This window comes from Enterobacter sp. ODB01 (assembly GCF_001623605.1).
In the GTDB taxonomy this organism is placed as follows: Bacteria; Pseudomonadota; Gammaproteobacteria; order Enterobacterales; family Enterobacteriaceae; genus Enterobacter; species Enterobacter kobei.
Map to the genome: position 1 here is coordinate 1550306 of NZ_CP015227.1, position 55383 is coordinate 1605688.

Genomic DNA, 55383 nt, shown 5'->3' on the forward strand with positions numbered 1-55383 from the left:
AAAGCGGTTTTCACCCCGCTGCCAGTTCTCTTCCAGCCTGCGCAGCATGTTGAAATTCAATGCGATACTTTCCGCCTTCAGGGCGATATAGCCCGGTTCATCAGGCGTAACAGGCTCAATTAACAGACGCGACATAGCATTCCCTCGTTATTAAAGAGGGGCGGTTGCCCGCCCCTCTCAGGTGCGACTTGAACCTGACTTACCGAACGTATTTCAGGACAGCATCAAGCAGTTGCAATAATGCAACAATGAGTTTGAGGATAAGTATCACCATATCCACGATGCCCATACGCGTCTCCTTTTGGTAAAAAGGAGCACGATGCTGGCGTACCTTTCCGCCGCCTGTTGCCAGCACCTGGATTGACGTAACACAGTGTGCTCACTTCAGGGGTTAAGGCACTGACGGCACCACCCGTTTCAGCCAGGACTTCATTGCGCCGGTAGAACTGCGGCCCCCTCGCTCACTGCGAACACCCTCAGTATAGATAAATACTGTATGCATGAACAGTATTTTTTGGACAAAAATCGAAAGGCGACCCATACTCAAAAACGTCAAAATCCGTGCCGGAATTGCGCGTTCGTCCTCGATCGCGTATACTTTTTGCGTTGACGTAACACAGTGTGTTCTGCGGCGACCAACCGCAAAACCCTGATAAAAACCTCGCTCCGGCGGGGTTTTTTGTTTTCTGGGTCCGTCCTAAGCAGGCCTTCCGTTGACTAATTGGCAATCCGTGATATTGTTGCCATAATGGCAACGGACGCGGCAGGTATGCAGTATGCATTTAATCTCAATGAAGGCAATTTTGGATGCGGTGATCCAGTTTCCGCAACACAGAGAGGAGCTTCTCTTTCTGGGGCGAACCATCGAAAAGAGCCATTGCACGACGCCTGTTGCGCTAAGAAAAATCTTTCCAACGCTAGATAATTTGAAGTATCTCGATAAGCATTATGTTATTGATATTGCTAACAACAAACTCAGAGTAGTGGCTCTCATATTCTTTGAAAGCCAAAAGTTTTATGTGCGCCATGTTTTTACTCATAAGGAATATGACCGTTTTACGGAGAAACATCGCACTAAGGGGAAGAAATGATGATCGTAGCTGATGCAATGAAAGCAACGCATGCCCTTGTCGCGGCGGTTCCTTTATTGGGTGAACATCCAAACGAGAAAGATTACCAGGACGCACTTGAGCTGGTTGAGTATTTACTGATGAACGAACCTGGCAGCCCTTTGCTGGATATCGTATGTGCAAGAATTCGTCGTTACGAAGCCAATCGGCCCGAAATTGTCGCCTTACGCCAGGAGATGGAATCTGTCCCAGTGGGCATTGCCGTTTTAAGAACCCTTATGGATCAATACAAACTGACTATTTCGGATTTTCAGGATGAAATTGGCAGTAAATCAATGGTTTCAAGGGTGTTGAACGGTCAACGTCAGCTGACGTTGAACCATATAAAAAAACTGGCTGCTCGCTTTGGGGTATCGCCTGCGCTGTTCATTGAATGAAATACTCACGTCCGACTACTGTTTTCATCACCCAACAAACGAAACGTGATCCCTGACGCATTTTTGTCCAGATGAAAATATTTCCATTGTCACGCCCGAAAACCTGTGTTTGTATAAATTCAATCAATGATTCCAAACACAGGTTCCTAATGACTCCATCTCTGTTCACCTCGACCCTACTAAAAACTGCGCAACCAGCCGCAGTGGTCGTCGTGCGTGTGGTGGTGGTCGTCGGCAATGCGCCGTAGGGACTGGATCAACACACGAATCCAAAACCCCGCCGGCGCAAACCGGGCGGGGTTTTTCGTTTAGGACCCTCCCCGGAAGGCTGGCTCAGAAGAAAAGGACTGGAGCATGGCAAGTTCGGGCACAACATCTACTAAGACGCGTTTTACGGGCGCGCAGCTGATCGTTCATTTGCTGGAACGACAGGGCATCACCACGGTTGCGGGCATCCCGGGCGGCACGGTGCTGCCGCTGTACGATGCGTTAAGCCAAAGCACAAAAATCCGCCACGTGCTGGCTCGCCACGAGCAGGGCGCGGGCTTTATCGCGCAGGGCATGGCGCGTACCCAGGGGAAACCGGCGGTTTGTATGGCGTGTAGCGGGCCGGGGGCTACCAACCTGGTAACGGCCATCGCCGACGCGCGCCTCGACTCCATTCCGCTGATCTGCATTACCGGCCAGGTGCCGTCTTCGATGATCGGTACCGATGCGTTCCAGGAAGTGGATACCTACGGCATCTCTATCCCCATCACCAAACATAACTATTTAGTTCGCGATATCAGCGAGCTTCCTCAGGTTATCAGCGATGCGTTTCGCATTGCGCAGTCTGGCCGCCCGGGCCCGGTGTGGATAGACATTCCTAAGGATGTCCAGACCGCAGAGATCGAGATTGACGTGCTGCCAGAGCCGGGCGACCGTGCCCCCGCGCCGGAATTCAGTGCTGAGAGCGTGCGTGACGCCGCGGCGATGATTAATGCCGCCAAACGCCCGGTGCTCTATCTGGGCGGTGGGGCGGTTAACGCCGCGAATGAAATCCGCCAGTTCGCTGAAAAAGCCAGCCTGCCCACCACCATGACCCTGATGGCGCTCGGCATGCTGCCTAAAGCGCACCCGCTCTCTCTTGGCATGCTGGGCATGCACGGCGCGCGCAGCACCAACTACATCCTGCAAGAAGCGGATTTGCTGATTGTAATGGGCGCGCGTTTTGATGACCGGGCGATTGGCAAAACCGAGCAGTTCTGCCCGAATGCCAAAATCATCCATGTGGACATCGACCGCGCCGAGCTGGGTAAAATTAAGCAGCCGCACGTGGCCATTCAGGGCGACGTGGCTGAAGTGCTGGCGCAGCTGATCCCGCAGACGGACGCAGCCGACCGTGCCGACTGGCGTCAGTTGGTCGCCGATTTGCAAAAAGAGTTCCCGGGCGCCATCCCGACCGAGGGCGATCCGCTGAGCCACTATGGTCTTATCAACGCTGTGGCCGCCTGCGTGGACGACAGCGCGATTATTACCACCGACGTGGGCCAGCATCAGATGTGGACCGCCCAGGCCTACCCGCTGAACCGTCCGCGCCAGTGGCTGACCTCCGGTGGCCTCGGCACCATGGGCTTTGGCCTGCCTGCTGCCGTGGGTGCGGCGCTGGCGAATCCGGACCGTAAAGTCATCTGCTTCTCCGGTGACGGCAGCCTGATGATGAACATTCAGGAAATGGCGACCGCGGCCGAAAACCAGTTAGACGTCAAAATCATTCTGATGAACAACGAGGCGCTGGGGCTGGTACACCAGCAGCAGAGCCTGTTCTACAAGCAGGGCGTATTTGCCGCGACCTATCCGGGAATGATTAACTTTATGCAGATTGCTGCCGGTTTTGGCCTTCACACCTGCGATCTGAACGCCGAAGAGGATGCCCACGCGGCGCTGCAGGCGGCGATTTCGCGCCCCGGCCCGGCGCTGATCCACGTGCGTATCGATCCTGAACAAAAAGTGTATCCGATGGTGCCGCCGGGCGCGGCAAATACTGAGATGGTGGGAGAATAAGCCATGCAGAAACAACATGATAACGTCATTCTGGAACTCACCGTCCGCAACCATCCTGGCGTCATGACCCACGTCTGCGGGCTGTTTGCCCGCCGGGCGTTTAACGTGGAAGGTATTCTCTGTCTGCCGATTCAGGGCAGCGAGCACAGCCGCATCTGGCTACTGGTCAACGATGACCAGCGTCTGGAGCAGATGATGGCGCAGATCGACAAGCTGGAAGATGTCACCAAAGTGGCGCGCAACCAGTCCGATCCCACCATGTTTAACAAAATTGCGGTGTTTTTCGAGTAGATCGCTTAAGGTAAGCGTCTTTCGCTCTTGTAGGCCGGATAAGCGCAGCGCCATCCGGCGTTTTCAGACCGCAGGATCAAACATGACCACCATCGCGCTTATCGACGACCACCTTATCGTCCGCTCCGGCTTTGCCCAGCTTCTCAACCTCGAACCCGATTTTCAGGTCGTGGCCGAGTTTGGCTCCGGTCGTGAGGCGCTGGCCGGCCTGCCGGGGCGCGGAGTGCAGGTCTGTATCTGCGATATCTCAATGCCGGATCTCTCCGGTCTGGAGCTGTTAAGCCAGTTGCCGAAAGGGATGGCGACGATCATGCTCTCGGTCCACGACAGCCCGGCGCTGGTCGAGCAGGCGCTCAACGCGGGCGCACGCGGGTTCCTCTCAAAACGCTGTAGCCCGGACGAGCTGATCGCCGCCGTGCGTACCGTCTCCACCGGCGGCTGCTATTTAACACCGGATATCGCCATCAAGCTGGCGGCCGGACGTCAGGATCCGCTCACTAAACGCGAACGTCAGGTTGCAGAGAAACTCGCACAGGGGATGTCGGTGAAAGAGATTGCGGCCGAGCTGGACCTGTCGCCAAAAACCGTTCACGTTCACCGCGCCAATCTGATGGAAAAACTCAACGTCAGCAACGATGTCGAGCTGGCGCGCCGCATGTTTGATAGCTGGCAATGAACCCGCTGTTTTCGCGGCTGATCGCCGTCGTCGCCAGCTTTTTTATCTTTTCTGCCGCATGGTTCTGCCTGTGGAGCATCAGCCTGCATCTGGTGGAGCGACCCGAGCTGGCGGTATTGCTGTTCCCCTTCGGCCTGCGTCTGGGGTTGATGCTGCAATGTCCCCGCGGCTACTGGCCCGTTTTGCTGGGCGCAGAGTGGCTGATGCTGGTCTGGCTGGCGCAGGAAGTTGCGCTCACGCAGCTGCCATTATTGATGACCGGAAGCCTGCTCACGCTTATCCCGGTTGCGCTCATTTCCCGTTATCGTCACCAGCGCGACTGGCGCACGCTGCTGCGTCAGGGGGCGGCGCTGATTGCCGCCGCGTTGCTGCAATCGCTGCCGTGGGCTGGCGACAGGGAGATGCTCAACGCCCTGCTGCTGACTCTCACCGGCGGGCTGACCCTTGCGCCGACCTGTCTGGTTTTTTGGCACTACCTCACCAGTACCGTCTGGCAGCCGCTGGGGCCTGCGCTGGTCTCCCAGCCCGTCAACTGGCGCGCCCGGCATCTCATCTGGTATCTGCTGCTGTTTGTGGTGAGCCTGTGGCTACAGCTCGGCCTGCCCGCAGAGCTTTCACGCTTCACACCGTTTTGTCTGGCGCTGCCGATCATCGCCCTCGCCTGGCACTACGGCTGGCAGGGCGCCTTAATTGCCACGCTGATGAACGCCATCGCGCTCATTGCCAGCCAGACCTGGCACGACCATCCGGTGGACCTGCTGCTTTCCCTGCTGGCTCAAAGCCTGACCGGGCTGCTGCTGGGGGCGGGGATCCAGCGTTTGCGCGAGCTGAACCAGTCTCTGCAAAACGAGCTGGCGCGTAATCGCCGTCTGGCGGAGCGTCTGCTGGAGACGGAAGAGAGCGTGCGGCAGGAGGTCGCCCGTGAGCTGCATGATGACATCGGCCAGACCATCACCGCCATCCGCACCCAGGCGGGCATTGTCCAGCGTCTGGCGGCGGAAAATGCCGGTGTGAAGCAGGGCGGGGCGCATATCGAACAGCTTTCGCTGGGGGTTTATGACGCCGTTCGCCGCTTGCTGGGACGGCTGCGTCCACGCCAGCTTGACGACCTGTCACTTGAGCAGGCGATACGCTCCCTGATGCGCGAGATGGAGCTGGAAAGCCGCGGCATTGTCAGCCATCTCGACTGGCGAATTAATGAATCTGCGCTGAGTGAAGGCCAGCGCGTGACGCTGTTCCGCGTCTGTCAGGAAGGGCTGAATAATATCGTCAAACACGCCAATGCCAGCGCGGTCACCATTCAGGGCGGCCAGCAGAACGATCGCCTGACGCTGGTGATTGAAGACGACGGCTGCGGCCTGCCGCCGGGCTCCGGCCAGCAGGGTTTTGGCCTGGCGGGCATGCGCGAGCGCGTGAAGGCGCTGGGTGGCACGCTGGCTATCTCCTGTACCCACGGGACGCGCGTTAGCGTCAGCCTGCCGCTAAGGAACCACCATGTTTAAAATGCCTGCCAACGCCTCACCGCTAGGCGACAAAGCGGAAATTGACGCGCGCTACCGCTACTGGCGTCGCCATATCCTGATGACCATCTGGCTTGGCTATGCGCTGTTTTACTTTACCCGCAAAAGCTTTAACGCCGCCGCGCCGGAAATCCTCGCCAGCGGCGTGATGACGCGTACCGATATCGGCCTGCTGGCGACGCTGTTTTACATCACCTACGGCCTGTCGAAGTTCTTCTCCGGCATCGTCAGCGACCGCTCCAACGCGCGCTACTTTATGGGCGTCGGGCTGATTGCCACCGGCGTGGTAAATATCCTGTTCGGCTTCTCCACCTCGCTGTGGGCCTTTGCCCTGCTGTGGGCACTGAACGCTTTTTTCCAGGGCTGGGGAGCGCCGGTTTGTGCCCGCCTGCTCACCGCCTGGTACTCGCGCAACGAGCGCGGCGGCTGGTGGGCAATCTGGAACACCGCGCATAACGTCGGCGGGGCGCTGATCCCGATGGTGGTCGGTGCGGCGGCGCTGCACTACGGCTGGCGCGCAGGGATGATGATTGCCGGGGGCCTGGCGATTGTTGCCGGGCTGTTCCTCTGCTGGCGCCTGCGCGACAAGCCGCAAACCGTTGGACTGCCTGCGGTGGGCGACTGGCGGCACGACGAGATGGAGATTGCCCAACAGCAGGAAGGGGCGGGGCTGACCCGCAAAGAGATCCTGACCAAATACGTGCTGAAAAATCCCTACATCTGGCTACTCTCGCTCTGTTACGTGCTGGTTTACGTGGTACGTGCGGCGATCAACGACTGGGGCAATCTGTACATGTCGGAGACGCTCGGGGTGGATCTGGTCACCGCCAACTCGGCGGTCACGATGTTCGAGCTGGGCGGATTTATCGGCGCGCTGGTGGCAGGCTGGGGCTCGGACAAGCTGTTTAACGGCAACCGAGGCCCGATGAACCTGATCTTCGCCGCCGGGATATTGCTCTCCGTCGGCTCGCTGTGGCTGATGCCGTTCGCCAGCTACGTGATGCAGGCGGCATGCTTCTTCACCATCGGCTTCTTCGTGTTTGGCCCGCAGATGCTGATCGGCATGGCCGCGGCGGAGTGCTCGCACAAAGAGGCGGCGGGTGCGGCGACGGGGTTTGTCGGGCTGTTTGCCTATCTTGGCGCATCGCTCTCCGGCTGGCCCCTGGCGCGGGTGATCGACACCTGGCACTGGAGCGGTTTCTTCGCGGTCATCGCCATCGCGGCGGGGATCTCTGCCCTGCTGCTGCTGCCCTTCCTGCACGCGCAGGCCCCGCGCGAAGCGTGACACACTTCACCTTTTACTGCCGAGTGGCGCAAAACTAAGAAATTTTCCCGGTTTTACCTGGACGCTGTCTCAGGCATCTCTCCCGGCTGATTTTTACAATGCCTGCCATTCGCAGGTAAAAATCAGCTCAGGAGCAAACCATGCTGGCCTTCCTCAATCAGGTGCGCAAGCCGACCCTGGATCTGCCGCTCGACGTGCGGCGCAAAATGTGGTTCAAACCGTTCATGCAGTCGTATCTGGTGGTCTTCATCGGCTACCTGACCATGTACCTGATCCGCAAAAACTTTAACATCGCGCAGAACGACATGATCTCGACCTACGGGCTGAGCATGACGCAGCTGGGGATGATTGGCCTGGGATTCTCCATCACCTACGGGGTGGGGAAAACGGTGGTTTCCTACTATGCGGACGGTAAAAATACCAAGCAGTTCCTGCCGTTTATGCTGATTCTCTCCGCCATCTGTATGCTCGGCTTCAGCGCCAGCATGGGCGCAGGTTCCGTGAGCCTGTTCCTGATGATCGCTTTCTATGCTCTGAGTGGTTTCTTCCAGAGTACCGGCGGATCGTGCAGCTACTCCACCATCACCAAATGGACCCCGCGCCGCAAGCGTGGTTCGTACCTCGGCATGTGGAACATCTCGCATAACCTCGGCGGTGCGGGCGCGGCAGGCGTGGCGCTGTTCGGCGCGAACTATCTGTTCGACGGCCACGTGATCGGCATGTTTATCTTCCCGTCGATTATCGCCCTGATTGTCGGCTTTATCGGCCTGCGCTTCGGCAGCGATTCCCCGGAATCTTACGGCCTCGGCAAAGCCGAAGAGTTGTTCGGCGAGGAGATCAGCGAAGAGGACAAAGAGACCGAAGAAAACGAGATGACCAAATGGCAGATCTTTGTTGAGTACGTGCTGAAAAACAAAGTGATCTGGCTGCTGTGCTTCTCAAACATCTTCCTGTACGTGGTGCGTATCGGCATCGACCAGTGGTCGACGGTGTATGCCTTCCAGGAGCTGAAGCTTTCTAAAGAAGTCGCGATTCAGGGCTTCACCCTGTTTGAAGTGGGCGCGCTGGTCGGCACGCTGCTGTGGGGCTGGCTCTCGGATCTCGCCAATGGCCGCCGCGCGCTGGTGGCCTGCGTCGCACTGGCGCTGATTATCGCCACGCTCGGCGTCTACCAGCACGCCAGTAACCAGTATGTTTACCTGGCTTCCCTGTTTGCGCTCGGCTTCCTGGTATTTGGTCCACAGCTGCTGATTGGCGTGGCGGCGGTCGGGTTTGTACCGAAAAAAGCGATCGGCGCAGCCGATGGGATTAAAGGCACCTTCGCTTACCTGATCGGCGACAGCTTCGCCAAGCTGGGGCTGGGGATGATTGCCGACGGTACGCCAATTTTTGGCCTCACCGGCTGGGCAGGTACCTTTGCGGCGCTGGATGCGGCAGCCATTGGCTGTATCGTCCTGATGGCGATGGTTGCGGTGCTGGAAGAACGTAAAATTCGTCGCGAAAGGCGAGTGCAGAAATTGAAAACAGCCTGAGTGTGCAGGTAACTTCTTTGCCCGGTGCGTTTTGCCGGGCTTTTTTGTTTTGTACGTCCTGCCTTTACCCCGCTTTACACTCTCCCTCCCCTGTATGCTCTACAGTATTTTTGCTGCCGCCTTTTGTGCAGCCTTAGAACGGAGAGCCTGCATGTTAACCCGACGATTATTCTGCCTTGCGCTGCTGATGGCGCTGGCGTCACCCGCAATGGCCGCGGATACCCCTTCCTACGGCGAAAAGCTGGAAGGTTTCGATTACGGCTGGCCGGTAAAACACTTTACCTTTACCTCGCAAAACCAGTCTCTGGATATGGCTTATCTGGACGTTAAGCCGGAAAAACCCAACGGTCGCACCGTGGTATTGATGCACGGCAAAAACTTCTGCGCTGGAACCTGGGACGGCACGATCCGCGCGCTCTCGGCCAGGGGTTATCGCGTGGTGGCACCCGACCAGATCGGTTTCTGTAAATCCACCAAGCCGGAGCGGTATCAGTACACCTTCCAGCAGCTGGCGGACAATACCCATGCGCTGCTCGCGTCCCTGGGTGCCGATCGCGTGACGGTTATCGGGCATTCGACCGGCGGCATGCTGGCGACGCGCTACGCGCTAATGTGGCCGCAGCAGGTGGAACAGTTGGTGATGGTCAATCCGATTGGGCTGGAAGACTGGAAAGCGCGCGGTGTTCCGCATATTACCGTCGACCAGTGGTACCAGCGCGAACTGAAAGTCAGTGCCGACGGTATTCGTCAGTATGAGAAAAACACCTACTACGCCGGGGAGTGGAAGCCGGAATATGAGCGTTGGGTGACCATGCTCGCCGGGCTGAACAACGGGCCGGGCAAAGCGCGCGTGGCGTGGAACTCGGCGCTGCTCTACGACATGATCTACACCCAGCCGGTGATCTACGAATTTAGTGAACTGAAGATGCCGGTATTATTGATGATCGGCACGAAGGACAACACCGCCATCGGGAAAGATCTCGCCCCGCCGGAGATCCGCAAGACGCTCGGCAACTATGCGGTGCTGGGGAAAGAGACGGCAAAACGCATTCCGCAAGCGACGCTGGTGGAATTTAACGATATGGGTCATGCGCCGCAGATGCAGGATCCTGCGCGCTTCCACGAGGCACTGCAAAAGGGGCTTCAGCGCGGCGATCCGCTTTCAGAATGATTTTCCACCCCTTTTCACTACACTAATAGCATTTTGCCCGCTGTCGAGGCCTTGCGTTTCCCGCTATGATAAGCGGCTAGTCTGAGGAGAACGCATGGTCTGGATAATGCTGGCAACGCTTGCCGTGGTGTTTGTGGTGGGATTTCGTGTCCTGACCTCAGATTCCCGCCGCGCCATCAAACGTTTAAGCGAACGGCTGGGGATTACCCCAATGCCGGTTGAGTCGATGATCGATCAGTTCGGTAAAACAGCCGGGAATGAGTTTATCCGTTATCTTGAACGCCCGGACGAGGCGCATCTGCAAAACGCGGCGCAGGTATTGCTGATCTGGCAGGTCTGCATTGTCGACGGCAGTGAAGAGAACCTGCATACGTGGCACCGTCTGCTGCGTAAAGCCCGCCTGGGTGCGCCGATCACCGATGCGCAAATTCGTCTGGCGCTCGGCTTTATGCGCGAGATGGAGCCCGACCCGCAGGAGCTTAATGCCTTTCAGCTACGCTATAACCATCTTTTCCTGCCGGAAGAGGGCGTGTTTTACCTGCATTAGTTCTCCTTCCCGCACAAGATATTCTGAGCGTTGAGGATCTCCTCCCGGTTTTCATTGAGGCGGGTTGCCGCATAGATATCAATATTGAGTCGCTTTGCCTCATCATCCGTTAGCTCGCGGTAACAGAGCCCCTCCTGATTGAAGGTGCATTTTGACTGAGGTAGCAGCGCAAACCCTTTCCCTCTTGCGATACGACTCAGCATCACCAGTGAATCGTCTGGTTCTTTTATGCGCTTCAGCGGCGTTTTCAGCGTGTCAAAGTAGCTTTCACATTTGTCGTAAAACGACGGATTAGCACTTCTGGAAAACCAGAAAATCGGTAAATCACTGATATCGTCGAGAGCGACTTTTTCTTTCAGGCTTGCAGGGTGTAAAGAAGGCATTGCGATAAGGAGCGGCTCCTGGCAAACCCAACGGTACTGGACAATATCTTCATGACCTGTCCCTTTTTCCCCTGTTAGCACCAGATCCAGCATATTTTTGGACAAGCTTTGCAGCAGCTGCGCTGATGTCAGGTCCGGTGTTTCAACATCATCCCCGGCGTTCAGTTTTTGAAGCTGCCTATTCACCGGTTCAATATATTCAAAATTAAGCGTCCGGGTGAGTCCGATCCGTAAGGTGGTTTCAGAGGAGAGGGAATCCGTTTTCAGTTCACTGATTTCGCGAAGAATTTTCTCAGCTTTTACCACCAGTGCGCGCCCTGATTCAGTTAGGCTTACGTCGTGCGTATTTCGACTGAAGAGCTGACGCTTCAAAACGGCCTCAAGACATTTAATCTGCCGGGTCAGAGGGGGCTGCGTCATCCTCAGACGTTCAGCTGCCTTGCGGAAGTTCAACTCATGCGCGACAGCGAGAAAGCATTGCAATTGTTTGATACTGGGAAGGTTATTGCTGATTAAATGTTCTGCTGTAGCCATAACGATGATCCTGAAAAGCGAAAAGGTATTTTCGTTTTATTTTATCTTCTCAGATCTTACACGGGAACGTTTAAAATAAAAACCTAAAAAAATAGTAATACAAAAACTATATTACAAATTTAATAATTCCATTTGAGTACTGGATTGATAAATTTCTCATGCAATTTTGACTCATTTTCTCTAACGCGAAATATGGCATTTAAATTCTGTTAAAGGTCGTCCACGTAATTATCAGAACTAGCGTGTTTGGCAAGAGGGTTCTGTGTAGATGATTATATCTTGCTTACGAGATGCACAGCAGAAAAAATGGCTAATTATATAAACGATTATTGAGGTAAGTAATATGATTTCAGAGAAATTACCGCAAAATATGACGCTAAAGTCATGGCTCGCTTTAGTTATTCTGGCAATTTCAACATTCACCATCGTTACCACTGAACTTGCGCCTGTAGGGTTATTAACTCCTATTGCAGAGGGGCTCCATTCTTCGGAATCCGCGGTTGGCATGACCGTGTCTCTTTATGCGTGGGTAGGGGCATTAAGCGCATTGTTTGCCTCCGTGTTCCTGGGAAATGTGGCGAAAAAGCGTCTTTTGTTGGTACTCACCGTCGTTCTTATGATATCCAATATTTTGGCCGCCACGGTAAGCACTTACGGTGCTCTACTGAGTGCGCGCGTATTGGGTGCACTTGCGCATGGTGCATTCTGGGCAATGATTGGAGCGACTGCAGTAGCCATTGTTCCTGCCCGTTATATCGGTACGGCAACATCAATCGTATTTGGCGGTGTTTCTGCGGCAAGCGTGTTTGGTGTACCGGTTTCAAATTATATTGGCATTCATTTGGGCTGGAGGCAGGCATTCTGGCTGATGGCAGCACTCAGCGTCGTGGCCTTTGTGGGCATTACTGTTCTTGTCCCGCAAATAAACAATAAAAGCGCGATGGGTATTGATGCTCTCAAAAGAGTGCTGAAATCGTCCACGCTGTGGAAAATTTACTTTGCCACGCTGCTTGCCGTTACCGCCCACTTTGCCGCATTTACCTACATTGAGCCTTGGTTACACATGCAGAGTTTACTCTCCGCTGCTTTTGTTCCGGCTGTGCTTTTAGTTTACGGCATCGCGGGTCTGGCCGGTAATTTCCTGACCGGCGTGTTGATTGATAAATATCTAAAGATGACGGTAGCTTTATCCGTGCTGCTTATCTGTGCGGTGCTGATCTTCCTCGGACGGTCAGGTTCCTCACTCTCTGTCGCGCTCATTTTCACAGCCATGGTTATCTGGGGCGTTGCGGTATCAGGAGTATTTGTCGGATTTCAGACATGGGTGTTACGTATGGCGGAAGATAAAACGTTTCCAGCCTCAGCACTCTATGTTTCGTTTTTCAATATCGCCATCGGTATCGGTGCTTCAGTGGGGGCCTGGATGGTGTCATCGTTCCCGGTCCCCCTCCTGTATATCGTAGCGGGCACAGCCATTGGCCTTTCCATCCTGCTTGTCGCGGTTATTCCTGCGAGCCTTACGACAAAACATTCTCGCGTGGAGAAATCGTACGAGTCAAATTAACGACTGTGCAAGGCACTGCTTAGAAATAAAAAAACGTGACTTTGTTAGCCATAAAAAACCGGGTCTCCCCGGTTTTTTTACGTTGTTGAGCGGAATATATCAGGCGTTCACACCTTTCATGCCTTCTTCCGAATATCGTTCCCCTTTAATTTCTATCTTCCGATGAATGTTGTTCAGCGATTCAACATCGCTTTTTTCCAGAATAACTTCCGCCGCATGAGCGTTTTCAGCCAGATAACGGGTATGCTTAGTGCCAGGAATTGGAACCAGCTTATCGTATTGTGCTAGCAGCCAGGCCAGAGCAATTTGCCCTGTAGTGCAATCGTATTTCTGTGCAAGCGGGGTAATTGCATCGAGCAACTGGCGATTATGATCCAGACTGGACTGAATAAAACGCGCATTATTCTTGCGGAAATCACCGTCTGCAAAATCGTCGTTGCTGAGGTATTTGCCTGTCAGGAAGCCTCTGCCAAGAGGAGAGTAAGGGACCAGGCCGATACCCAACGCTTTCACAACCGGTAGAACGGTATCCTCAATATCACGCGTCCACAGCGAATATTCGGTTTGCAGCGCGGTGACCGGATGTACCGTATGGGCTCGCTGTAACGTTGAAGCCGACACTTCACAAAGACCAATGTGATTAATTTTACCTTCCTTAACGAGTGTGCTCAGGCACTCCATGCTTTCTTCGACCGGCGTTTCGTTGCTGACCCTGTGAAGATAAAAGAGATCAATCCGTTCAACGCCAAGCCGCTTAAGGGATTCGTTACAGCAGCGGATAATATAGTCGGGTGTGTTATTGATAGTGCGGGCATAGGACTCGTCAGGAGAGCGATCGATACCGCATTTCGTGGCAATTTTAAACTGCTCGCGAGTGCTTTTATCCAGCCCGGCAAGAAAGTGGCCGATCAGTCGTTCATTATGACCACGGCCATATAAATTTGCGGTATCAATAAACGTCACGTTCAGATCGATGAGGTTATGCAACACCTGCAGTGAGCCTTTGTCATCAGTCTGGCCATAAAATTCACTCAGACCCATGGCACCGTAGCCGACGGCACTGACGGTAAGATTTTGAGATAAAGTACGTGTTTTCATAGTTCCTCCTTTTCAGACGCTATGATTGTTTCACCTCAATTGTGGTTACTGAATTTTCATTTTCGTTATGCTGAAAAGGTATCAGTCACCGCCGATCTGCCTTCCGAATCATTAAAAACCACAAAAGTTGTCTAAACGTTAAATCCGTCACACTTTTGATGATAAACTGCGCGACTTTTCCGCACGTTTTTATCTTCAGGTGACGCCATGACAGAACATATCCAGCCTTCGACCAGACCGCAGACCAAAGAGGTTTCACGCCCCAACTGGTCGGCGGTTTTCTCCGTGGCATTCTGCGTTGCCTGTCTGATCACCGTCGAGTTTCTGCCGGTCAGCCTGCTGACGCCGATGGCGCAAGATCTCGGCATTTCCGAAGGCGTGGCGGGGCAGTCTGTTACCGTGACCGCCTTTGTGGCGATGTTCGCCAGTCTGTTTATTACGCAGGTGATTGGCGCCATTGACCGCCGCAAAGTGGTTATTCTTTTCAGCGTCCTGCTGACGCTCTCCTGCCTGCTGGTCTCCTTCGCGGAGAGCTTCACCCTGTTGCTGCTGGGGCGCGCCTGTCTGGGACTGGGTCTTGGCGGTTTCTGGGCGATGTCCGCCTCGCTCACCATGCGCCTGGTACCCGCGCGTACGGTGCCGAAAGCGCTGTCCGTCATCTTCGGTGCGGTCTCCATCGCGCTGGTGATTGCCGCGCCGCTGGGCAGCTTCCTCGGCGGGATCATCGGCTGGCGTAACGTCTTCAACGCGGCGGCGGTGATGGGCGTGCTCTGTATTCTCTGGGTATGGAAGGCATTGCCGTCCCTGCCGGGCGAAGCGGCGCATCACAAACAGAATATGTTCAGCCTCCTCAAGCGCCCGGGTGTGCTGGCGGGGATGACCGCCATCTTTATGGCCTTTGCCGGGCAGTTTGCCTTCTTCACCTATATCCGTCCGGTGTATATGACCATGGCGGGCTTTGACGTGGATGGTCTGACGCTGGTGTTGCTGAGCTTTGGTATCGCCAGCTTTGTCGGTACGTCGCTGTCGTCACAGTTCCTGAAACGTTCCCTGAAAGTGGCGCTGGCTGGCGCGCCGCTGGTACTGGCAGTGAGTGCCACGGTGCTGGTGCTGTGGGGCAGCGATAAGTGGGTCGCCTCGGCGATTGCGGTTATCTGGGGCTTTGCCTTTGCGCTGGTGCCGGTGGGCTGGTCGACGTGGATCACTCGCTCGCTGGCCGATCAGGCGGAGAAAGCCGGGTCGATTCAGGTGGCCGTGATCCAACTGGCAAACACCTGCGGCGCGGCGGTGGGCGGCGTTGCACTGGACCATCTGGGACTGACGTCGCCGCTGGTGATTTCCGGTACGCTGATGTTGCTGACAGCGCTGCTGGTGGCCGGGAAGGTTAAGGCGAAGTAAACCAAATGTCCCCTCTCCCCTATGGGGAGAGGGGACATCAGGCTACGCCGATGCCTTAACCCTTCTACGCGAATCCATCGAAATCAACACTACTGACGACACAATCAACAGCGTCCCCAGCCAGTCCGGCAGGGTGAACGCCACACCCAGCAAAACCACCGACAGTAATGCGCTGCTCAGCGGCTCAGCGCAGCTCAGAATGCTTGCCTTCGGCCCGCCAATCATCTGTGCGCCTTTCAGATACAGGCTAAATGTTAGCGCCGTACCGATCACCACCAGGTAGAAGAAGGCCAGCAGCAGGCCGCCGTCAATCACAAAGGTGGTCCCGCGTCCGGCGTAGAACGGCGTCAGCATGAGCCCGGCAATCAACATACTCCAGCCGACAATCGGCAGCGTGCCGTAGCGGGCAATAAGTGTTGAGGGATACGTGGTGTAAAACGCGGCGGCAAAGGCCGAGGCGATACCGAAGAACAGCGCGGCAGGGGAGATGGAGAGCGAGGTCGGGTCGCCGTGAGTCACCAGCAGGAAAGTACCGATCAACGACGTAAAAATCGCTGACAGGACAAACACGCCGGGACGCTTTTTTCGCGCCAGCGCAAACCAGGCCACGATAATGGTCGGTGACAGAAACTGCAGCACGGTGGCGGTAGCCGCGTTGGATTTTTCAATCGTCAGCAGGAAGGTGAGCTGCACGGTAAGCGCGCCAACCAGAGAGAAGAACAGCAGGCTGAGGGCATCTTTGCGATGCTTGATGACCGAGAAAATCTTGTCGCCATGAACGAAAGAAAGCGTCAGCAGGATCACGCCGGTAAACAGCAGGCGAACCATGGTCAGGTAAGGCGAAGAAATGTGGCTTTTCTCCATGATGTACTGCGCGCAAACCCCTGAACTTCCCCATAAAACGGCGGCGATCAGGACGTTTAACATCCCTTTGCGTGTGGAACCCATGTTCTCCCCTGCTATGTTGATTTTTTTGTAGCATAACATGGGATATAGCCGGGTTGTGTGCGGCCTGATGCCCTCACCCCAGCCCTCTCCCACGGGGAGAGGGAGAAAACACTAAAAACGGCAACGTTGCGTTGCCGTTTTGCTTTTACCTTAGAACCACGCCTCCCACATCGCGCCGACGTTGAAGTCGTCCAGCGTTTCGTCTTTGGTATTATTCACGCGGGCGGTGCGTTCGTTATCCACTTTGCCGCCGGTCACGTAGAAGCGCAGCATTGGACGGAACTCCGGACCCATGGCGATAGACATGTTCTGCGACAGGGTCAGCTTCCAGCCCTTGTTATCGCCGCCGTTGTCATAATCAACGTGCTGCCAGCCCGCTTCGAGCCAGGTGGAGTGAACGTCGTTCCACCAGTGCATTGGGCGCACGATGGCGTTGTAGTTCTTACGGTTGTCGGTCTTATCACGACTGTTGTCGTAGTCGTGGAAGGCGAGGATGTACTCTACCTGCGTAGCCTGGGTGAATTTGTATAACCCTTCGAAGCTGGCGTAAACCGTGGTCAGATCCTCGGTTTTGTTGAACACGCTGTTGTCCGCATTATCGGAGTAACGCGCGATCACCTTGTTCACGCCGCTGTCGTTGGTGTGGCTCAGCACCACGCCGCCCTGCCAGGCGTTCAGGCGCTCGTCGCTTTCAACCGCTTTGGAGTCAAAGCCGTAGTTAGCGTACAGCTCCATGTCGATCGGGCCGAGCTTCATGCCGTGAATTTTTGACGTCGCGGCGTAGTTGCCTTTGTCGCCCGTGCCGGAACCGCCGGTACAGGTGATGCGCGACGGGTTGGCTTCATCCTCCATCACTTCCGGGCTACAGGATTCCACTGCCGCCACGGCAGCGACGTCAAACTGCACGCCGCCGATGTCGAAGTTTTTCACACCGGCACCCTGGCCGTCGTGGTTCATCCAGAAGTAATCGTTAATCCCCTGCTGTGGACGCTGATGGAAGTCACGACCCGCCCAGAAATAGGCGTTCGGGTTGGAGGCCATAATGTTGGTCACGCCCGCGTAGGCTTTTTTCAGGTTAACTTCGTCGCCCCAGTGGTCGATCATCACGTTGATGTCCCAGATGGCACCGTTATCACCCTTGAAGGCTTTAGAGAGCTGGAATTCCCCTCCGTTGCCCTCGTTACCAAGACGACCAATCGCGGAGGCGCCGTTGTAGGAACCGTCCACCGCTACGTATTTCTGATCGGCGGCCTGGAAGTGCGCGCCGTAGCGGGCGTAACCGGTAAATTTCACCCCGAACGGGATCGCCATATCCGGGGATTGCGCCGCGCTTTGCGGCTCGGTCACCACGTCTGCCTTTTTCGCGACCGCAGCATCCATTTTGGCCTGCCGCTCGGCCAGCGCTTTGTCCACCGCTTTAGCCACAATGGCGTCGATTTGCTCCTGCGTAAATTCTTGTGCGAGTACAGAAATTGGGCAAAGCGCGGCGATAACCGCCATGGTTAATGGAAGTTTTTTAATCGTATTCATGGTTATCTCAATATAGTTTAATTTTATTCAGACAATAACCATCCCGCTCCGATCTGACAGAGTATGTCGCTATCATCAGAACAAGTGGATCTCTATTTAGGGTACAGAGGTATTACATTAATTATTTCGCCATAGACTATCTCTGATATAAATGAATGATTTCTTCGGATAATTCACGCGCTAATAAGGAGTTCATTAAATGATCCTGGGCATGAACCATAATTAAGGTCATCGGCTGGCGGCCTTCGCCAGCATCCTGCTCAATCAGTTTGGTTTGCATCTTGTGCGCCTGGCGCGCGTAGCCATCGGCTTCGCGCAGCAGACTTTTGGCCTCGTCAATGTTGCCCTGACGCGCCGCGTGCAGGGCTTCAAAGCACAGGCTGCGGGACTGTCCGGCATTGACGATAATTTCCATTACGGCTTCTTCTAGTGCGATCATCATCATTACTCTTGTTCAAAACTATTATTTAAGGCGGTGGCGGCAAACCACTCTCCGCTTTTCTTAATGGTGCGCTGCTGCGTCTCTACATCGAGCTGAATAAACCCGTAGCGATTTTTATACGCATTACACCATGACCAGTTATCAATAAACGTCCACATATGGTAGCCAAGACAATTGCAGCCCTCGCTAATCCCTTTATGTAGCCACGTTAAATGCTCAGAAATAAACTCGATACGGTATTTGTCGTTAATCTGGCCATTTTCAATAAAGCGCTGTTCATTTTCGACACCCATGCCGTTTTCCGAAATAAAGCAGCGCGGGTTGCCGTAATTATCACGCAGGTTAACCAGAATATCGTAAATACCCGGCGCGTAGATTTCCCAGCCGCGGTACGGGTTCATCTTGCGGCCCGGCATTTCGTAGTTATCAAAGAACCACTCCGGCATAAACGGCGCCTGCGGGTTCACCGCGCTGTCACGACACTTAACACGGCGCGGCTGATAGTAGTTCACGCCGAGCAGGTCGATTTTCCCTTCCGCGATCAGGGCGCTATCTTCCGGCTTACAGGCAGGCAGCTGATCGTATGCCTTCAGCAGCGCAACCAGGTCCGCCGGGTATTCGCCGCGCAGGACCGGGTCGAGGAAGCTGCGGTTAAACATCAGATCCGCAATGTGTGCCGCCTTCACGTCCGCCGGGTTTTGCGAGCGCGGATAGGACGGCGTCAGGTTTAATACGATGCCGATTTCCCCCGCGTAGTGACCGGCGCGGTAGGCCTGAACCGCCTTTGCGTGGGCCAGCACGGTGTGATACGCCACGGTGGCTGCCCGACGAAAATCCACCACGTTCGGGTAGTGGAAGTCGTACAGATAGCCGCCTTCCACCGGCACAATCGGCTCGTTGAAGGTAAACCAGTGCAGCACGCGATCGCCAAACAGCTCGAAGCAAATCTGCGCATAGCGGGCGTATGCGTCCACGACTTCTCGGTTTTCCCAGCCACCGATCGCCTGCATCGCCATCGGCATGTCGAAATGGAACAGGGTAATAAACGGCGTGATGCCCTGTTCATTCAGCTCATCAATGACCTGATGATAAAAATCGACCGCTTCCGGGTTCACTTCACCGATACCGTCAGGGATCAGGCGCGCCCAGCTAATCGAGGTACGAAAGCTGTTGTGGTTCAGCTGCTTTAACAGCTGAATGTCCGTTTTCCAGTGCTGATAAAACGTGGAGGTCTGCTGCGGCCCCACGCCGTTGTGAAAACGGTTTGGCTCGCGGGCAAACCAGTAATCCCACGTGGTTTCGCCCTCTCTTGCCCCTTCCGTCTGGAGAGCGGAGCTTGCGCTGCCCCACCAGAAGTTATCGGGAAATGCGTATTTCATGACCTTTCCTCTTTGACTTAATTGCTTGCGGTTTCGGCAGCACCGACGGTCGCCTGCGCTTTCTGCTCTTCGTTTTTCATCAGCGTACGCTCATAGGCACGCAGGAAAGGCAGATACATCAGCGCGGACATCACCATACACACAAGGCACATCACCACCGGGCTCAGCGCCCAGTTCGCCGCCCACGAGGCGCCAATCGGTGCCGGGGTGGTCCACGGGGTTAACGAGACGACCTGCGCCAGCCAGCCGAGTTTGGTTGCCGCATACGCCAGACAGGCGTTGATCAGCGGAACGCACACGAACGGAATGAACAGCATCGGGTTCATGATGATCGGCGCGCCAAACAGAATCGGTTCGTTGATGTTAAAGAAGCTGGGCACCACGCCCATTTTGCCGATGGTACGCAGATGGGTAACGCGGCTGCGCAGCAGCAGGAACGCCAGGGGTAACGTGGAGCCTACGCCGCCAATCAGCAGGTAGTGATCCCAGAAGCCCTGCAGGTATACGTGCGGCAGCGCCGCGCCGGCCGCCAGTGCCGCCTGGTTTGCCGAGAGGTTCGCCATCCAGAACGGGTTCATGATGCCGGTGACAATCAGCGAGCCGTGGATACCGGCGAACCAGAAGATCTGGCACAGCAGCACGGAGAGCAGAATAGCGGGCAGGGAGTCGGAGGCAGAGACCAGCGGCTCCAGCAGGTGCATGATCGCCTGCGGGATAATCATGCCGGTTTGCGCTTCGATGAACAGGTTCAACGGGTGCAGGGTACCGATCACCACCATCACCGGGATCAGGATCTCAAACGAACGCGCCACGCCGGTCGGTACTTCTTTCGGCAGGCGGATGGTGACGTTGTTCTGCTTCAGCCACGCATAAACGCGGGTGGCGTAGATGGCGGTGATCAGCGCGGTAAAAATGCCCTGGCCGGAGAGATACTGGGTCGAGATTTTACCGTCGGCATACGGCGCGGCGACCAGCAGGAAGGCCATAAAAGCCAGCAGGCCGGACATCACCGGGTCGAGGTTAAACTGGCGCCCCAGGCTCGCCCCAATCCCCACCGAGATGAAGAAGGTCATCACGCCCATGCTGAGGTTAAACGGCAGCATCAGCTGTTCGCGGTAAGTCTGGGAGAAATCCAGCCAGCCGCGCGCAAAGCTATTGGTAGTATCCGCCGAAAACGGCGGGAAGATGAACACCAGCATAAACGAGCCGATGATCATGAACGGCAGCGCGGCGGTAAAGCCGTCGCGGATAGCAATCACATACTTTTGCTGACCAAGTTTGGCGGCCAGCGGGGTAATTGACTGCTCAATCACCGCGACCATGGATTGATATAACGAACTCATGTGAACACCTTTTAGTGTGCCGCTTCGATGAGCGACAGAGCATAGTCCAGTACTTTATCGCCACGCTGCATGCCGTAGTCCATCATGTCGATGGGCTGGACCGGAATGCCTTTCGTAGCCGCCTTGTCTGAGAGTGTCTGTAACATGTATTTCACTTGTGGTCCGAGAAGCACCACCTGGTATTGCGGAAACTGCGTATCAAATTCGGAAACACCGTACGCATCTATTTTCACCGGCAAACCACGTTCTTTCGCGACATCGACCATTTTGCTGACCAACAGGCTGGTGGACATCCCGGCAGAGCAGCACAGCATAATCTTGAACATCGACAACCATCCTCTAAATGTAAAAAGTTATTGCGGGAATGATTGGACATTATACGGAAACCGGTTTCCATTCATAAAAGACAGAAGTGTGACAACCATCAAGATCCCTTACTTATGAGGCTAATTAACCGGATGTAAGTCACATAATTTGGCTGTTTTGACATCATTTTGAGTGGAAACGGAAAATCGGTTTCCATGGAAAACGGAAACGGATATACTCCGTTCTGGCTATAATATGAGCCGAAGCGGTCATGGAATTTGCAGGCGCGAGGTAAGCCTGTCAGGGGAAAGAGATGTCGACAATCAATGATGTATCACGTCTTGCCGGGGTATCTAAAGCCACGGTATCGCGAGTGTTGAGTGGGTCGCGTGGCGTAAAGGAAGCCAGCCGTCAGGCCGTTCTGAAGGCAGTGGATGAGCTTAACTACCGGCCTAATGTGATTGCCCAGTCGCTGCTGAGCCAGTCGACGGGATGTATCGGCGTCATTTGCGCACAGGAAAATATTAACCAGACCACCGGTTATTTGTACGCGCTGGAAAAACATCTCAGCCAGCATCAAAAACACCTGCTGCTGCGCTTCGCGCATAGCAAAGCCGAAGTAATGAATGCGCTCGAAGAGCTCTCCTGCGGTTTGTGTGATGACATCCTCGTCATCGGCGCGCGTTTCCCGCTGGACGTGGATATGGACAACGTCATCCTCGTGGACTGTATGGAGTCCGATAATTCCAATAGCATCCAGTTCGATCACGCCTTTGCCGCTGAAACCGCCTGTAACTACCTGACCAGCCAGGGTCGTCGCCAGATTGCCCTGATCCACCCGCACGGCAGCGGTTTTGCCGATCAGGTGCTGCTCGGCTACAAACATGCGCTGGAGAAAAATTTTCTGCCCTTTAATCGCAACCTCGTCTTTATGGACGCGACCTCCTCGTCCGTTGCGCTACAGGAGCTGCTTAACAACGCCAGCACGCTGAATTTCAACGCATTACTGGTGGCGGACGAGCAAGAAGCCCAGCGAGTGATCCCACAGCTGCAGGCGTTTAATAAATCCGTGCCGGAAGACATTATGGTCTTCAGCCTTGCTGGATCCCTGCACCTGCCGGGTATTCCGGTGATCCCGGCCATTGAATATTCCATGGATGCCATGGCGGCGCGTATCGTGAGCTGGCTGACGGAGAAAACGCAGATGCTGGGTTCGTATGTGCTGCGCGGGGATTTAATTATTCCGGATGTGCGTAAGCGTTAAAAATGTTGTGTAGGCCGGGTAAGGCGCAGCCGCCACCCGGCGAGAAGCACGTTTCCAGCCCTCAATAATCTTCCATACAGTCCACCTGACCAATCGCCGCCCAGTAAGCATCCAGATTGTCGCGCTTGACGGCGGTAACGGCATTTTTGATCAGCAACTGATTGGCCTCGGACGACAAAATCATCTCCTGCCAGGCTTTATCGCTCTGCTTTCTCTGTGGCGTACAGGTTTTCTTAATATCTTTAAGGACCTGCTGCTTTATTTGCGCCTCTTTCGCGGGGTCATCCTTTTCCTGAGCATGGACAAACGCGGCGAAGAGCAGACAAACCAGCAGGCAGACCAGGTGCGCAGCTTTCATCAAAACCCCCTTTAGAAGTCACATGCTTCCCATGAAATATATCGTTACATTCAGTGTAGCGACGCCAGTCGAAAGTATGAATTTTCTCCACGCCACCGGTGTGCGATAGTGAGACGGCACAGAAAACAAGGAGAGAAAATATGCACTTGAGCATTACTGACGCCGTCACGCCGCAGGAAAAAGAAGAGCTACTTGTGGGTCTGAGAGCCTATAACGGACGGTTCCTCGATTTGACGAACTTTAGCGGTGACATAGGCGTTTACGTTCGAGACGAAAAGGGCGTCATGCTGGGCGGCTTAATCGGCGTACGTAAAGGCGACTGGCTGAATATCGACTATCTCTGGGTGAGCGATACCGTACGGGGCAGCGGTGTGGGCAGCCAGCTTATCAACACGGCGGAAAATGAAGCCAGGCGTAAAGGCTGCAAGCACGCGCTGGTGGATACCGTTAGCTTCCAGGCGCGCCCGTTCTATGAAAAACAGGGCTACCAGCTGCAGATGTCTTTGCAGGATTACCCATACCCGGGTATGCAGCGTCATTACCTGACGAAAGCGCTTTAAATTCTGATTCTGCGGGCCGGGGAAGCGCAGAGCCACCCGGCGATACCCGCATATAACTTATCCTTCTTATTGATTCTTTTTCGTTTTTTATTTCCCCGCCTCGTTGTCGATATAGTCATTGAAACATTCAGCAAAAGGAACTGTCTCGTGAAACGTCGATTGGGTGCGCTGGTCCTCGCTGGCCTGCTGCTGGCAGGGTGCGATCAAAATGGCAGCGATGCCAGACACATTAAAGTAGGCGTCATCAACGGCGCCGAGCAGGACGTGGCGGAAGTCGCCAAAAAGGTGGCGAAAGAGAAATATGGCCTGGACGTGGAGCTGGTCGGCTTCAGCGGCTCGCTATTGCCTAACGATGCCACCAACCAGGGAGAGCTGGATGCCAATGTCTTTCAGCACCGTCCGTTCCTTGCAGAAGATAACAAGGCGCATGGCTACAAGCTGGTTGCCGTGGCGAATACCTTCGTGTTCCCGATGGCCGGTTATTCACGCAAAATCAAATCCGTTTCGGACCTGAAGAACGGTGCGACCATTGCCATTCCAAACGACCCAACCAACCTTGGCCGCGCGCTGTTGCTGCTGCAAAAAGAGAAGCTCATTACCCTGAAGCCAGACACCGGCCTGCTGCCGACGGCGCTGGATATTACCGCTAACCCTAAACATCTGAACATCATGGAGCTGGAAGGGGCGCAGCTGCCGCGCGTGCTGGACGATCCCAAAGTGGATGTCGCCATCATCAGCACCACCTATCTTCAGCAAACCGGGCTGTCGCCGGTGCATGACAGCGTCTTTATAGAAGATAAAAATTCGCCGTACGTGAACATCGTGGTGGCGCGCGAAGACAACAAAGACGCGGAGAACGTGAAGGAATTTATCCAGTCGTATCAGTCACCGGAAGTGGCGAAAGCGGCTGAGACGATCTTTAACGGCGGAGCGGTACCGGGCTGGTAAATTCTGCCTGAAAACGCGGAGTTTAAATTGGCCCGATTCCATCGGTAATCGCCCTTTAACCCACAGCGTGACCTGCGACGTCGGGCTATCCTCCTTATCACACCAACCGGAGGATAGCCCATGAACATTACCCAAATTCGCAACGCCACCCTGCTGATTACCTACGCTGGGAAACGTCTTTTAATCGACCCGATGCTGGCCCCGAAAGATGCTTATCCGGGCTTTCCCGGCACGGCACATGCCGAACGCCGTAACCCGACGGTCGAACTCCCTGTTGACGTCAACACGCTGCTGAACGCCGACGCGGTGATCGTCACCCATACCCATGACGATCACTGGGATCGCGCCGCGGCAGAGCTGATCGCCAAAGACAAGCCGATCTACGTGCAAAACGATCGTGATGCCGCGCTGCTGCGCAGCCAGGGGTTTATCAACCTGACGGTCATGACTGACGCGACCACCTTCGACGGGATTCAGATTGCTAAAACCCACGGCGGCCAACACGGTACCGACCGGGCTTACGCCGTGCCGGAGCTGGCGGAGCGTCTGGGCGAGGCCTGTGGCGTGGTGCTGCGTCATCCTGATGAGAAGACGCTTTATCTTGCCGGGGATACCGTCTGGCGTGACGCGGTGGCGGCCGATCTGCAAAAGCACCAGCCGGACGTGGTGGTACTGAACGCAGGCTATGCACACGTCATTGGTTTTGGCCCCATTATTATGGGGCAGGAGGATGTGCTCAACGTTCATTTCCTGCTCCCACAGGCCAAAATAGTGGCGAGCCATATGGAAGCCATCAACCACTGCCTGCTGACCCGCAGCGCGCTGCGTGAGTACGTTGAAGCCAATCAGGTGAGTGACGCAGTGACCATTCCCCAGGATGGCGAAACCGTTATATTCTGAGTGCGTTAAAGGGAAAGGAGAGACAAATGTCGCTAATCAACGTCGCGATTGTCGCGGTAGACGGGTTCAGCCCGTTCCACTACTCCGTTCCCTGCATTCTGTTTGGCGATTCCGTCTCCGGCGAAAAGCGCTTTAACGTGACGATCTGCGCCGAAACGCCGGGGTTCCTCACCTCAAAAGACGGGTTCGCCCTCAACGCCACGCAGGACTACACCGCCATTGGTCGGGCCGATATAGTCGTTGTTCCCTACTGGCAGCACGTCCTCGAACGCCCGCCTCAGACGCTGCTCGACAGCCTGGTGCAGGCGAGAGACAACGGCGCGGAAATCGTCGGGCTGTGTCTGGGGTCGTTTGTGCTGGGCTATGCGGGCATTCTCGACGGCAAGCGCGCTGCCACCCACTGGGAGTTCGAAAATCAGTTCCAGTCGCTCTTTCCGCACGTCCAGCTTGATATCAACGCCCTCTACGTGGATGACGGCAATATCATCACCTCTGCCGGAACCGCGGCTGCGCTGGACTGCTGCCTGTATATCATTCGTCAGCGCTTTGGCAGCGTAGTCGCCAACCAGATTGCCCGGCGGATGATTGTGCCGCCGCACCGCGAGGGAGGTCAGGCGCAGTTTATTGCTCAGCCTGTTCCGAATGACACCCGCGATGCACGTATCAATTGCCTGATCGACTATCTACAGCAGCACATCACCGAACCGCATAGCCTGGACTCGCTGGCGGAGGTGGTTTCGATGAGCCGCCGCACGCTGACCCGTCACTTTATTAAAGCCACGGGAATGAGCGTCGCCGACTGGCTTACCGCCGAACGCCTGCGGCGTAGCCAGATCCTGCTTGAAGCCGGAAATATGCCGATTGAACGCGTAGCCGAGCTGGTGGGATTTAATTCTGCCGTCACCTGGCGACAGCAGTTTAAGGCGCGTTTTGGGGTAAGTCCTGCGGAGTGGCGAAAGACGTTTCGTCTGCATAGCTAGCGTGGAAGTTCCACCCCGGTAAGTTGGGTATGAAGAGATTGAGCTACCCCAGCCTCTCCACCTTCGTCTCCCCCTCCGCCATCGACAGCTGGTACAGCGAAAAGGATCTCTGTTTCTCAATCAACTTCGCCAGCTCCGGCGAGTGGCTGGTGAGCCAAATCTGCGAGTAGCGGCTGGCCTCGGCGATTAAGCTCGCCAGCGCGGGCAGCATCTGCGGATGCAGGCTGTTTTCCGGTTCGTTCAACGCGATAAACGCCGGTGGGCGCGGGCTTAACAGCGCCACCGCCAGGCACAGAAAGCGCAGGGTGCCGTCGGAGAACTCCGCCGGTTCCAGCGGGCGGCTCAGCCCCTCGCGCTGCATCATCATGCGAAAACGTCCGCCGGTGTTGTCGCTGTAAAACACGCAGCCGGGGAAGGCCTGGTCGAGGATGCGCATCAGGAGCAGTTCGTCGCCAATCTCCACGATGGTCTGAAACGCCGCCGCCAGGTTGGCACCGTCGCTGGCCAGCACCGGGGAACGGAACCCGACCTGCGGGGCACGCATCGCCGAGCCGGATGAGACGGAAAACTCATGATAAAAGCGCCAGTTACGCAGGGACTCGCGCATCTGCGACACTTCCGGGTAAAGATGCGGTTCGCCGAGCTGCCCGAACACCGATTCGTTCTCATACAGCGTGCCGCTGTGGGTTACTTTCTCGTGATGCACGTTATTCAGAAACACCGCCTGATTCTTACGCTTCATCAGCTGTGACGACGGGCGTCGATGCTGGCCGCTCAGCCAGATGGACTCCTCTTTGATCACCGGGTCGAGCTGAAACTGCGAGGGATAGGGCAGCCTCTCCACAAACCCGACCTGCAGCTCGTATTCGTAGGTCTCGGTTTCCACCGCCAGGTTCATCCGCCGCAGCTGGTCGCTGCGGGTTTTGCCTGCCCAGAACACCTTCAGAATGCCGCCCTCGTTCGCCAGCGCCTGGGAGAACTGCCCCTGGGCGGCGCTGTGCATCAGGTGTATCGCCTTGTAAATATTGGATTTTCCGGTGCCGTTCGGGCCGAAGACGATGTTTAGCTGCTCCAGCTCAAGCGACATCTCGCGTATGGAGCGGTAGTTTTGAATGTGCAGGGTGTTGATCACGGGCAAGCCCCTTTTTGCAGAATAAGCCTGTATATAATCACAGTCTTTGAGGTTAAATGCAAAAAAGAGACGACAGTGAGGATGTCGTCTAAACGGGGTACTGCTTTGGGCCTCTACGGGTCAATGGGGCCTTCGCATTTTTGTGATCACTTGACTGCCAGACGCAGACCCAAATCATCAGGATAGGGATCAAAGTAGTTTTGCGTCATCAGATACCGGTCGGGATATTCGGCCAGGTAGTGCTTCAGCAGCGTGATCGGGGCGAGAATAGGTAACTGCCCGTTGCGATAGTGCAGGATCACGTCGCGCAGCTCACCGCGCTGGCGGGTGTTTAGCTGGTTGCGGAAATACCCCTGAATATGCATCAGCACGTTGGTGTGGTTCTTCCGCGAAGCCGGTTTTTTCAGGATCGTCATCAGCTTTTCCCGGTACGCCACGAAGAAGGCGTCCAGGTCTTCCCATTCGTGCAGCGAGGCAACGAACGGGCCGATTTCGCGGTAGCCCGCCTGATGGTGCGCCAGCAGCTGCAATTTATAGCGGCTGTGGAAATCCAGCAGCCCACGTCGCGTCAGCCCTTTAGCGCGCAGCGTGTTTAGCTCGTGCAGGGCAAATACCCGCTCAATAAAGTTTTCCCGCAGCACAGGGTCGTGCAGCCGACCATCTTCCTCGACGGGCAGCCACGGGTAGGTTTCAAGAAGGGCGGCGGTGAACAGCCCGACGCCCTCCTTGCGGCCCCGGTTGCCGTTTTCATCGTACAGCCGCACGCGTTCCAGGCCACAGCTTGGGGATTTTGCACAGACGATAAATCCCGAAAGATCGCCGATTTTTGGCAGATATTCCGCCGTAAAGTCGGCCATTTTCTGCGTGAGGTCATCATGAGGCGGCTTGCTGAAACGGAGCTGCGTCTCGCCGCTGTCCGTCAGCGTCAGGCGTATGGCCGGGCGAGGCGTCGGCAGGCCGATCGCCATTTCCGGGCAGACGGGGCGGAAATTCACCCACTGGGCCAGCTCATCCATAACGAAGCCCATACGCTTGTGTCCGCCGTCAAAGCGTACGGCGGAGCCGGTCAAACATCCGCTAATACCGAGCACAGGTTTCGTTGTCATGGTGTGGTCCCTCCCGTTCATATAATTAAAACTTACACAACATGACTAGTTTGTCCAAGTATTCGCGGAACTATTTTTTTTATTCCTTTAGAATCAATGCGTCTTAACTGCCCTTGTAGGTCGAGTAACCGTACTGACTCAGCAGAAGCGGGATGTGCAGCTTTTCGTTGGTGCGGGTCACGGTAAACAGCACCGGGATCTCCGGGAAGAAGGTGTCCAGCTTTTTGCCGTGGAAGTACTCTGCGGTTTTAAAGGTCACTTTATACACGCCAGGCTGCATGTCCTGGTCCTGCGGATAGAGCGATTTAATACGTCCGTCGTGGTCGGTTTTGCCGCTGGCAACCGGGGTCCATTTGTCCTGCTGCTGCTTCTCCAGCGTAACGGTCACGTCTGATGGCGGCATCCCGGTTTGCTGGTCGAGAATGTGGACGCTCAGCGTGCCGGCAGGGGCGCTAAAGGCGGCAGGGGCAAAGGCCATGGCGGCCAGGAACAGCAGAGGGGTTGTTTTTTTCATGGTGTTTTCCTGTGGAGTTATTTGTCACAGGAAAACGTTAGCATCTGCGGCGCGGGAAAATATTCAACTTTTCGTGAAGATTCCCACAGCAGAAAATGATCAGAGGATAATCACTTCAAGCGATACCTGCTGCTGCCACTGCTCCAGCTGCTTTTTCCGTCCGGCGGTAAGTTTGCCGCTGGTGACCAGAAGCCATTTCCGCTCCGGGAAAATCTCCGGAGCCAGCGTGGCAGGGGGAACCGGCAGGATGTCGATCCGGTGACCCTGACCGGTGCGCGTTAGGGCTTCGAGCCAGATCTCGCACGGGTCGTTGAGATGCCAGCCGCTGAGCAGAATATTGTCGCCCGGCGCTTTCTTATCACCTTCGAGACAAAACGAGGTGTAGGCGATGATGATGCCGTCGAGGATCGCGCGCAGGGTCATGGCGGCGGCAACGTTAGCCGAGACCTGGCTGCGCAGCGGACGCAGCACGTTCGCGACCAGCTCTGGTCTTGGGTACTCGCGTCCGGCGTCGTAAATCATCTGGCGCAGGGATTCGACTTTGCCGTCCTGAAGGCGCTGCAGCATGTTCTGCTGCAGGGTTTGCCAGTTGTTGGTCCGCCCCGGCGTCGGGCGCTCCAGCAGCGGTTTGACCTGGCCGATAGGGACGCCTTTTTTGACCCAATCGAGGATTTTCAGCGCCTGCTGGACGTCCTCATCGCTGTACTGGCGGTGACCGCCTTCCGTGCGCTGTGGCTTGAGTAAACCGTAGCGACGCTGCCACGCCCGGAGGGTGGTGGCGGTAATGCCGCTGAGTCTGGCGAATTCGCCGATGGAGTAAGCCATGTCCGTGTCCAGAGTGGAGGAATACTCTCAATATACTACGAATTTTCCCGAACGGGATGAAGCCCCGAAACGGTGCACTACACTTAACATCCAACCGTGCAAATGAAAGGAATTCTCATGAAGCTATGGCCTGTTGTGACCGGTGTTGCCATTGCGCTGACCCTGGTTGCCTGTAAATCCCCTACGCCGCCGAAAGGCGTGCAGCCTATTACTCATTTTGACGCCAGCCGCTATCTCGGCAAATGGTACGAAGTCGCGCGCCTGGAAAACCGCTTTGAACGCGGTCTGGAGCAGGTGACCGCCACCTACGGCAAGCGCAGCGACGGCGGTATCAGCGTGCTGAACCGGGGTTACGATCCGGTGAAAAACAAGTGGAATGAAAGTGAGGGGAAAGCGTACTTCACCGGCGAGCCGACCACCGCCGCGCTGAAGGTGTCGTTCTTCGGTCCGTTCTACGGCGGGTATAACGTAATCAAACTGGACGACAAGTACCAGTACGCGCTGGTCAGCGGCCCGAACCGCGATTATCTGTGGATTTTGTCACGCACGCCGACCATCCCGGATGCGGTGAAGCAGGATTACCTGAACACCGCGCGCAGTCTGGGCTTCCGGGTTGACCAACTGGTGTGGGTGAAGCAGTAAAGATCGTGCTTTCTTCGTAGGGTATTACGGACTCGCCTGGATAGACTTCCGTTAAAAGCCCAACGGAGGGAAGACGTTATGATCTGGCAGCCTTTTCGTGGTGACGCACCGAAAAACATGATGATTTTCAGTGCGTCCTTTCCCGACGTCAGCGACCAGTGGCCGATGAAAGACGATGCTGCCCGTGAAATCGCTGCGCTCGATCGGGCGCTGAAAGCCGAGCCAGCGCTTCGCCCTCCGCAGGTCGAATATCAGGAAGGGGGGCAGGCTGTGCTCGTCCCGCAGAACCGCTATTCCGAACAGGCCTTTCGCAACCGTCCGGCGCTTACCGCATGGCGCACCCGGCTGGTGCCCTCCGCGCTGGCGCTGTTTGTGGTGCAAAACCCGCTTGAGGATCGCCTGCCGGACGGCACAAAGATGGACAGCGACAGTCGTCAGTGGTTTATCCACGCGAACGACGCCATCGGCGTGCGCTCCCGCGCCCGGGTGCTTGCCGCGCTGGTGGATAAGTACATTCACAATGAGAGTGAGAACAACTGGGTCAGCCTGGCAAGCGGCGCCGCCATTCCGGTGCTGGAGGCGCTGCGCGAAGCAAAGCTCGATGGCCAGCAGGTCTATCTCACACTGGTGGATAAAGACCCCGTCGCGCTCAGCTGGGCCGAAACCATGGCGGCGCAGGAAGGCATTGTGGTGGGCGAACAGCTGACCCTGCTCAGGCGCAACCTGGTGCACACGCTGGTGCGTAACGAGGACCTGCTGCTGGAGCTGGGCGAGCATCAGGCCGAACTGGTCGACGCGCTGGGGATTTTTGAATACTTCAACGACGCCGACGCGGTGATTTTTCTCCAGCGCGCGCTGCGGCTGGTCAAGCCCGGCGGGGCGGTGATTGTCTCAAACATGCTGACCAGCAGCCCGCAGATTGACTTTGTGCTGCGCGGTATCGGCTGGGAGGATATCCACCCGAGGACGCTACAGCAGCTGCAGGATATTCACCTGGCGGCGGGCGTACCGGTGGAAAACGTCACCGTGGTCGTGCCGAAGGACGGGGTGTATGCGGTGATGGAGATTAAAGCTTAGCACGGTCGGTTCCCTCTCCCTGAGGGAGAGGGTTAGGGTGAGGGGGGAACAAGGCGCACAGAGTGACTTGAATGAATTAGGTTTTCCAGACATGATCCCCCCATGAAAATCGAAACCGCACACTCCTCACACTTCGAACGCCTGGTCGCGATCTGGGAATCCTCCGTTCGCGCCACCCATCACTTTTTACAGGAAAGCGATATTGCGGCGCTGCGTCCGCTATTGCTCAACGCGTATCTCCCCAACCTCAAGGTCGTGATAGCCCGCGATGACGCAGGCGTTATTCACGGCTTTTTAGGGGTGGATGAAAACCGCATTGAAATGTTGTTTGTGGATGATGCGAGTCGCGGGAAGGGTGTCGGGAAACTGCTGCTTAAACACGCCATCGCAGAGTTCGGCGCGAACGAAGTGGACGTGAATGAGCAGAATCCGCAGGGAGTCGCCTTTTATCGGCATATGGGATTTGAGCAGGTCGGGCGCTCGGAACTTGACGGACAGGGAAATGCGTTTCCGTTGCTGCATATGCGGTTGGCTAAGTAAATATTTACTTAACGCAGGAATCACACTTGTTAGATATGAAACGCAACGCGTTTTCCTGTTGGAAGTTCAACGTCGATACAAAGTTTCCCACCCATTGCCTCAATGTAGCGCTTAAGCGTGGCAATTTTTAGTTCATTTCCACGTTGCTCTATTTGTGTTACTGCGGGCTGGCTCACCCCCATTAGCTCGGCAACATTTTTTTGCGAAAGCCTGAGCTCTTCACGTAAAAGTTGCAAACCCGTTTCAAGGATCATTTCCTCTGCCATTTCTTTAATTCGTTGTTGGCTTTCCGGTGAGCGTGATGCAATTAATTCATTTAGTGTTTTCACTTGGCTGTCTCCAGGCTTGTCAGATGCCGGGTAAATTCATCATCTGCAATGCGAATGAGTTTTTCATAAAATGCCTTGTCGTTACTCTTGTTGCCTGCGCAAAGCACAATCGCCTGACGTTCGGGGTCAAATGCGAATAAAGCACGAATCGGACGACCAGCGTATTGAACACGTAACTCTTTCATATTGTTATATTGCGAGCCTTTTACAGTATCGGCATAGGGACGAGGAAGACGAGGTCCATAGTTTTGTAGATTTAGCATGTCTGCCAGTACCTTTTCCTGTAACCCTTCTTCCTGTTCAAGCAACCATAGCTCAAACACCTTTCCGAACAGTACCGTCCACATGCTCTCTTCCATGATAAGCTGTAGCTTATATACAGGATATAAGCTGTAGTTAATAAATGCAATGGCTGTCATTGGCAACCAGGTAGCGAGTGGCAGAAGTATGACAAATACGGGGCATCTAAATGATTGTATTTGTGAGAAATTGCGAGGCGTCTTCCAGTGTTTTTCGAGTCATGCTGGCAAGGAAGGTAGGGGGGCAGCATGACTATGGCTACTCTTTAGATTCTTTTTCCATTTACCAGCCACTTTCTTGCTGAACTTATAAGTAAGGCTTACATGTTGTTTTTATTCAGGCTTACCTTCTTCGTAAACGGCTTTAATATGCTCAGTAATGGCTTGAGGAGAGACTTGCTAGAGAGCCACAATGGCTGCTTGCGACAGCCAGAGCGTTTCATGTTCAAAGCGACATGTGATGCAAACCGTACCGTCCTCACTGGCAACATCACAAATTCACCAGCCGGAAATTAGATTACGTTTTTATCAACCATGTCGGCTCCGTCTTTTTAACGATTAACGCCAGAAACCGCCGCTAAGCCAGGTGGTTTGTATTTGATTTTGCGAGGTGCTTTCCAGGATGCTGAATTTGAATCGCGGCAAGAGCTTTCTCTATCTCACTGAGCTTCGCCTTCGTCCGCTTATAATCGTCCTGCAACCGCTGCTCCTGCTCGTTATACGCCACCAGAACGATGCACCCTTTCATCACCTTGACCGTGACCTGCTGTCCGGTATCAAAACCCGCCGCGCGCAGCCACTTGCCGGACAGAATGATATTGGGTGTGGATTTGTCGAAAACATTCGGGCGATATCCCACAATTAACGAACGCTCGGTTCCGGATTGGTCGGTGTCTGGGGTAGAATGCGAATCAGCCATAATCAACTCCTTGATAGTTGGTGAGGTTAGCTCTCGTCCGGTATTGCGAGTACCTGGCGAGGGCGTTTCAGTTTCAGGTATGCTAAGGTACGTACCTGAATGATGATATTTTGCTCTTGTAGGTACGTACATGTCAACAGCTAAACGCGACCCTAACAAATCTAAATCCGGAAAAGCACCGACGTTTCAGATTCGTATTACTACGGAATTGAAGTCACAGTTTGAGGCGGCTGCTAAGGCTGAAGGGATGAGTTTGGGAAATTGGCTTAAAACTCTAGGACGTCAAGAACTAATTCGTTTAGGTCATAAGCCATTTTCAGTTGATGATATTTAGTTTTTATTTTTATCTTGTTTGCCAGTTAATTCGACCTTAATGGGGTTATCTCCTGTAAGGATAGAGGCTAAACCTTTTCTTATTTTAATTTGATCAAGGTTCATATCACCATGCGCAGTGGGAGAATATATAGCGTTCTGCAAATGGACCTTATCAAAGTCATATCCAATATCATTTGCCATCTCATAAAGCAAGCTCAAAAAAAGTTGATTGCTTTTTTGATTCCACAATTCTGCCCCAGATTCCTTTAAGGGTACGGTTGAACAAAGGTGGGCGAAATATTCCTTCCAAGCTAATGTGACTTTTTTTTTCTGAATCGGAACGCTTTACTTTTCCACGTCTTATATCTCCATAAAAGGCTAAGTCAATCATATTTAATGCTTGAACATGTTCAGGTAGTAAACGAGATGAAATAGCTCGAGTAGCCATAAGTTGCGAAAATATTTTAACTTTTATTGTTTGCTTTTCTGATTTCTTCTCTAAATATTTTTGTACTCTGACAGCTATTAATGGGCTAAAAAGGGTAGCAAAGACAGTAGCGATAGCTAGAGCTAAATTCATTTTTTATTCTCTTCAGTCAAAAATTAATTTAAAAGAATAATAGACGATGTTTTTTTGCGTGAGAAGGGTATATTTTGGCGGAAGATCACAGGAGTCGAACCTGCCCGGGAACGCTGGCGTCCCCAACTGGATTTGAAGTCCAGCCACCTCACCGGAGATGACGATCTTCCGCGCCTGCATTGCTACATGGAGGCGGGGCGCATTATAGCTACTTTCAGGCATTTACCACATACCCCGACACACTTTTTTCACCTCTCTTTTGACCTGTACCCCCCTGTTTCAGTTAATTCTTAAGAAAATCCTCAGGTTAGCGTTTTGTGCTCTCCGACATTTACCGCGATCACAAAAAACAAGAAACGTAATCTGCTAACCAGAAAACGCAATACCCGCTCATGAAACAATGGTTTAAAACCAATGCAACCGGTCTCAGCGCCCCCTACAGCGTGAAGGATGAATAAAAGATGAGCGAAGTATTGTCAGTAAAAGAGAAGATTGGCTACGGCATGGGAGACGCCGCCAGCCACATCATTTTTGATAACGTCATGTTGTATATGATGTTTTTCTACACCGATATTTTCGGCATTCCCGCCGGGTTTGTCGGCACCATGTTCCTGCTCGCCCGTGCGCTGGATGCAATCTCCGACCCGTGCATGGGGCTGATTGCCGACCGCACCCGCAGCCGCTGGGGCAAGTTCCGCCCGTGGATTTTGTTCGGCGCCATCCCGTTCGGCATCGTCTGCGTGCTGGCCTATACCACGCCGGATCTCAGCCTCAACGGCAAAATGGTGTATGCCGCCATTACCTATACGCTGCTGACCCTGCTCTATACCGTGGTTAACATCCCGTACTGCGCATTGGGCGGGGTGATCACCAACGACCCGACGCAGCGTATCTCCCTGCAATCCTGGCGCTTCGTGCTGGCGACGGCGGGCGGCATGCTCTCCACGGTGCTGATGATGCCGCTGGTGAACCTGATCGGCGGCGACGATAAAGCGTTCGGCTTCCAGGGCGGGATCGCCGTCCTGTCGGTGGTCGCGTTCCTGATGCTGGCGTTCTGCTTCTTCACCACCAAAGAGCGCATCCAGGTGCCGCCGAGCACTACCGCCATGCGGGAAGACCTGCGCGACATCTGGCACAACGACCAGTGGCGCATCGTTGGCGTGCTGACCATCCTCAACATCCTCGCCGTCTGCGTGCGCGGCGGGGCGATGATGTACTACTGCACCTGGATCATGGGCTCGCCGGAAGTGTTCGTCGCGTTCCTCACCACCTACTGCGTCGGCAACCTGATCGGCTCCGCGCTGGCGAAACCGCTCACCGACTGGAAGTGTAAGGTCAGCATTTTCTGGTGGACCAACGCCGCGCTGGCGGTGGTGAGCGTAGCGATGTTCTTCGTGCCGATGCATGCCATCGTGGTGATGTTCGCCTTTATCTTCGTCATCGGCGTGCTGCACCAGCTGGTGACGCCGATCCAGTGGGTAATGATGTCCGATACCGTCGACTATGGCGAATGGACCAACGGCAAACGCCTGACCGGGATCAGCTTTGCGGGCACGCTGTTCGTGCTGAAGCTTGGCCTGGCGCTGGGCGGGGCGATGATCGGCTGGATGCTGGCAGGCGGCGGCTACGACGCGGCAGCCAAAACCCAGAACAGCGCGACCATCAGCATCATTATCGGCCTGTTTACCCTGGCCCCGGCGGTCTGCTACGTGCTGAGCGCCATTATCGCCAAACGCTACTACACGCTGAAAACCCCCTTCCTGACCAAAATCCTGCGCGAGCTGGCGCAGGGTGCGCGCCGCAATCAGCAGGAGTTTGAAAACCTGCCGGTCAGCAAAGAATTGCAGAACTAAGAGGACGAAAGCATGAAAATCAGTGATGGAAACTGGCTTATTCAACCGGGTCTGAACGTGACGTATCCGGTTCAGGTGTTCGACTTGGAGCAGCAGGGCAATGACCTGGTGGTGTACGTGGCGCCGCGCGACGTGCGTGAGCGCACCTGGCAGCTCGACACGCTCATGTTCACGGTGCGCCTGTTTGCCCCGCAGGAGGGGATTGTCGGGGTGCGCATCGAGCACTTCCAGGGCGCGCTGGACAACGGCCCGCACTATCCGCTGAACGTGCTGAAAGACGTGAAGGTCGAGATTGAAAACAACGCGGAATTTGCCGAGCTGAAAAGCGGCAGCGTCAGCGTGCGCGTCACCAAAGGGGAGTTCTGGGCGCTGGACTTCCTGCGCAACGGCCAGCGCATTACCGGCAGCCAGCTGAAAAACAACGGTTACGTGCAGGACACCAACACCGATCGCAACTACCTGTTTGAGCGTCTCGACCTCGGCGTGGGCGAAACGGTCTACGGTCTGGGCGAGCGCTTTACCGCCCTGGTGCGCAACGGCCAGACGATCGAAACGTGGAACCGCGACGGCGGCACCAGCACCGAGCAGTCCTACAAAAACATCCCGTTTTATCTGACCAATCGCGGCTACGGCGTGCTGGTGAATCACCCGGAAAACGTCTCGTTCGAAGTGGGTTCGGAGAAAGTCTCCAAAGTGCAGTTCAGCGTCGAAGGGGAATATCTCGAGTACTTCGTGATCGACGGCCCGACGCCGAAAGAGGTGCTCAACCGCTATACGCGGTTCACCGGGCGTCCGGCGCTGCCGCCCGCGTGGTCGTTCGGCCTGTGGCTGACCACGTCGTTCACCACTAACTACGACGAAGCGACGGTTAACAGCTTTATCGACGGCATGGCCGAGCGCGATCTGCCGCTGCACGTCTTCCACTTCGACTGCTTCTGGATGAAGGCCTTCCAGTGGTGTGATTTTGAGTGGGACCCGGTGACCTTCCCGGATCCGGAAGGGATGATCCGCCGCCTGAAGGAGAAAGGGCTGAAGGTCTGCGTGTGGATTAACCCGTACATCGGCCAGAAGTCGCCGGTATTTCGCGAACTGAAAGAGAAGGGCTACCTGCTCAAGCGCCCGGACGGCTCCCTGTGGCAGTGGGATAAGTGGCAACCGGGGCTGGCAATTTATGACTTTACTAACCCGGAAGCGTGCCGGTGGTATGCCGACAAGCTGAAAGGCCTGGTGGACATCGGTGTCGACTGCTTTAAGACCGACTTTGGCGAGCGCATCCCGACGGACGTGCAGTGGTTTGACGGATCCGATCCACAGAAGATGCATAACCATTACGCCTACATCTACAACGCGCTGGTGTGGAACGTGCTGAAAGAGACCGTGGGTGAGCAAGAGGCGGTGCTGTTTGCCCGCTCCGCGTCCGTCGGTGCGCAGCAGTTCCCCGTTCACTGGGGGGGTGACTGCTACGCCAACTACGAGTCGATGGCGGAAAGTCTGCGCGGCGGGCTGTCGATTGGCCTGTCCGGCTTTGGGTTCTGGAGCCACGATATCGGCGGATTCGAAAACACCGCCCCGGCGCACGTCTACAAGCGCTGGTGCGCGTTCGGGCTTTTATCCAGCCACAGCCGCCTGCACGGCAGTAAATCTTACCGCGTGCCGTGGGCGTACGATGACGAATCCTGCGACGTGGTGCGCCACTTTACGCAGCTGAAGTGCCGGATGATGCCGTATCTGTACCGTCAGGCGGCGCTGGCGCGCGAGTGCGGTACGCCGATGCTGCGGGCGATGATGCTGGAGTTCTCGGACGATCCGGCGTGCGATTATCTTGACCGCCAGTACATGCTGGGGGATGCGGTGATGGTCGCGCCGGTGTTCTCAGAGGAGGGCGATGTGCAGTTCTGGCTACCGGAAGGACGCTGGACGCACCTGTGGCATAACGACGAAATTCAGGGTAGCCGCTGGCATAAGCAACAGCACGATTTCCGCAGCCTGCCAGTCTATGTGCGCGATAACACCCTGCTGGCGCTGGGCAATAACAGCCAGAAACCAGACTATGCGTGGAACGAGGGCACGGCCTTCCAGCTGTTTAACCTGGAGGATGGCGCAACGGCGGTGAGTGAAGTGCCTGCGGCGGACGGCGCGGTGGCGTTTACGCTGAAAGCGTCACGAGAGGGCGATACCGTGACCCTGACCGGCGTGGGTGAGGCGCGAAACTGGTCGGTGTGCTTGCGCAACGTGCAGAAGGTGGGCGGCGTGAAAGGCGGTTCACATGCGGGAAGCGAGTGGGGCGTGGTGGTAAAAGCGGAGGGGAATGAGGTGGTGGTTCACCTCTGAGCGGTAAAAATGCCCGGTGGCGCTTCGCTTACCGGGCCTACGGTAATTATGCGGTCTGATGCCCTCACCCTGACCCTCTCCCACAGGGAGAGGGAATAAAACCGCCACCCGGCTTATTTATTGCACGGGTGTTGAAACAATGCCACCCGTCATCGTCTGCTCTACCTGCTGTTTATCCATATTCACCGCGCTCAGCTTGCCGTTCACCGTCGGCTTCAGCGGCGCATTGGCCTGCACGCTACCGCTGGCGGTGAGTTGAATATTGCCATCGCCCGTCACCGGTAGCGCTGGCCAGCCCCACTGCTGCAGCACGTTGAGCGGCACGCCGCGCCCGTTAAGGCTTACGGTGGTTTGCCGTTGCGGCAACTGCGAAACCGTGGCCGTCGCTTCCAGAATGCCTTTCTCGGTAAATGCGCTCAGGTCGGTAATGTTCACCGTGGCGGCGTTGGCATTCAACGCCAGCGACGGACGGCGCACATCCACGCGGTTAAAGGTCGCCGCCGCGCCGTTCAGGGTTGCGCTGCCGCTCCACACGCCCCACTGGCGGTCTTTCACCAGCTGCAGGTTGGCACCGTAGCCATCCAGGGAGGTGATCTGCCACGGGAAGGCGGGATCGATGTCGATCACCAGGTTGCGGCTCAGGCCGAATTTTTGCAGCGTGACGCTGTTCAGCCATTCCGGTAGCGGCTCCATCCATAGCGTTTTCCAGTTCTGCGGCAGGGTGTACTCCAGACCGGCGATGGCGACATCGTCCAGCACCAGCGCTTTGCCGTCGCGCAGCCAGTTGCCGGAGGTGCGCACCATGCCGCCTTCCCAGCGGGAGGTAAACTGGCGCAGCGCCATACCCTGCGGGGAAAACTCTGCGTTCAGGATCGGGTCAAACAGATGCAGCGAGCCGTAGATAAACTCGCTGGCGTTCATGGACAAACGCCCGTCCTGACTTTGCCAGTCGCCTTTGCTTATCGTCAGGTTGCGCAGGCTTAAATCGAGATCGGTCACCGCCCAGTCCGGGCCCTGCAGCCGGGCGTCGGTGACCTCCAGACGGCCTATTTGCAGAGAAGGGAGGGTGGCCAGCGGGGCAAAGAAGGCTGTCAGCGTGTTGTCGCTCTGCAGGCGGATCTCATTCAGACGCAGGGTGTCGATAACCCAGCTTCCGTCGGCGTTACGCAGGGCGGAGCCGGTGAGCGAACCGCGCGCCATATCGGCCCCGATAGTGTTCAGCACCACCTCCTTACCGTTAAGCTGGCCCTCAATTAACACGTTGGTGGCCGGGACGCCGTTGAGGGTCAGCGAGCCTGCGCTCATCTGAATCTGCGCGTTTTTCCCCAGCACGTTGCCTGCTTCCGGCTGCCATGGGCTGACGCCGCCCGTCACCTTCTGCGCGCTCAGATCCCATTCGGTATTCGGGCTGTTAAAGGCCATGTTGCTCAGTTGAAGACGATCGGCCTGCAAGGGCAGCGGTGCCGTCTGCGGCGAGAGGTTCAGCGTGCCATCGAAAAGGGTAATGGCATCCATATGCAGCGGATCGGTCACCTGACGGCTGCTCAGGCCGATATCAACTTTTTTGGCTACCAGCGTGGCAGGTTTACCGTCCCGCCCGAAGGTGACGTTTTCCAGAATAAGATGGGAAGGCGACGAAAAGCGGTGATTCATCTTGTCGAAACTGAGTTCGTAATCGGTATTCACCGTCACCCAGCTGCTGACCTGAGCCGCGCCCCAGCGGGTCTGGAGCAGAATATAGAGCGCCAGTATCACAATGAGCAGGGCTACCAGAAGATAGACGAGCAGCTTTCCAATAAATTTCATGGTCTTCCATCCCGCAAACGTACATAAGGGAGTTATGCACGATTTATGCGCAATCCTCAAGGCGGGAATGGTGTAAATAGATGTCACGGCAGGCATTGACTGCCTGCCGTGAAGGGGATCAGTTCTTTTCAGGCGGGAAAACGAGGTTCAGCACAATAGCGGTGATACCGCCCGCGGCGATGCCGGAAGAGAGCAGGTTTTTCACCCAGTCAGGGGCAAACTGCAGGATCAGCGGTTGCTGAGAAACGCCCAGACCCACGGCCAGCGACAGCGCGATAATCATGATCGCCCGGCGGTTCAGCGGTTCGCGGGAGACGATACGCACCCCGGACGCTGCGATAGTCCCGAACATCACCAGCGTTGCGCCACCCAGCACCGGCTCAGGAATGTGCTGCACAAAGCCGCTCACCGCCGGGAACAGGCCGAGGACGATCAGCATCAGCGCCACCACAAAACCCACGTAGCGGCTGGCGACGCCGGTCAGCTGGATCACGCCGTTGTTCTGGCCGAAGCAGGAGTTCGGGAAGGTATTGAATACCGCAGAAACAAACGAGTTCAGGCCGTTCGCCAGCACGCCGCCTTTCAGGCGCTTCATGTACAGCGGGCCGGACACCGGCTGCTCGGAGACGTCGGAGGTAGCGGTGATATCGCCGATGGTCTCCAGAGAGGTGATCATAAAGACCAGCATCAGCGGCAGGAGAAGACCCCAGTCAATGCCCAGACCGTAGTACAGCGGCGTGGGGACGGTGATCAGCGCGCTGTTGGTCGGTGCGGTGTTCTCCGGCAACATGCCCAGCGCCCACGCCAGCAGATAACCGGCTGCCATGGCGATCACCAGCGAAGCCACGCGCAGGTAAGGGTTACGCTGGCGGTTCAGCAGAATAATGATCGCCAGCACGACGCCCGCCAGCAGCAGGTTTTTCGGCGCGCCGAAGGTATGGTCGCTCATTGCGGCATAGCCGCCGCCGATGGAGGTGAGGCCGACCTGAATCAGCGACAGGCCGATAATCATCACCACCACGCCGGAGACCAGCGGGGTAATGACGCGGCGCGCCAGATGCAGCACACGGGAGATGACCATCTCCGTGCAGCTTGCCAGCATCAGGGTGCCGAACAGCGCCGCCATCATGGTCGGGACATCCGCACCGCCGGTTTTCAGGGCTGTGCCGCCCATGATCAGCGGCGCCACGAAGTTAAAGCTGGTACCCTGGATCGACAATAATCCCGACCCCACCGGACCCCACGCTTTAATTTGAATAATTGAGGCCACGCCAGAGGCGAAGAGGGACATACTGATGATGTGCTGCGTATCCTGCGCCGGTAAACCGAGCGCCTGGCAGATCAGCAGCGCCGGGGTGATCACCGCGACAAACATCGCCAGAAGATGCTGGCAGGCCGCGAAAAGCGTCTGAGGCAGTGGCGGGCGATCTTCAAGGCGGTAAATCAGTTCGCTATTTTGCTTCTGCGCAATCGGTTGCGCATCAGGCGACTCTATGGTGTTAACGGACATCGGCGGCAATCCCACGGTGGAAAAGCGGGCATTTTATCTGACCACCTGGTAAAAGCAAACGATTGCCAGCAAAAAAAGGGAAGAAAATCTGCCGTTGTGAGCAGGTTTTCTACAACCCGTCGGGAAAAAAAATTACACTTTTTGCGCCGGTGGCTCATGAAGAGCGCAAACCGGCCAGGATAACGCCGCGTGTGTATGGAACACGCGCATAACAGGAGCCTTTTATGATTCATCTCGATACGTTGTCGACCCTTGTTGCCGCAACGCTGGTTCTGCTGCTTGGTCGCAAGCTGGTACACAGTGTTTCCTTTCTGAAAAAGTACACCATTCCTGAACCTGTCGCCGGTGGTTTGCTGGTGGCGCTGGCCCTGCTGGTACTGAAAAAAAGCATGGGCTGGGAAATTGATTTTGATATGTCCCTGAAAGATCCGCTGATGCTGGCCTTCTTTGCCACCATCGGCCTGAACGCCAACCTGGCGAGCCTGCGCTCTGGCGGTAAGGTGCTCGGCGTATTTCTGATTGTGGTGGTGGGACTGCTGCTGATGCAAAACGCTATTGGCATCGGCATGGCGACGCTGCTGGGGCTGGATCCGCTGATGGGTCTGCTGGCAGGTTCGATTACCCTCTCAGGCGGCCATGGTACCGGAGCCGCGTGGAGTAAGCTGTTTATCGAGCGTTACGGCTTTGAAAACGCAACGGAAGTGGCGATGGCCTGCGCAACCTTTGGTCTGGTGCTGGGTGGCCTGATTGGCGGCCCGGTGGCCCGTTATCTCGTTAAACATTCCACCACGCCGAATGGCAGACCGGACGATGAAATGGTGCCCACCGCGTTCGAAAAGCCGGATGTCGGGCGCAGCATCACCTCGCTGGTACTGATTGAAACCATCGCGATGATTGCCATCTGCCTGACCGTGGGCAAAGTGGTTGCGCAATGGCTGGCGGGTACAGCGTTTGAACTTCCGACCTTTGTCTGCGTGTTGTTTATCGGGGTCATTCTGAGCAACGGTCTGGCGCTGATGGGCTTCTACCGCGTGTTTGAACGTGCGGTATCGGTGCTCGGTAACGTCTGTCTGTCGCTGTTCCTGGCGATGGCGCTGATGAGCCTCAAACTGTGGGAGCTGGCCTCGCTGGCGCTGCCGATGGTGGCGATTCTGGCGGTGCAGGCACTGTTTATGGCGCTGTACGCCATGTTCGTGACCTGGCGCCTGATGGGGAAAAACTACGATGCAGCGGTGCTGGCAGCGGGCCACTGCGGGTTTGGTCTGGGGGCAACCCCAACGGCTATTGCCAACATGCAGGCGATCACCGAACGGTTTGGGCCATCGCACATGGCGTTTCTGGTGGTGCCAATGGTCGGGGCGTTCTTTATTGATATCGTCAACGCGCTGGTGATTAAGCTGTACCTGATGCTGCCGATGTTTGCCTGAAATCAGGCGTTGGAATAGCGCTCGGTTTCCGGCATCCAGCGCTCAATTAACGCTGCCGCCTGTTCGGGGTAGCGTTCATGAATATGGCGTGCGAGGCGTTGAACTTCCGGGATCATGGCCTGATCGCGCAGCAAATCCGCCACCTTAAATTCGGCATTTCCCGTCTGACGCGTGCCCAGCAATTCGCCCGGGCCGCGTATCTCAAGGTCTTTTTGTGCAATCACAAAACCGTCGTTGCTGTCGCGCAGCACCTGCAAACGCATCTGGGCAGTTTTTGAGAGCGGCGCTTTATAGAGCAGCACGCAGTGGGAGGCCACTGCGCCACGCCCAACGCGCCCACGCAGCTGGTGGAGCTGAGCAAGGCCAAGACGCTCCGGGTTTTCGATGATCATCAGGCTGGAGTTGGGGACGTCGACGCCCACTTCAATAACCGTCGTCGCGACCAGTAAATGCAGCTCACCCTGTTTGAACGCCTGCATCACCGCCTGTTTTTCGGCAGGCTTCATGCGCCCGTGAACCAGACCCACGTTTAGCTCCGGCAGCGCCAGCTTTAGCTCTTCCCACGTTGCTTCAGCAGCCTGCGCTTCAAGCAGTTCTGACTCTTCAATCAGGGTGCAGACCCAATAGGCCTGACGCCCTTCGTGGGTACAGGCGTTGCGCACGCGGTCGATGATATCGCTGCGGCGAGTATCCGGTATGGCGACCGTCGTGACCGGAGTACGCCCCGGCGGCAGTTCATCGATGGTGGAGGTATCCAGATCGGCATAGGCGGTCATCGCCAGGGTGCGCGGGATTGGCGTGGCGGTCATGATCAGCTGATGCGGATGGAAGCCCTGCTGTAGCCCTTTTTCCCACAGCGCCAGACGTTGATGCACGCCGAAGCGGTGCTGTTCGTCGATAATCACCAGCGCAAGGCCGTTAAACTGTACCTGCTCCTGGAAGATAGCGTGTGTGCCGACAATCATCTGCACCTGGCCGCTGGCGATGGCTTCCTGCTGCGCAAGACGCGCTTTGCCTTTTTGCTTCCCGGCAAGCCAGCCTACCTCAATCCCGAGCGGCGCGAACCAGGCGCGGAAATTATTGGCGTGCTGTTCAGCCAGCAGCTCAGTCGGCGCCATCAGCGCCACCTGTTTACCGTGGGCAATCGCGCGCAGTGCTGCCAGGGCGGCAACCAGAGTTTTACCGGACCCGACGTCGCCCTGCACCAGGCGCATCATCGGCACGTCGAGGGCCATATCGCGTTCAATCTCGGCCGTTACGCGCGCTTGTGCGCCGGTCGGCTTAAACGGCAGAGAGGCCAGCAGCTTATCTTTGAGCGCATCATTCTGGCTTAACGGCTGAGCGTGGAAACGCTGCGCGCCTGCGCGAAGCGCCAGCATGCTCAGGTTATGTGCCAGTAATTCCTCAAGGATAAGACGCCGTTGTGCGGGATGTTTGCCGCTTTCTAAATCGCTGAGCTGTAATGTGGGTGGTGGACGATGCAGTGTGCGCAATGCCTCGGGCAGGCTCATCATGCCCTGTGCCAGCTCGGGGGGCAGAAGTTCGGTAATCGCGCAGGTATCCAGCAGCTCCAGCGCCTGATCGGTGAGTTTACGCAGCGTTGCCTGCTTAATGCCTTCAGTCGTCGGGTAAACCGGCGTAAGCGTCTCCTGCAGTTCCGGTGTGCTGAGGTCGCCCTGCACGCGGTACTCCGGGTGGATCATCTCTGCGCCGTATTTACCGCGTTTGGCTTCGCCATAGGCCAGCACTCGGCGGCCTGTCGCCAGGCTGTTTTTCATCGCTGCGCTGAAGTTGAAAAAACGCATGGTGAGAATGCCGGTACCGTCGCTGATCTGACAGGTCATCATCCGGCGTCCACCAAACGTGATGTTGCAGTTCAGGACTTCGCCTTCAACGGTGGCGTAAATGGCAGGCAGCAGATCGCCAATTTTGTAGAGCTGAGTGCGGTCTTCGTAACGCAGAGGGAGGTGCAGGAGGAGATCCTGCACGGTATGCAGGCCAATTTTTGCCAGCTTACTGCTTTGCGCCGCGCCCACGCCCGTCAGGCTATTGAGCGGAATGGCATCCAGCAGGCGGCCTTTCATCAGTTACCCGGCGTACTGCATGGTGGACCACCACTCGGCATCGGCTTCAATTTCGCCCTGCGCGTTGACGTGGGGGTAAGGCAATTTTTTCTGCTTCGCGACGCGAGCCAGCACCGGATAACCGCCTTCAAACAGCAGGCGCTGCTGTTCCTCTTCCGGCAGCATACTGTTGCTGCGCTCGTACATTCCGGCGTTCTGGCGCTGGCGCTGCGCTTCATACAGAATCAGCGCAGAGGCAACCGACACGTTCAGGGACTGAACCATACCGATCATCGGGATGATGATGTCCTGATCCGCCAGATCCAGCGCTTCCTGGGTGATCCCGGTTTTCTCCTGCCCCATCAAAATGCAGGTTGGGCGGGTGTAGTCGATCTCGCGGAAATCCACAGCTTTAGCAGAAAGGTGAGTCGCAAGAACCTGCATACCGCGGCCTTTCAGGTGCGATACGGCTTCACCAATCGTCTGATGCGTTTTGACGGATACCCAGCTGTTGCTGCCTGCGGCAGCAGACACCATGTTTCGCATGCGGGTGCCCGGCCAGACGGCGTGCACTTCATGCACGCCGACGGCGTCTGCGGTACGAACGATAGCAGAGACGTTATGAGGCTTATGAACCTGCTCCATGCAGACCGTCAGGTCAGGCTGACGCCTGGCGAGCATTTCGCAGATACGTGTATAACGTTGTGAATTCATAAACCTAGTTTCGGTTTCGGGTAACTTTAATCACGTCCGGCATGACGCGGATCTTGCGCATAATATTCGCCAGATGCACGCGGTCGCGGGCGGTCAGACGAATAAAGGCGCTATAAACGCGGCCGTCTTTTTCTTCCGTATTCAGGCTCTGAATGTTGGACGAGGCCGTGTTGATCGCTGCCGTCAGGTTTGCCAGGGCACCCTGGTGATTGAACATATCCACCTTAATTTCGGTGATAAATTCCTGCGCCGTCTCTTTGTCCCACTCGACCGCCATAAACTTCTCGGCTTCTTTCTGGTAGCCGCGAATGTTACGACAGGATTCATGGTGGATAACCAGCCCTTTGCCGGGGCTGACGTGCGCAATAATCGGGTCACCGGGGATTGGACGGCAACATTTTGCGAAGGTGATCAGCACCCCGTCCGCGCCTTTGATTGGCAGATGAGCGTGGCCGGATGCGCCAGGAGCAGAAGGTATCGCTTCGCCCTGCTGCAGGTTTTTCGCCACCACGACGCTCATGGCGTTACCGAGACCAATTTCCGCCAGCAGATCGTCCAGAGACGTGAGCTTCATACGGTCGAGTTCGCGCTGGATATGCTCTGGTGGAATTTCAGCCAGCTTACGGCTACCGCCCAACGCGTGGTTGAGCAGACGGCGTCCCAGGCTGACGGAGTCGTCGCGCTTGAGGTTTTTCAGCAACTGGCGAATTTTGGCGCGCGCTTTGGAGCTCACCACAAAGTTCAGCCAGGCCGCGTTCGGGCGTGCGCCCGGTGCGGTAATAATTTCTACCGTCTGGCCGCTGGAGAGCGGCTGAGACAGCGGATAAGGCTGTCTGTCGACGCGTGCGCCCACGCAGGCATGCCCGATATCGGTATGTACTGCGTAAGCAAAGTCGACCGGCGTTGCGCCCGCAGGCAGTTCGACAATCCGACCTTCTGGGGTGAAAACGTAAATCTCATCCGGGAAGAGATCGGATTTCACGCTCTCGATAAATTCAAAGGAGCTACCCGCACTCTGCTGCAGTTCCAGCAGGCTCTGCATCCAGCGCTGGGCGCGGATCTGTGCAGTCGTGCTGCTTTCGCCACCGTGCTCTTTATACGCCCAGTGCGCGGCGACACCCATCTCTGCCATCTGGTCCATGTCTTCGGTGCGGATCTGCACTTCGACAGGCACGCCGTGTGGACCGATCATCGAGGTATGCAAAGATTGATAGCCGTTCGCTTTTGGAATGGCGATGTAATCTTTCATGCGTCCCGGACGCGGTTTGTAGAGGCTGTGCATCTGCCCCAGCACGCGATAGCAGGTATCGGCATCGTGGACGATCACGCGGAACGCGTAAATATCCATGATCGAGTGAAAACGCTGCTCTTTGAGCACCATTTTGCAGTAAATCGAGTACAGATGTTTCTCGCGACCGCTGACGCGGCACGGAATGCCCGCTTCCTGTAAACGCCCTTCAATTTCCGAGAGGATCTTTTGAATCATCTCTTTACGGTTACCGCGTGCGGCTTTCACCACCTCTTTAATGACGCGATAGCGGTTCGGGTATAACGCTTCAAAACCCAGCTCTTCCAGCTCGGTTTTAATGTGGTGAATACCTAAACGGTGCGCCAGCGGACTGTAAATTTCCAGGGTTTCACGAGCAATGCGGCGACGCTTGTCCGGGCGAAGTGAGCCCAGCGTGCGCATGTTGTGGGTACGGTCAGCGAGTTTGATGAGAATGACGCGGATATCCTGCACCATCGCCATAATCATCTTGCGGAAGTTTTCGGCTTGCGCCTCTTTCTTGTCGCGGAATTTCAGCTTATCAAGCTTAGAGACCCCTTCCACCAGTTCGGCAACGCTTTTGCCAAACAGCTGTTCCATATCCTGGTAGGTGGCAGGGGTATCTTCGATCACGTCATGCAGCAGAGCAGCCATCAGCGTTTCGTAGTCGAGTTTCATCTCGGCCAGAATGCAGGCTACCGCAACAGGGTGCGTGATGTAGGGTTCACCGCTTGAACGTGTCTGGCCCTCGTGAGCGTCACGTGCAACGAGATACGCCTGCTGAAGACGCTTAATCTGGTCTTCAGGCAGGTAGGTTTGAATCAGTTGATTCAGGCTTTCAAACAGATACAAGGGCGACCCGCAGGTTTAATTAACGACGACCTTCAGCAATGGCGGTTACGGCCTGCAGTTCTGCGGCTTCCTGCTCTTGCTGCTCCTGGCGCTCACGCACGTCGAGGATCTGGTTGTTGATCAGACCTTCTTCGATTTCGCGAAGTGCAATAACGGTGGTTTTATCGTTTTCTTCCGGTACCAGCGGATCTTTACCGCCTACCTGCATCTGACGAGCGCGACGCGCGGCGACCAGTACCAGGTCAAAACGGTTACCAATTTTCTCTACAGCGTCCTGAACAGTTACGCGTGCCATACTTAAAATGCTCCACAGGTGAAGAAATGACTGGGCATGATACTGAAAGTGGGTTCAGTCTGCCAACAGTTTGGTGATTAATGCGTCATGTCGCTGCTTCTGGCGGCTCATACGCAGACGTTCTGCGCGAAGGATGGTTTTGAGATCGCTCAGCGCGGCATCAAAATCATCATTCACAATAAGGTAATCATATTCCGCGTAATGGCTCATTTCTGCAACTGCCTGGGCCATACGCTTTGCAATCACGTCTTCGCTGTCCTGACCGCGGCCACGCAGACGGCGATCCAGCTCATCTTTCGATGGCGGTAAAATAAAGATACTGCGTGACTCCGGCATTTTCTTACGAATTTGCTGTGCGCCCTGCCAGTCGATATCCAGGAAGACATTCACGCCCGTGGCCAGAACCTGCTCAATGGTTTCACGCGAGGTACCGTAGTAGTTACCAAACACTTCAGCGTGTTCAAGAAACGCATCCCTGGCGATCATCGCTCTGAACTCGTCGTGATCCACAAAGAAATAGTGTTCACCGTGCACTTCACCCGGACGCGGCTGACGCGTGGTGTGAGAAACAGATACCTGTGTGTCGTACAACGGTTGGGTTTTTAACAGTGCCTGAATAAGGCTGGATTTACCCGCGCCACTAGGGGCAGAAACAATATAAAGCGTGCCTTGAGCCATGAGAGTCTTTTGTATGTGTTAGCGAAGAAGTCCTACATACGGGCTTATTATACACGTCGGCGCAGTGTGACGTAGCCTTTGTCACACTTTTTCCCCTGGATTATTGAATTTTGCGTACCGTTTTCAGGTTTTACCCGCGGTTTGCTGCAATAAAAATGAATACTGGATAGCGTCTCGCATGATGAGAAGTTGTTATTAGCCATGTTTCTCACGTCAGGTTATACCTCCGGCATTGCAAAGGAGGGGTAGCGATGTGGCGATGGATAAGCGGGTTAATGCTGTTGTGGTGTGGTTATGGGGCGGCGGTGTGTCCGGTGTGGTCACAGGCTAAAGCCGGAAAAGAGATTGCATCCTTAAGCGCACAGATCAAACGCTGGGATGAAGCCTACTGGAAGCAGGGCGTCAGCGAGGTCAACGACGAGGTATACGACCAGCTCAACGGACGCTTAGCCCAGTGGCAGCGCTGTTTTGGCCATGATCTCTCAGAGAACACCTTACCTGCGCTGACGGGAAGCGTAAAACATCCTGTTGCCCATACGGGGGTGCATAAGGCAGTCAGCAAAGAAGCGCTAGGTCAGTGGATGCGAGGCCAGAAAAATCTCTGGATGCAGCCAAAAGTCGACGGCGTGGCGGTGACGCTGGTGTATCGCAACGGAAAGCTCGCCCAGGCTATCAGTCGCGGTAATGGGTTAAAAGGTGAGGACTGGACCGCTCGCGTGCGTTTGATTCCGTCAGTGCCTAAAGAGGTATCCGGCGCGCTGGCAAACAGCGTCCTGCAGGGGGAGCTTTTCTGGATGCGCGAGAATCACATTCAGCGGCAGATGGGCGGAATGAATGCACGCGCAAAAGTGGCGGGGGCGATGATGCGGCAGAACGACGGTGCGCTTCTGAACCAGACAGGAATATTTATCTGGGCCTGGCCGGATGGTCCGAAAGAGATGGAAAGTATGCTTTCGGCGCTTTCCGGAGCTGGGTTTTCCCTGACGGCGCCCTATACCTTGCCCGCCCGAACGGTTGATGAAGTTGAAAAGCAGCGTTTGGCCTGGCAAAACACAGCATTACCCTTTGCCACGGATGGCATTGTGGTTCGGTCCGCGGAGTCGCCTTCAGGGGAGCGCTGGCTGCCTGGCGAAGGCAACTGGGTCATGGCGTGGAAATATCCGCCAGTTGCGCAGGTTGCTGAGGTCAGGGATATTCATTTTTCAGTTGGGCGTACGGGTAAAATTTCCGTCGTGGCGGCGCTGGAGCCGGTGCAACTGGATGATAAACAGGTAAAGCGGGTGAGCCTGGGGTCGGTTGGACGCTGGCAGAGGCTGGATATTGCCCCTGGCGATCAGATCCAGGTGAGCCTTGCCGGACAAGGTATCCCACGGTTTGATAAGGTTATCTGGCGAGGGACGGACAGACAAAAACCAGAACCACCGGCCTCGCGTTTTCACTCCCTGAGCTGTTTTTATGCTTCGCCAGAGTGTATGGAACAGTTCTTCGCCCGGTTGACATGGCTCAGTTCTAAGCAGGTATTCAACATTGAAGGATTAGGCGAGTCAGGCTGGCGAACACTCTGGCAGGCGCATCATTTTGAACATCTCTTCTCATGGCTGCTCTTAACGCAGGCGCAGCTCCAGTCTACGCCGGGGTTTTCTCCAGCGCGTGGGCTGGCGCTCTGGCATCGCTTCAACCTGGTGCGTGAACAACCTTTTATCCACTGGATGATGGCGTTGGGTGCGCCATTGCCACAAGCCTCGCTGAAGGCGTTGGGGGATATGTCATGGCAACAGATGCGTGAACGCAGCGCAAAGGCGTGGCAGGCTTTGCCGGGTACGGGGGAAGAGAGGGCGCGGCAGATCGTGAGCTGGATAAATGCACCAGAGATTGATGTGCTGGTCCGGTGGCTTGCCCGGCAGCACATCAACGGTTTCTGAGATCAGTGTACGCCGTGCTTATAGTGAAACACGGGCAGTCCCAGCTTCAGACGCAGCGCCAGCATGCGGGCCGTAAAGCCAAACAGCAGCGTAGAGATAACCACCACATCATGGTTAGAAACATAGTGCTGCAGGGCGATGTAGAGCACCGCTGCGGCGAAGGAAATGCCAGCATACAGCTCTTTTTGAAAGACCAGGGGAATGCGTTTGCAGAACATATCGCGCAGTACGCCGCCAAACACCCCTGTGACCACAGCAGCAATGGTGGCGATAACCGGCCCTTCACCCATATCGAGCGCGATCTGTGCACCGATGATAGAAAAGACAATCAGCCCCAGCGCATCCAGCACCAGAAACAGGCGGCGCAGATGGGGCATAACGGGTGCCACAATGGTGGTTAATACGGCGGCTGTTGCCACGATAATCACATACTCAGGGTGTTTAACCCAGCCGAGAGGGTAATGGCCAAGCAGGATATCGCGCACGGATCCGCCGCCCAGCGCGGTCGCGGTGGCAATAATGATCACGCCGAAGGTGTCCATGCGGCGTCGTCCGGCTGCAAGTGCGCCGGTCATGGCTTCTGCGGTGATACCAATAAGATAAAGAGTGTGAAGCAGCATATACCCTCCGGTCAGAACGCGGGCAGGTTAGCGATTTGTGCGCAAGATCACGATTGAGATTTTCTAAGGTGAATGAGTTTTCCCTACAAAATTTTATCAATTTGTATCGAACAGGCTTGATGAACATGGAAGAGATGGGGAGTGATGTGAAAATATGGATTAGAAATAATAATGGGTGGCGTCCAGCGGACACCACCCGAGAGTAATTATTCGATGTTCTGGATCTGCTCGCGCATCTGCTCAATCAGCACCTTCAGCTCGATCGCTGAGTTGGTTACTTCAGCATTGATCGACTTAGATGCCAGGGTGTTCGACTCGCGGTTGAACTCCTGCATCATAAAGTCGAGGCGGCGGCCTACTGCTTCCTTCTTCTTCAGGATGTTGTAAGTCTCTTTCACGTGTGCTTCCAGACGATCCAGCTCTTCGGCAACGTCAATACGCTGCGCCATCAGCACCAGCTCTTGTTCCAGACGGGTGTTTTCCAGCTGAACTTCCGCTTCTTCCAGTTTGGCTACCAGACGCTCGCGCTGCCATTGCAGCACTTCCGGCATATGGGTGCGGACTTTTGCCACTTCGGCGCTTACGCCTTCAAGACGCTGTTCAATCATCGCTTTCAGCGCCTGGCCTTCGGTTTCGCGGGCAACGATAAAGTCATCCAGGGTACCGTCGAGGGCGGCAAGGATTTCGGCGGCGATGGCATCCAGATCCTGCTCACCGGCAGCCATGACGCCAGGCCAGCGCAGAATATCAACCGGGTTGATTTCGCCTTCATCACTTTGCATTTTGACCCAGTTCGCCGCATTCACGAGCTGTTTAGCCAGTTTTTCATTCAGGATCAGTTCGCCTTGCGCACTGGCATCAGGCTCAAAACGCAGGTTACATTCCACTTTACCGCGCGTCAGACGAGTACGGATGCGCTCGCGTACAACGGGCTCGAGGCTGCGGAACTGCTCCGGCATACGGAAATATGTTTCCAGATAGCGCTGGTTTACCGAGCGCATTTCCCAGGTAGCGCTACCCCAGCTACCCTTGATTTCACGCCGGGCGTAGGCGGTCATACTGCGGATCATAGACATTCCCGTTTTTAAAGGAGAGATGGGGGGATTATAGCTTTCGGGGGCTTCTCAGGATAGGAATAAGCGTCCTTTATCCGTATAATGCGCAGCCACATTCGTTTCAAGCCGGAGAATCCATCATGCGTCCATCAGGTCGTAGCGCCAATCAGGTGCGTCCCGTCACCCTGACCCGTAACTATACAAAACACGCTGAAGGTTCCGTGCTGGTTGAGTTTGGTGACACCAAAGTACTGTGCACCGCGTCCATCGAAGAAGGTGTTCCGCGTTTCCTGAAAGGCCAGGGCCAGGGCTGGATCACCGCAGAATACGGCATGCTGCCGCGCGCGACTCACACCCGTAACGCCCGTGAAGCGGCGAAGGGTAAGCAGGGTGGCCGTACCATGGAAATTCAGCGTCTGATCGCGCGGGCGCTACGCGCCGCTGTGGACCTGAAAACTCTCGGTGAATTCACGATTACGCTCGACTGCGACGTGATTCAGGCTGATGGCGGCACGCGTACCGCGTCCATTACCGGTGCCTGTGTGGCGCTGGCCGATGCCCTGAACAAACTGGTTGCAGCCGGTAAGCTGAAAACCAACCCAATGAAAGGCATGGTTGCGGCGGTTTCCGTGGGTATCGTTAACGGTGAAGCGCTGTGCGATCTGGAATACGTCGAAGATTCCGCCGCCGAGACCGACATGAACGTAGTGATGACCGAAGACGGTCGCATCATTGAGGTACAGGGCACGGCGGAAGGCGAGCCGTTCACCCATGAAGAACTTCTTACCCTGCTGGCTCTGGCCCGAGGGGGAATCGAATCTATTGTCACGTCGCAGAAAGCGGCGTTAGAAAATTGATTTTAAAGGCGACCAATGAGTCGCCTTTTTTTTGCCTGCAAGACAGAAACCAAAGGAGCGAATCCATGAAATCGTATCAGCGCCAGTTTATTGAGTTTGCGATTAATAAACAGGTCCTTAAGTTTGGCGAGTTTACGCTGAAATCCGGTCGTAAGAGCCCTTATTTCTTTAACGCCGGGCTGTTTAATACCGGGCGCGATCTGGCGCTGTTGGGTCGTTTCTATGCCGAAGCGCTGATGGATTCCGGAATTGATTTTGACCTGCTTTTTGGCCCGGCCTACAAAGGCATTCCGATTGCGACCACCACCGCAGTAGCGCTGGCGGAACATCACGATCGCGACGTGCCGTACTGCTTTAACCGTAAAGAGGCTAAAACCCACGGTGAAGGCGGTAACCTGGTCGGCAGTGCACTGCAGGGCCGCGTGATGCTGGTGGACGATGTGATCACCGCAGGCACTGCGATTCGTGAATCGATGGAGATTATCCAGGCTCACGGCGCGACGCTGGCTGGCGTACTGATTTCTCTGGATCGTCAGGAGCGTGGTCGCGGCGATATCTCTGCTATCCAGGAAGTTGAGCGTGATTACGGCTGCAAAGTGACCTCTATCATTACCCTGAAAGAGCTGATTGCGTATCTGGAAGAGAAGCCTGAGTTGGCGGACCATCTGGCTGCGGTGCGTGCATATCGCGAAGAGTTTGGCGTGTAGCTGAATTGCCCGGTGGCGCTACCGCTTACCGGGCCTACATCACCCGCAGGCCGGATAAGGCGAAGCCGTCATCCGGCACCGGAGTTATTGCAACTGAGCGGCGACGAGCGGCCAGCGGGCGTCAAAATCGTCCGTTGGACGGTATTTAAATTCGCTACGGACAAAGCGTGAGAGCATACCTTCACAAAACGCTAAGATCTGGCTTGCCAGCAATGTCTCATCCATCGTGTATCCTTCGCCTTCACGCATTTTCTTCTCGCGTAGTACCTGGCGCAGCTGCGCTTCAATACGTTCGAAAAGCTGATTAATGCGGCCCTGTAGCCTGTCCTGCTCAAACATCAGCGCGTGGCCAGTGAGGATACGGGTCAAGCCCGGGTTACGTTCACCAAAGCCCAGAATTAACAGCACAATCAGACGCAGACGCGCGGTGGTGTCTTTTTCGTCTTTCAGAATCAGGTTGATGCGTGTGATCAGGCTGTCTTCAATAAACTCAATCAGGCTGTCGAACATCCTGGTTTTGCTGGGGAAATGACGGTATAGCGCCGCCTCAGACACGCCTACAGAGGCGGCCAGTTTAGCGGTGGTGATGCGTTGACTGCCATCGCTGGATTCAAGCATCAGAGCCAGAGATTGAAGTATTT

Annotated in this window: 57 protein-coding genes, 1 tRNA gene and 2 pseudogenes (2 of these 60 only partly in view); 28 read left to right on the forward strand and 32 right to left on the reverse strand. The window is 55.7% G+C overall.

Annotated features, from left to right (window positions below; genetic code table 11):
* Both A4308_RS07390 and tisB read right to left on the reverse strand, forming a co-directional pair.
* Positions 1–135: the 5' portion of a GNAT family N-acetyltransferase gene (locus tag A4308_RS07390; RefSeq protein WP_063308488.1), read on the reverse strand. Its footprint begins 312 nt before the window's first position; only the first 135 of its 447 coding nucleotides appear in the window; its start codon is at positions 133–135; the stop codon falls past the left edge of the window.
* A 64-nt stretch (positions 136–199) separates the two neighbouring features.
* A complete protein-coding gene (gene tisB, locus A4308_RS22955) occupies positions 200–289 on the reverse strand; it encodes a type I toxin-antitoxin system toxin TisB (protein ID WP_045281349.1) in 90 nt (29 codons plus the stop codon).
* A gap of 487 nt (positions 290–776) precedes the next feature.
* Here tisB and A4308_RS07400 point away from each other — a divergent pair, with 487 nt between their 5' ends.
* The 11 genes from A4308_RS07400 (at position 777) to A4308_RS07445 (ending at position 10572) form a co-directional block, all read left to right on the forward strand.
* A complete protein-coding gene (locus A4308_RS07400; RefSeq protein WP_045134487.1) occupies positions 777–1091 on the forward strand; it encodes a type II toxin-antitoxin system HigB family toxin in 315 nt (104 codons plus the stop codon).
* Complete coding sequence (locus tag A4308_RS07405) at positions 1088–1507, forward strand: helix-turn-helix domain-containing protein (protein ID WP_023331687.1); 420 nt, start codon at positions 1088–1090, stop codon at positions 1505–1507. The genes A4308_RS07400 and A4308_RS07405 overlap by 4 nt, the downstream gene beginning before the upstream one ends.
* 149 nt (positions 1508–1656) lie before the next feature.
* The gene (gene ivbL, locus A4308_RS22395; RefSeq protein ID WP_023331688.1) at positions 1657–1755 is read left to right on the forward strand and encodes an ilvB operon leader peptide IvbL; all 99 of its coding nucleotides are present in this window, start codon (positions 1657–1659) and stop codon (positions 1753–1755) included.
* 106 nt (positions 1756–1861) lie between these two features.
* Entirely contained in the window at positions 1862–3550 is a 1689-nt protein-coding gene (ilvB, locus tag A4308_RS07410) for an acetolactate synthase large subunit (protein ID WP_023331689.1), read from the forward strand.
* 3 nt (positions 3551–3553) lie between these two features.
* Complete coding sequence (gene ilvN, locus A4308_RS07415) at positions 3554–3841, forward strand: acetolactate synthase small subunit (RefSeq protein WP_010426528.1); 288 nt, start codon at positions 3554–3556, stop codon at positions 3839–3841.
* A gap of 82 nt (positions 3842–3923) precedes the next feature.
* Positions 3924–4517, forward strand: a complete 594-nt coding sequence (uhpA, locus tag A4308_RS07420) for a transcriptional regulator UhpA (protein ID WP_014881931.1) — start codon at positions 3924–3926, stop codon at positions 4515–4517.
* Positions 4514–6019: a signal transduction histidine-protein kinase/phosphatase UhpB gene (gene uhpB, locus A4308_RS07425; protein WP_045281347.1), complete on the forward strand. Its 1506-nt coding sequence runs from the start codon at positions 4514–4516 to the stop codon at positions 6017–6019. Before uhpA ends, uhpB begins: the two co-directional genes overlap by 4 nt.
* Positions 6012–7322 carry an MFS transporter gene (locus A4308_RS07430; RefSeq protein ID WP_014881933.1) on the forward strand — a complete coding sequence of 437 codons (1311 nt, stop codon included), beginning with the start codon at positions 6012–6014 and terminating at the stop codon, positions 7320–7322. Before uhpB ends, A4308_RS07430 begins: the two co-directional genes overlap by 8 nt.
* Before the next feature lie 140 nt (positions 7323–7462).
* Complete coding sequence (gene uhpT, locus A4308_RS07435) at positions 7463–8854, forward strand: hexose-6-phosphate:phosphate antiporter (RefSeq protein WP_045269323.1); 1392 nt, start codon at positions 7463–7465, stop codon at positions 8852–8854.
* Positions 8855–9005: 151 nt separating this feature from the next.
* On the forward strand, positions 9006–10025 hold the full coding sequence (locus tag A4308_RS07440; RefSeq protein WP_045281346.1) for an alpha/beta fold hydrolase: 1020 nt from the start codon (positions 9006–9008) through the stop codon (positions 10023–10025).
* A 94-nt stretch (positions 10026–10119) separates the two neighbouring features.
* A complete protein-coding gene (locus A4308_RS07445; protein WP_045281345.1) occupies positions 10120–10572 on the forward strand; it encodes a DUF1198 domain-containing protein in 453 nt (150 codons plus the stop codon).
* On the opposite strand, the gene A4308_RS07450 is transcribed toward A4308_RS07445, so the two are convergent.
* Entirely contained in the window at positions 10569–11489 is a 921-nt protein-coding gene (locus tag A4308_RS07450) for a LysR family transcriptional regulator (RefSeq protein ID WP_048997365.1), read from the reverse strand. The genes A4308_RS07445 and A4308_RS07450 overlap by 4 nt on opposite strands.
* A gap of 343 nt (positions 11490–11832) precedes the next feature.
* Between A4308_RS07450 and A4308_RS07455 the strand changes: the two genes are divergently transcribed.
* Entirely contained in the window at positions 11833–13053 is a 1221-nt protein-coding gene (locus A4308_RS07455; RefSeq protein ID WP_023331695.1) for an MFS transporter, read from the forward strand.
* Positions 13054–13152: 99 nt separating this feature from the next.
* On the opposite strand, the gene A4308_RS07460 is transcribed toward A4308_RS07455, so the two are convergent.
* The gene (locus A4308_RS07460; protein WP_045281342.1) at positions 13153–14151 is read right to left on the reverse strand and encodes an aldo/keto reductase; all 999 of its coding nucleotides are present in this window, start codon (positions 14149–14151) and stop codon (positions 13153–13155) included.
* Positions 14152–14358: 207 nt separating this feature from the next.
* Here A4308_RS07460 and nepI point away from each other — a divergent pair, with 207 nt between their 5' ends.
* The gene (gene nepI / locus A4308_RS07465) at positions 14359–15549 is read left to right on the forward strand and encodes a purine ribonucleoside efflux pump NepI (protein WP_045281341.1); all 1191 of its coding nucleotides are present in this window, start codon (positions 14359–14361) and stop codon (positions 15547–15549) included.
* 42 nt (positions 15550–15591) lie between these two features.
* On the opposite strand, the gene A4308_RS07470 is transcribed toward nepI, so the two are convergent.
* From A4308_RS07470 to A4308_RS07495, 6 genes are all read right to left on the reverse strand, one after another.
* Positions 15592–16497 (reverse strand): EamA family transporter, encoded by a 906-nt coding sequence (locus A4308_RS07470; protein ID WP_014881941.1) that lies wholly within the window; start codon positions 16495–16497, stop codon positions 15592–15594.
* A 150-nt stretch (positions 16498–16647) separates the two neighbouring features.
* Positions 16648–18027 carry a carbohydrate porin gene (locus A4308_RS07475; RefSeq protein ID WP_014881942.1) on the reverse strand — a complete coding sequence of 460 codons (1380 nt, stop codon included), beginning with the start codon at positions 18025–18027 and terminating at the stop codon, positions 16648–16650.
* Between the two features lie 136 nt (positions 18028–18163).
* On the reverse strand, positions 18164–18466 hold the full coding sequence (locus A4308_RS07480) for a PTS lactose/cellobiose transporter subunit IIA (protein WP_029741865.1): 303 nt from the start codon (positions 18464–18466) through the stop codon (positions 18164–18166).
* Between the two features lie 5 nt (positions 18467–18471).
* The gene (locus A4308_RS07485) at positions 18472–19848 is read right to left on the reverse strand and encodes a glycoside hydrolase family 1 protein (protein WP_023336505.1); all 1377 of its coding nucleotides are present in this window, start codon (positions 19846–19848) and stop codon (positions 18472–18474) included.
* Between the two features lie 17 nt (positions 19849–19865).
* Complete coding sequence (locus A4308_RS07490; RefSeq protein ID WP_023331699.1) at positions 19866–21191, reverse strand: PTS sugar transporter subunit IIC; 1326 nt, start codon at positions 21189–21191, stop codon at positions 19866–19868.
* Positions 21192–21202: 11 nt separating this feature from the next.
* Entirely contained in the window at positions 21203–21517 is a 315-nt protein-coding gene (locus A4308_RS07495; protein WP_014830072.1) for a PTS sugar transporter subunit IIB, read from the reverse strand.
* 293 nt (positions 21518–21810) lie between these two features.
* Between A4308_RS07495 and A4308_RS07500 the strand changes: the two genes are divergently transcribed.
* Complete coding sequence (locus A4308_RS07500; RefSeq protein WP_014881946.1) at positions 21811–22761, forward strand: LacI family DNA-binding transcriptional regulator; 951 nt, start codon at positions 21811–21813, stop codon at positions 22759–22761.
* A 61-nt stretch (positions 22762–22822) separates the two neighbouring features.
* Here A4308_RS07500 and A4308_RS07505 read toward each other — a convergent pair whose 3' ends face one another.
* Positions 22823–23119 (reverse strand): YicS family protein, encoded by a 297-nt coding sequence (locus tag A4308_RS07505; RefSeq protein WP_014881947.1) that lies wholly within the window; start codon positions 23117–23119, stop codon positions 22823–22825.
* Positions 23120–23259: 140 nt separating this feature from the next.
* Between A4308_RS07505 and A4308_RS07510 the strand changes: the two genes are divergently transcribed.
* The 4 genes from A4308_RS07510 (at position 23260) to A4308_RS07525 (ending at position 26507) form a co-directional block, all read left to right on the forward strand.
* Complete coding sequence (locus tag A4308_RS07510) at positions 23260–23679, forward strand: GNAT family N-acetyltransferase (protein WP_014881948.1); 420 nt, start codon at positions 23260–23262, stop codon at positions 23677–23679.
* Between the two features lie 147 nt (positions 23680–23826).
* Positions 23827–24627 carry a lipoprotein NlpA gene (nlpA, locus tag A4308_RS07515; RefSeq protein WP_014881949.1) on the forward strand — a complete coding sequence of 267 codons (801 nt, stop codon included), beginning with the start codon at positions 23827–23829 and terminating at the stop codon, positions 24625–24627.
* Between the two features lie 120 nt (positions 24628–24747).
* Complete coding sequence (locus tag A4308_RS07520; protein WP_045281338.1) at positions 24748–25527, forward strand: MBL fold metallo-hydrolase; 780 nt, start codon at positions 24748–24750, stop codon at positions 25525–25527.
* A gap of 26 nt (positions 25528–25553) precedes the next feature.
* Entirely contained in the window at positions 25554–26507 is a 954-nt protein-coding gene (locus A4308_RS07525) for a GlxA family transcriptional regulator (RefSeq protein WP_014881951.1), read from the forward strand.
* Between the two features lie 43 nt (positions 26508–26550).
* Here A4308_RS07525 and A4308_RS07530 read toward each other — a convergent pair whose 3' ends face one another.
* The 4 genes from A4308_RS07530 to A4308_RS07545 all read right to left on the reverse strand — a co-directional run bounded on the left by A4308_RS07530 (position 26551) and on the right by A4308_RS07545 (position 30084).
* A complete protein-coding gene (locus tag A4308_RS07530; RefSeq protein WP_014881952.1) occupies positions 26551–27639 on the reverse strand; it encodes an AAA family ATPase in 1089 nt (362 codons plus the stop codon).
* A 146-nt stretch (positions 27640–27785) separates the two neighbouring features.
* Positions 27786–28745 carry a YbgA family protein gene (locus A4308_RS07535; RefSeq protein WP_023336511.1) on the reverse strand — a complete coding sequence of 320 codons (960 nt, stop codon included), beginning with the start codon at positions 28743–28745 and terminating at the stop codon, positions 27786–27788.
* A gap of 103 nt (positions 28746–28848) precedes the next feature.
* On the reverse strand, positions 28849–29259 hold the full coding sequence (gene uraH, locus A4308_RS07540; RefSeq protein ID WP_014881954.1) for a hydroxyisourate hydrolase: 411 nt from the start codon (positions 29257–29259) through the stop codon (positions 28849–28851).
* 99 nt (positions 29260–29358) lie between these two features.
* Positions 29359–30084 carry a MerR family transcriptional regulator gene (locus A4308_RS07545; protein ID WP_045269330.1) on the reverse strand — a complete coding sequence of 242 codons (726 nt, stop codon included), beginning with the start codon at positions 30082–30084 and terminating at the stop codon, positions 29359–29361.
* Positions 30085–30201: 117 nt separating this feature from the next.
* Here A4308_RS07545 and A4308_RS07550 point away from each other — a divergent pair, with 117 nt between their 5' ends.
* From A4308_RS07550 to A4308_RS07560, 3 genes are all read left to right on the forward strand, one after another.
* Positions 30202–30726 carry a lipocalin family protein gene (locus A4308_RS07550; RefSeq protein ID WP_045281336.1) on the forward strand — a complete coding sequence of 175 codons (525 nt, stop codon included), beginning with the start codon at positions 30202–30204 and terminating at the stop codon, positions 30724–30726.
* Between the two features lie 78 nt (positions 30727–30804).
* Positions 30805–31803 carry a class I SAM-dependent methyltransferase gene (locus tag A4308_RS07555; protein WP_045281334.1) on the forward strand — a complete coding sequence of 333 codons (999 nt, stop codon included), beginning with the start codon at positions 30805–30807 and terminating at the stop codon, positions 31801–31803.
* Between the two features lie 102 nt (positions 31804–31905).
* Entirely contained in the window at positions 31906–32343 is a 438-nt protein-coding gene (locus A4308_RS07560; RefSeq protein WP_045281332.1) for an acetyltransferase, read from the forward strand.
* 29 nt (positions 32344–32372) lie between these two features.
* Here A4308_RS07560 and A4308_RS07565 read toward each other — a convergent pair whose 3' ends face one another.
* The 4 genes and pseudogenes from A4308_RS07565 to A4308_RS07575 all read right to left on the reverse strand — a co-directional run bounded on the left by A4308_RS07565 (position 32373) and on the right by A4308_RS07575 (position 33890).
* On the reverse strand, positions 32373–32672 hold the full coding sequence (locus tag A4308_RS07565) for a helix-turn-helix domain-containing protein (RefSeq protein WP_032635284.1): 300 nt from the start codon (positions 32670–32672) through the stop codon (positions 32373–32375).
* Complete coding sequence (locus tag A4308_RS07570) at positions 32669–33019, reverse strand: type II toxin-antitoxin system RelE/ParE family toxin (RefSeq protein WP_032637796.1); 351 nt, start codon at positions 33017–33019, stop codon at positions 32669–32671. Before A4308_RS07570 ends, A4308_RS07565 begins: the two co-directional genes overlap by 4 nt.
* Positions 33020–33281: 262 nt before the next feature.
* Positions 33282–33462 (reverse strand): annotated as a pseudogene (locus A4308_RS22735) (hydroxyacid dehydrogenase); the annotation flags it as partial.
* A gap of 86 nt (positions 33463–33548) precedes the next feature.
* Entirely contained in the window at positions 33549–33890 is a 342-nt protein-coding gene (locus tag A4308_RS07575; RefSeq protein ID WP_032635286.1) for a SymE family type I addiction module toxin, read from the reverse strand.
* A 130-nt stretch (positions 33891–34020) separates the two neighbouring features.
* Here A4308_RS07575 and A4308_RS21715 point away from each other — a divergent pair, with 130 nt between their 5' ends.
* The gene (locus tag A4308_RS21715; RefSeq protein ID WP_071890797.1) at positions 34021–34224 is read left to right on the forward strand and encodes a toxin-antitoxin system HicB family antitoxin; all 204 of its coding nucleotides are present in this window, start codon (positions 34021–34023) and stop codon (positions 34222–34224) included.
* On the opposite strand, the gene A4308_RS22910 is transcribed toward A4308_RS21715, so the two are convergent.
* The 3 genes and pseudogenes from A4308_RS22910 to A4308_RS07585 all read right to left on the reverse strand — a co-directional run bounded on the left by A4308_RS22910 (position 34221) and on the right by A4308_RS07585 (position 34955).
* The gene (locus tag A4308_RS22910) at positions 34221–34541 is read right to left on the reverse strand and encodes a DUF6680 family protein (protein ID WP_308218850.1); all 321 of its coding nucleotides are present in this window, start codon (positions 34539–34541) and stop codon (positions 34221–34223) included. The genes A4308_RS21715 and A4308_RS22910 overlap by 4 nt on opposite strands.
* Positions 34542–34632: 91 nt before the next feature.
* Positions 34633–34785, reverse strand: a pseudogene (locus A4308_RS22915) (DUF6680 family protein); the annotation flags it as partial.
* A gap of 75 nt (positions 34786–34860) precedes the next feature.
* Positions 34861–34955 (reverse strand) — tRNA-Sec (locus tag A4308_RS07585).
* Between the two features lie 291 nt (positions 34956–35246).
* Here A4308_RS07585 and A4308_RS07590 point away from each other — a divergent pair.
* Positions 35247–36638, forward strand: coding sequence for a glycoside-pentoside-hexuronide family transporter (locus A4308_RS07590; RefSeq protein WP_045281331.1), 1392 nt, complete (start codon positions 35247–35249; stop codon positions 36636–36638).
* A 12-nt stretch (positions 36639–36650) separates the two neighbouring features.
* Positions 36651–38969, forward strand: coding sequence for an alpha-xylosidase (gene yicI, locus A4308_RS07595; RefSeq protein ID WP_049010181.1), 2319 nt, complete (start codon positions 36651–36653; stop codon positions 38967–38969).
* Between the two features lie 117 nt (positions 38970–39086).
* On the opposite strand, the gene A4308_RS07600 is transcribed toward yicI, so the two are convergent.
* Together A4308_RS07600 and xanP are read right to left on the reverse strand one after the other, a co-directional pair.
* Positions 39087–40775, reverse strand: coding sequence for an AsmA family protein (locus A4308_RS07600; protein WP_032635293.1), 1689 nt, complete (start codon positions 40773–40775; stop codon positions 39087–39089).
* Between the two features lie 118 nt (positions 40776–40893).
* Positions 40894–42285, reverse strand: a complete 1392-nt coding sequence (gene xanP / locus A4308_RS07605; protein WP_014881972.1) for a xanthine/proton symporter XanP — start codon at positions 42283–42285, stop codon at positions 40894–40896.
* Between the two features lie 224 nt (positions 42286–42509).
* Here xanP and gltS point away from each other — a divergent pair, with 224 nt between their 5' ends.
* Positions 42510–43712, forward strand: a complete 1203-nt coding sequence (gene gltS / locus A4308_RS07610; RefSeq protein WP_014881973.1) for a sodium/glutamate symporter — start codon at positions 42510–42512, stop codon at positions 43710–43712.
* A 2-nt stretch (positions 43713–43714) separates the two neighbouring features.
* Here the strand turns inward: gltS and recG are convergent, their stop codons facing one another.
* From recG to gmk, 5 genes are read right to left on the reverse strand one after another with little or no spacing between them, the layout of a single operon-like run.
* Complete coding sequence (gene recG, locus A4308_RS07615) at positions 43715–45796, reverse strand: ATP-dependent DNA helicase RecG (RefSeq protein WP_032635294.1); 2082 nt, start codon at positions 45794–45796, stop codon at positions 43715–43717.
* 3 nt (positions 45797–45799) lie between these two features.
* Positions 45800–46489, reverse strand: coding sequence for a tRNA (guanosine(18)-2'-O)-methyltransferase TrmH (gene trmH / locus A4308_RS07620; protein WP_014881975.1), 690 nt, complete (start codon positions 46487–46489; stop codon positions 45800–45802).
* Positions 46490–46493: 4 nt separating this feature from the next.
* Positions 46494–48608, reverse strand: coding sequence for a bifunctional GTP diphosphokinase/guanosine-3',5'-bis pyrophosphate 3'-pyrophosphohydrolase (spoT, locus tag A4308_RS07625; RefSeq protein WP_014881976.1), 2115 nt, complete (start codon positions 48606–48608; stop codon positions 46494–46496).
* 19 nt (positions 48609–48627) lie between these two features.
* Positions 48628–48903 (reverse strand): DNA-directed RNA polymerase subunit omega, encoded by a 276-nt coding sequence (rpoZ, locus tag A4308_RS07630; RefSeq protein ID WP_000135058.1) that lies wholly within the window; start codon positions 48901–48903, stop codon positions 48628–48630.
* Between the two features lie 54 nt (positions 48904–48957).
* The gene (gmk, locus tag A4308_RS07635; RefSeq protein ID WP_014881977.1) at positions 48958–49581 is read right to left on the reverse strand and encodes a guanylate kinase; all 624 of its coding nucleotides are present in this window, start codon (positions 49579–49581) and stop codon (positions 48958–48960) included.
* 251 nt (positions 49582–49832) lie between these two features.
* On the opposite strand from gmk, the gene ligB reads away from it, so the two are divergent.
* A complete protein-coding gene (gene ligB / locus A4308_RS07640; RefSeq protein ID WP_045281329.1) occupies positions 49833–51503 on the forward strand; it encodes an NAD-dependent DNA ligase LigB in 1671 nt (556 codons plus the stop codon).
* A 2-nt stretch (positions 51504–51505) separates the two neighbouring features.
* On the opposite strand, the gene A4308_RS07645 is transcribed toward ligB, so the two are convergent.
* Both A4308_RS07645 and A4308_RS07650 read right to left on the reverse strand, forming a co-directional pair.
* Positions 51506–52123, reverse strand: coding sequence for a trimeric intracellular cation channel family protein (locus A4308_RS07645; protein WP_023331717.1), 618 nt, complete (start codon positions 52121–52123; stop codon positions 51506–51508).
* Positions 52124–52329: 206 nt separating this feature from the next.
* The gene (locus tag A4308_RS07650; RefSeq protein ID WP_008502687.1) at positions 52330–53193 is read right to left on the reverse strand and encodes a YicC/YloC family endoribonuclease; all 864 of its coding nucleotides are present in this window, start codon (positions 53191–53193) and stop codon (positions 52330–52332) included.
* Positions 53194–53318: 125 nt separating this feature from the next.
* Between A4308_RS07650 and rph the strand changes: the two genes are divergently transcribed.
* The gene (gene rph, locus A4308_RS07655) at positions 53319–54035 is read left to right on the forward strand and encodes a ribonuclease PH (protein WP_023331718.1); all 717 of its coding nucleotides are present in this window, start codon (positions 53319–53321) and stop codon (positions 54033–54035) included.
* Between the two features lie 65 nt (positions 54036–54100).
* Entirely contained in the window at positions 54101–54742 is a 642-nt protein-coding gene (gene pyrE / locus A4308_RS07660; protein ID WP_045281328.1) for an orotate phosphoribosyltransferase, read from the forward strand.
* 84 nt (positions 54743–54826) lie between these two features.
* Here the strand turns inward: pyrE and slmA are convergent, their stop codons facing one another.
* Positions 54827–55383: the 3' portion of a nucleoid occlusion factor SlmA gene (slmA, locus tag A4308_RS07665; protein ID WP_014881982.1), read on the reverse strand. It continues 40 nt past the right edge of the window; only the last 557 of its 597 coding nucleotides appear in the window; the start codon falls outside the window, past its right edge; it ends in the stop codon at positions 54827–54829.

What these genes read in the sequence shown, in the direction of transcription:
- A4308_RS07600 (WP_032635293.1), bottom strand. Translation starts at nt 40,775, where the DNA reads ATGAAATTTATTGGAAAGCTGCTCGTCTATCTTCTGGTAGCCCTGCTC.
- A4308_RS07510 (WP_014881948.1), top strand. Translation starts at nt 23,260, where the DNA reads ATGCACTTGAGCATTACTGACGCCGTCACGCCGCAGGAAAAAGAAGAG.
- A4308_RS07550 (WP_045281336.1), top strand. Translation starts at nt 30,202, where the DNA reads ATGAAGCTATGGCCTGTTGTGACCGGTGTTGCCATTGCGCTGACCCTG.
- A4308_RS07405 (WP_023331687.1), top strand. Translation starts at nt 1,088, where the DNA reads ATGATGATCGTAGCTGATGCAATGAAAGCAACGCATGCCCTTGTCGCG.
- A4308_RS07505 (WP_014881947.1), bottom strand. Translation starts at nt 23,119, where the DNA reads ATGAAAGCTGCGCACCTGGTCTGCCTGCTGGTTTGTCTGCTCTTCGCC.
- A4308_RS07470 (WP_014881941.1), bottom strand. Translation starts at nt 16,497, where the DNA reads ATGGGTTCCACACGCAAAGGGATGTTAAACGTCCTGATCGCCGCCGTT.
- A4308_RS07575 (WP_032635286.1), bottom strand. Translation starts at nt 33,890, where the DNA reads ATGGCTGATTCGCATTCTACCCCAGACACCGACCAATCCGGAACCGAG.
- A4308_RS07430 (WP_014881933.1), top strand. Translation starts at nt 6,012, where the DNA reads ATGTTTAAAATGCCTGCCAACGCCTCACCGCTAGGCGACAAAGCGGAA.
- A4308_RS07560 (WP_045281332.1), top strand. Translation starts at nt 31,906, where the DNA reads ATGAAAATCGAAACCGCACACTCCTCACACTTCGAACGCCTGGTCGCG.
- A4308_RS07445 (WP_045281345.1), top strand. Translation starts at nt 10,120, where the DNA reads ATGGTCTGGATAATGCTGGCAACGCTTGCCGTGGTGTTTGTGGTGGGA.
- recG (WP_032635294.1), bottom strand. Translation starts at nt 45,796, where the DNA reads ATGAAAGGCCGCCTGCTGGATGCCATTCCGCTCAATAGCCTGACGGGC.
- A4308_RS07495 (WP_014830072.1), bottom strand. Translation starts at nt 21,517, where the DNA reads ATGTTCAAGATTATGCTGTGCTGCTCTGCCGGGATGTCCACCAGCCTG.
- uhpA (WP_014881931.1), top strand. Translation starts at nt 3,924, where the DNA reads ATGACCACCATCGCGCTTATCGACGACCACCTTATCGTCCGCTCCGGC.
- A4308_RS07500 (WP_014881946.1), top strand. Translation starts at nt 21,811, where the DNA reads ATGTCGACAATCAATGATGTATCACGTCTTGCCGGGGTATCTAAAGCC.
- rph (WP_023331718.1), top strand. Translation starts at nt 53,319, where the DNA reads ATGCGTCCATCAGGTCGTAGCGCCAATCAGGTGCGTCCCGTCACCCTG.
- A4308_RS07440 (WP_045281346.1), top strand. Translation starts at nt 9,006, where the DNA reads ATGTTAACCCGACGATTATTCTGCCTTGCGCTGCTGATGGCGCTGGCG.
- A4308_RS07485 (WP_023336505.1), bottom strand. Translation starts at nt 19,848, where the DNA reads ATGAAATACGCATTTCCCGATAACTTCTGGTGGGGCAGCGCAAGCTCC.
- A4308_RS07450 (WP_048997365.1), bottom strand. Translation starts at nt 11,489, where the DNA reads ATGGCTACAGCAGAACATTTAATCAGCAATAACCTTCCCAGTATCAAA.
- A4308_RS07545 (WP_045269330.1), bottom strand. Translation starts at nt 30,084, where the DNA reads ATGGCTTACTCCATCGGCGAATTCGCCAGACTCAGCGGCATTACCGCC.
- A4308_RS07525 (WP_014881951.1), top strand. Translation starts at nt 25,554, where the DNA reads ATGTCGCTAATCAACGTCGCGATTGTCGCGGTAGACGGGTTCAGCCCG.
- A4308_RS07490 (WP_023331699.1), bottom strand. Translation starts at nt 21,191, where the DNA reads ATGAGTTCGTTATATCAATCCATGGTCGCGGTGATTGAGCAGTCAATT.
- A4308_RS21715 (WP_071890797.1), top strand. Translation starts at nt 34,021, where the DNA reads ATGTCAACAGCTAAACGCGACCCTAACAAATCTAAATCCGGAAAAGCA.
- ligB (WP_045281329.1), top strand. Translation starts at nt 49,833, where the DNA reads ATGTGGCGATGGATAAGCGGGTTAATGCTGTTGTGGTGTGGTTATGGG.
- gmk (WP_014881977.1), bottom strand. Translation starts at nt 49,581, where the DNA reads ATGGCTCAAGGCACGCTTTATATTGTTTCTGCCCCTAGTGGCGCGGGT.
- A4308_RS07455 (WP_023331695.1), top strand. Translation starts at nt 11,833, where the DNA reads ATGATTTCAGAGAAATTACCGCAAAATATGACGCTAAAGTCATGGCTC.
- pyrE (WP_045281328.1), top strand. Translation starts at nt 54,101, where the DNA reads ATGAAATCGTATCAGCGCCAGTTTATTGAGTTTGCGATTAATAAACAG.
- A4308_RS07475 (WP_014881942.1), bottom strand. Translation starts at nt 18,027, where the DNA reads ATGAATACGATTAAAAAACTTCCATTAACCATGGCGGTTATCGCCGCG.
- A4308_RS07555 (WP_045281334.1), top strand. Translation starts at nt 30,805, where the DNA reads ATGATCTGGCAGCCTTTTCGTGGTGACGCACCGAAAAACATGATGATT.
- ilvN (WP_010426528.1), top strand. Translation starts at nt 3,554, where the DNA reads ATGCAGAAACAACATGATAACGTCATTCTGGAACTCACCGTCCGCAAC.
- A4308_RS07480 (WP_029741865.1), bottom strand. Translation starts at nt 18,466, where the DNA reads ATGATCGCACTAGAAGAAGCCGTAATGGAAATTATCGTCAATGCCGGA.
- A4308_RS07460 (WP_045281342.1), bottom strand. Translation starts at nt 14,151, where the DNA reads ATGAAAACACGTACTTTATCTCAAAATCTTACCGTCAGTGCCGTCGGC.
- A4308_RS07650 (WP_008502687.1), bottom strand. Translation starts at nt 53,193, where the DNA reads ATGATCCGCAGTATGACCGCCTACGCCCGGCGTGAAATCAAGGGTAGC.
- A4308_RS07535 (WP_023336511.1), bottom strand. Translation starts at nt 28,745, where the DNA reads ATGACAACGAAACCTGTGCTCGGTATTAGCGGATGTTTGACCGGCTCC.
- uraH (WP_014881954.1), bottom strand. Translation starts at nt 29,259, where the DNA reads ATGAAAAAAACAACCCCTCTGCTGTTCCTGGCCGCCATGGCCTTTGCC.
- A4308_RS07645 (WP_023331717.1), bottom strand. Translation starts at nt 52,123, where the DNA reads ATGCTGCTTCACACTCTTTATCTTATTGGTATCACCGCAGAAGCCATG.
- gltS (WP_014881973.1), top strand. Translation starts at nt 42,510, where the DNA reads ATGATTCATCTCGATACGTTGTCGACCCTTGTTGCCGCAACGCTGGTT.
- tisB (WP_045281349.1), bottom strand. Translation starts at nt 289, where the DNA reads ATGGGCATCGTGGATATGGTGATACTTATCCTCAAACTCATTGTTGCA.
- A4308_RS07590 (WP_045281331.1), top strand. Translation starts at nt 35,247, where the DNA reads ATGAGCGAAGTATTGTCAGTAAAAGAGAAGATTGGCTACGGCATGGGA.
- ilvB (WP_023331689.1), top strand. Translation starts at nt 1,862, where the DNA reads ATGGCAAGTTCGGGCACAACATCTACTAAGACGCGTTTTACGGGCGCG.
- A4308_RS07570 (WP_032637796.1), bottom strand. Translation starts at nt 33,019, where the DNA reads ATGTGGACGGTACTGTTCGGAAAGGTGTTTGAGCTATGGTTGCTTGAA.
- rpoZ (WP_000135058.1), bottom strand. Translation starts at nt 48,903, where the DNA reads ATGGCACGCGTAACTGTTCAGGACGCTGTAGAGAAAATTGGTAACCGT.
- xanP (WP_014881972.1), bottom strand. Translation starts at nt 42,285, where the DNA reads ATGTCCGTTAACACCATAGAGTCGCCTGATGCGCAACCGATTGCGCAG.
- yicI (WP_049010181.1), top strand. Translation starts at nt 36,651, where the DNA reads ATGAAAATCAGTGATGGAAACTGGCTTATTCAACCGGGTCTGAACGTG.
- nepI (WP_045281341.1), top strand. Translation starts at nt 14,359, where the DNA reads ATGACAGAACATATCCAGCCTTCGACCAGACCGCAGACCAAAGAGGTT.
- trmH (WP_014881975.1), bottom strand. Translation starts at nt 46,489, where the DNA reads ATGAATTCACAACGTTATACACGTATCTGCGAAATGCTCGCCAGGCGT.
- A4308_RS07400 (WP_045134487.1), top strand. Translation starts at nt 777, where the DNA reads ATGCATTTAATCTCAATGAAGGCAATTTTGGATGCGGTGATCCAGTTT.
- A4308_RS07520 (WP_045281338.1), top strand. Translation starts at nt 24,748, where the DNA reads ATGAACATTACCCAAATTCGCAACGCCACCCTGCTGATTACCTACGCT.
- ivbL (WP_023331688.1), top strand. Translation starts at nt 1,657, where the DNA reads ATGACTCCATCTCTGTTCACCTCGACCCTACTAAAAACTGCGCAACCA.
- uhpT (WP_045269323.1), top strand. Translation starts at nt 7,463, where the DNA reads ATGCTGGCCTTCCTCAATCAGGTGCGCAAGCCGACCCTGGATCTGCCG.
- uhpB (WP_045281347.1), top strand. Translation starts at nt 4,514, where the DNA reads ATGAACCCGCTGTTTTCGCGGCTGATCGCCGTCGTCGCCAGCTTTTTT.